Annotated in this window: 45 protein-coding genes, 3 tRNA genes and 2 pseudogenes (1 of these 50 only partly in view); 21 read left to right on the top strand and 29 right to left on the bottom strand. The window is 71.9% G+C overall.

Going from position 1 to position 57059, the window contains the following annotated elements; all coding sequences use genetic code 11:
- Nucleotides 1–573, bottom strand: partial view of a xylulokinase gene (locus ACWGI2_RS12500; protein WP_453695175.1) — the 5' portion only. Its footprint begins 864 nt before the window's first position; the window shows 573 of its 1437 coding nt (coding positions 1–573); it begins with the start codon at nt 571–573; its stop codon lies off the left edge, out of view.
- Between the two features lie 62 nt (nt 574–635).
- A complete protein-coding gene (locus ACWGI2_RS12495; protein ID WP_453395411.1) occupies nt 636–938 on the bottom strand; it encodes a YtxH domain-containing protein in 303 nt (100 codons plus the stop codon).
- A 178-nt stretch (nt 939–1116) separates the two neighbouring features.
- On the opposite strand from ACWGI2_RS12495, the gene ACWGI2_RS12490 reads away from it, so the two are divergent.
- The 4 genes from ACWGI2_RS12490 to ACWGI2_RS12475 all read left to right on the top strand — a co-directional run bounded on the left by ACWGI2_RS12490 (nt 1117) and on the right by ACWGI2_RS12475 (nt 1943).
- Nucleotides 1117–1189: transfer RNA gene (locus tag ACWGI2_RS12490), tRNA-Asn, on the top strand.
- A 5-nt stretch (nt 1190–1194) separates the two neighbouring features.
- Nucleotides 1195–1267, top strand: a tRNA-Asn gene (locus ACWGI2_RS12485).
- Nucleotides 1268–1443: 176 nt separating this feature from the next.
- Nucleotides 1444–1517, top strand: a tRNA-Ile gene (locus tag ACWGI2_RS12480).
- 192 nt (nt 1518–1709) lie between these two features.
- Nucleotides 1710–1943, top strand: a complete 234-nt coding sequence (locus ACWGI2_RS12475) for a hypothetical protein (protein ID WP_453395410.1) — start codon at nt 1710–1712, stop codon at nt 1941–1943.
- Nucleotides 1944–1964: 21 nt separating this feature from the next.
- Here the strand turns inward: ACWGI2_RS12475 and ACWGI2_RS12470 are convergent, their stop codons facing one another.
- The 3 genes from ACWGI2_RS12470 to mreB are packed head-to-tail and all read right to left on the bottom strand — an operon-like array spanning nt 1965 to nt 4913.
- On the bottom strand, nt 1965–3563 hold the full coding sequence (locus ACWGI2_RS12470) for a GAF domain-containing protein (protein WP_453695173.1): 1599 nt from the start codon (nt 3561–3563) through the stop codon (nt 1965–1967).
- Nucleotides 3560–3823 (bottom strand): CBU_0592 family membrane protein, encoded by a 264-nt coding sequence (locus ACWGI2_RS12465; protein WP_453695171.1) that lies wholly within the window; start codon nt 3821–3823, stop codon nt 3560–3562. Before ACWGI2_RS12465 ends, ACWGI2_RS12470 begins: the two co-directional genes overlap by 4 nt.
- Before the next feature lie 52 nt (nt 3824–3875).
- A complete protein-coding gene (gene mreB / locus ACWGI2_RS12460; protein WP_453695170.1) occupies nt 3876–4913 on the bottom strand; it encodes a rod shape-determining protein MreB in 1038 nt (345 codons plus the stop codon).
- 250 nt (nt 4914–5163) lie between these two features.
- On the opposite strand from mreB, the gene ACWGI2_RS12455 reads away from it, so the two are divergent.
- On the top strand, nt 5164–6426 hold the full coding sequence (locus tag ACWGI2_RS12455; RefSeq protein WP_453695740.1) for an MFS transporter: 1263 nt from the start codon (nt 5164–5166) through the stop codon (nt 6424–6426).
- A gap of 12 nt (nt 6427–6438) precedes the next feature.
- Here ACWGI2_RS12455 and ACWGI2_RS12450 read toward each other — a convergent pair whose 3' ends face one another.
- Genes ACWGI2_RS12450 through ACWGI2_RS12435 form a run of 4 tightly spaced genes read right to left on the bottom strand, consistent with a single transcriptional unit; the run spans nt 6439 to nt 13961 of the window.
- Complete coding sequence (locus ACWGI2_RS12450; RefSeq protein ID WP_453695168.1) at nt 6439–10599, bottom strand: SAV_2336 N-terminal domain-related protein; 4161 nt, start codon at nt 10597–10599, stop codon at nt 6439–6441.
- Nucleotides 10589–11605 carry an AAA family ATPase gene (locus ACWGI2_RS12445; protein ID WP_453695166.1) on the bottom strand — a complete coding sequence of 339 codons (1017 nt, stop codon included), beginning with the start codon at nt 11603–11605 and terminating at the stop codon, nt 10589–10591. The genes ACWGI2_RS12450 and ACWGI2_RS12445 overlap by 11 nt, the downstream gene beginning before the upstream one ends.
- Before the next feature lie 51 nt (nt 11606–11656).
- Nucleotides 11657–13630, bottom strand: coding sequence for a VMAP-C domain-containing protein (locus ACWGI2_RS12440; protein WP_453695164.1), 1974 nt, complete (start codon nt 13628–13630; stop codon nt 11657–11659).
- A complete protein-coding gene (locus ACWGI2_RS12435) occupies nt 13620–13961 on the bottom strand; it encodes a CU044_2847 family protein (RefSeq protein WP_453395403.1) in 342 nt (113 codons plus the stop codon). Before ACWGI2_RS12435 ends, ACWGI2_RS12440 begins: the two co-directional genes overlap by 11 nt.
- 230 nt (nt 13962–14191) lie before the next feature.
- On the opposite strand from ACWGI2_RS12435, the gene ACWGI2_RS12430 reads away from it, so the two are divergent.
- From ACWGI2_RS12430 to ACWGI2_RS12415, 4 genes are all read left to right on the top strand, one after another.
- Nucleotides 14192–17920, top strand: coding sequence for a S8 family serine peptidase (locus ACWGI2_RS12430; RefSeq protein WP_453695162.1), 3729 nt, complete (start codon nt 14192–14194; stop codon nt 17918–17920).
- Nucleotides 17921–18136: 216 nt separating this feature from the next.
- Nucleotides 18137–20518 (top strand): glycosyltransferase, encoded by a 2382-nt coding sequence (locus ACWGI2_RS12425; protein ID WP_453695160.1) that lies wholly within the window; start codon nt 18137–18139, stop codon nt 20516–20518.
- Nucleotides 20515–21750, top strand: a complete 1236-nt coding sequence (locus ACWGI2_RS12420) for an acyltransferase family protein (RefSeq protein WP_453695158.1) — start codon at nt 20515–20517, stop codon at nt 21748–21750. The genes ACWGI2_RS12425 and ACWGI2_RS12420 overlap by 4 nt, the downstream gene beginning before the upstream one ends.
- A 396-nt stretch (nt 21751–22146) precedes the next feature.
- Entirely contained in the window at nt 22147–22512 is a 366-nt protein-coding gene (locus ACWGI2_RS12415) for a DUF488 domain-containing protein (RefSeq protein ID WP_453695156.1), read from the top strand.
- 45 nt (nt 22513–22557) lie between these two features.
- On the opposite strand, the gene ACWGI2_RS12410 is transcribed toward ACWGI2_RS12415, so the two are convergent.
- Complete coding sequence (locus ACWGI2_RS12410) at nt 22558–24264, bottom strand: serine/threonine-protein kinase (protein ID WP_453695154.1); 1707 nt, start codon at nt 24262–24264, stop codon at nt 22558–22560.
- Between the two features lie 229 nt (nt 24265–24493).
- Here ACWGI2_RS12410 and ACWGI2_RS12405 point away from each other — a divergent pair, with 229 nt between their 5' ends.
- Nucleotides 24494–24790: a hypothetical protein gene (locus tag ACWGI2_RS12405; protein ID WP_453395397.1), complete on the top strand. Its 297-nt coding sequence runs from the start codon at nt 24494–24496 to the stop codon at nt 24788–24790.
- A gap of 15 nt (nt 24791–24805) precedes the next feature.
- Here ACWGI2_RS12405 and ACWGI2_RS12400 read toward each other — a convergent pair whose 3' ends face one another.
- Together ACWGI2_RS12400 and ACWGI2_RS12395 are read right to left on the bottom strand one after the other, a co-directional pair.
- Nucleotides 24806–25639: an ABC transporter permease gene (locus ACWGI2_RS12400; RefSeq protein WP_453695152.1), complete on the bottom strand. Its 834-nt coding sequence runs from the start codon at nt 25637–25639 to the stop codon at nt 24806–24808.
- The gene (locus ACWGI2_RS12395; RefSeq protein ID WP_453395395.1) at nt 25636–26544 is read right to left on the bottom strand and encodes an ATP-binding cassette domain-containing protein; all 909 of its coding nucleotides are present in this window, start codon (nt 26542–26544) and stop codon (nt 25636–25638) included. Before ACWGI2_RS12395 ends, ACWGI2_RS12400 begins: the two co-directional genes overlap by 4 nt.
- Before the next feature lie 132 nt (nt 26545–26676).
- Between ACWGI2_RS12395 and ACWGI2_RS12390 the strand changes: the two genes are divergently transcribed.
- The 4 genes from ACWGI2_RS12390 to ACWGI2_RS12375 all read left to right on the top strand — a co-directional run bounded on the left by ACWGI2_RS12390 (nt 26677) and on the right by ACWGI2_RS12375 (nt 31077).
- Entirely contained in the window at nt 26677–27885 is a 1209-nt protein-coding gene (locus tag ACWGI2_RS12390) for a sensor histidine kinase (protein WP_453695150.1), read from the top strand.
- Nucleotides 27886–27908: 23 nt separating this feature from the next.
- Complete coding sequence (locus ACWGI2_RS12385) at nt 27909–28625, top strand: response regulator (RefSeq protein WP_453695149.1); 717 nt, start codon at nt 27909–27911, stop codon at nt 28623–28625.
- Nucleotides 28626–28660: 35 nt separating this feature from the next.
- A complete protein-coding gene (locus ACWGI2_RS12380; RefSeq protein WP_453695147.1) occupies nt 28661–29545 on the top strand; it encodes an ATP-grasp domain-containing protein in 885 nt (294 codons plus the stop codon).
- A gap of 314 nt (nt 29546–29859) precedes the next feature.
- Complete coding sequence (locus ACWGI2_RS12375) at nt 29860–31077, top strand: Cmx/CmrA family chloramphenicol efflux MFS transporter (protein ID WP_453695145.1); 1218 nt, start codon at nt 29860–29862, stop codon at nt 31075–31077.
- Here ACWGI2_RS12375 and ACWGI2_RS12370 read toward each other — a convergent pair.
- From ACWGI2_RS12370 to ACWGI2_RS12320, 11 genes and pseudogenes are all read right to left on the bottom strand, one after another.
- Nucleotides 31005–31622 carry a hypothetical protein gene (locus ACWGI2_RS12370; RefSeq protein ID WP_453695143.1) on the bottom strand — a complete coding sequence of 206 codons (618 nt, stop codon included), beginning with the start codon at nt 31620–31622 and terminating at the stop codon, nt 31005–31007. The genes ACWGI2_RS12375 and ACWGI2_RS12370 overlap by 73 nt on opposite strands.
- Nucleotides 31603–32442, bottom strand: a complete 840-nt coding sequence (locus ACWGI2_RS12365; RefSeq protein ID WP_453695142.1) for an FkbM family methyltransferase — start codon at nt 32440–32442, stop codon at nt 31603–31605. The genes ACWGI2_RS12370 and ACWGI2_RS12365 overlap by 20 nt, the downstream gene beginning before the upstream one ends.
- On the bottom strand, nt 32439–32666 hold the full coding sequence (locus ACWGI2_RS12360; protein ID WP_160504877.1) for a Trm112 family protein: 228 nt from the start codon (nt 32664–32666) through the stop codon (nt 32439–32441). Before ACWGI2_RS12360 ends, ACWGI2_RS12365 begins: the two co-directional genes overlap by 4 nt.
- Entirely contained in the window at nt 32666–33571 is a 906-nt protein-coding gene (locus ACWGI2_RS12355) for a hypothetical protein (RefSeq protein WP_453395896.1), read from the bottom strand. The genes ACWGI2_RS12360 and ACWGI2_RS12355 overlap by 1 nt, the downstream gene beginning before the upstream one ends.
- Before the next feature lie 16 nt (nt 33572–33587).
- Nucleotides 33588–34343 carry a class I SAM-dependent methyltransferase gene (locus ACWGI2_RS12350; RefSeq protein WP_453695141.1) on the bottom strand — a complete coding sequence of 252 codons (756 nt, stop codon included), beginning with the start codon at nt 34341–34343 and terminating at the stop codon, nt 33588–33590.
- Nucleotides 34340–35455, bottom strand: a pseudogene (locus ACWGI2_RS12345) (condensation protein); the annotation flags it as partial. The pseudogene ACWGI2_RS12345 and the gene ACWGI2_RS12350, both read right to left, overlap by 4 nt.
- A 333-nt stretch (nt 35456–35788) precedes the next feature.
- Nucleotides 35789–36244: pseudogene (locus ACWGI2_RS12340) on the bottom strand (condensation protein); the annotation flags it as partial.
- On the bottom strand, nt 36241–40779 hold the full coding sequence (locus ACWGI2_RS12335) for an alpha-(1->3)-arabinofuranosyltransferase domain-containing protein (protein ID WP_453695140.1): 4539 nt from the start codon (nt 40777–40779) through the stop codon (nt 36241–36243). The gene ACWGI2_RS12335 and the pseudogene ACWGI2_RS12340, both read right to left, overlap by 4 nt.
- Nucleotides 40776–41495: a class I SAM-dependent methyltransferase gene (locus ACWGI2_RS12330; protein ID WP_336605773.1), complete on the bottom strand. Its 720-nt coding sequence runs from the start codon at nt 41493–41495 to the stop codon at nt 40776–40778. The genes ACWGI2_RS12335 and ACWGI2_RS12330 overlap by 4 nt, the downstream gene beginning before the upstream one ends.
- Nucleotides 41492–42658, bottom strand: coding sequence for a glycosyltransferase family 4 protein (locus ACWGI2_RS12325; RefSeq protein ID WP_453395386.1), 1167 nt, complete (start codon nt 42656–42658; stop codon nt 41492–41494). The genes ACWGI2_RS12330 and ACWGI2_RS12325 overlap by 4 nt, the downstream gene beginning before the upstream one ends.
- Nucleotides 42659–42865: 207 nt before the next feature.
- Nucleotides 42866–43909, bottom strand: a complete 1044-nt coding sequence (locus ACWGI2_RS12320) for a DUF3068 domain-containing protein (RefSeq protein ID WP_453695139.1) — start codon at nt 43907–43909, stop codon at nt 42866–42868.
- Between the two features lie 189 nt (nt 43910–44098).
- Between ACWGI2_RS12320 and ACWGI2_RS12315 the strand changes: the two genes are divergently transcribed.
- From ACWGI2_RS12315 to ACWGI2_RS12300, 4 genes are all read left to right on the top strand, one after another.
- Nucleotides 44099–44251 (top strand): hypothetical protein, encoded by a 153-nt coding sequence (locus tag ACWGI2_RS12315; RefSeq protein ID WP_453695138.1) that lies wholly within the window; start codon nt 44099–44101, stop codon nt 44249–44251.
- Between the two features lie 69 nt (nt 44252–44320).
- The gene (locus ACWGI2_RS12310; RefSeq protein WP_453695738.1) at nt 44321–45565 is read left to right on the top strand and encodes a PucR family transcriptional regulator; all 1245 of its coding nucleotides are present in this window, start codon (nt 44321–44323) and stop codon (nt 45563–45565) included.
- Nucleotides 45566–45604: 39 nt separating this feature from the next.
- A complete protein-coding gene (locus tag ACWGI2_RS12305) occupies nt 45605–46453 on the top strand; it encodes an SMP-30/gluconolactonase/LRE family protein (protein WP_453695137.1) in 849 nt (282 codons plus the stop codon).
- 137 nt (nt 46454–46590) lie between these two features.
- Complete coding sequence (locus ACWGI2_RS12300; RefSeq protein ID WP_453695136.1) at nt 46591–47286, top strand: SCO2400 family protein; 696 nt, start codon at nt 46591–46593, stop codon at nt 47284–47286.
- A 48-nt stretch (nt 47287–47334) separates the two neighbouring features.
- On the opposite strand, the gene ACWGI2_RS12295 is transcribed toward ACWGI2_RS12300, so the two are convergent.
- A complete protein-coding gene (locus tag ACWGI2_RS12295) occupies nt 47335–47784 on the bottom strand; it encodes a MarR family winged helix-turn-helix transcriptional regulator (protein WP_453695135.1) in 450 nt (149 codons plus the stop codon).
- A gap of 127 nt (nt 47785–47911) precedes the next feature.
- Between ACWGI2_RS12295 and ACWGI2_RS12290 the strand changes: the two genes are divergently transcribed.
- Nucleotides 47912–48958 carry an NADP-dependent oxidoreductase gene (locus ACWGI2_RS12290; protein WP_453695134.1) on the top strand — a complete coding sequence of 349 codons (1047 nt, stop codon included), beginning with the start codon at nt 47912–47914 and terminating at the stop codon, nt 48956–48958.
- Between the two features lie 115 nt (nt 48959–49073).
- A complete protein-coding gene (locus ACWGI2_RS12285; protein ID WP_453395380.1) occupies nt 49074–49502 on the top strand; it encodes an organic hydroperoxide resistance protein in 429 nt (142 codons plus the stop codon).
- A 76-nt stretch (nt 49503–49578) separates the two neighbouring features.
- Here the strand turns inward: ACWGI2_RS12285 and ACWGI2_RS12280 are convergent, their stop codons facing one another.
- Nucleotides 49579–50736, bottom strand: coding sequence for a serine hydrolase domain-containing protein (locus ACWGI2_RS12280; RefSeq protein ID WP_453695133.1), 1158 nt, complete (start codon nt 50734–50736; stop codon nt 49579–49581).
- A gap of 254 nt (nt 50737–50990) precedes the next feature.
- On the bottom strand, nt 50991–53606 hold the full coding sequence (locus ACWGI2_RS12275) for a M14 family zinc carboxypeptidase (protein WP_453695132.1): 2616 nt from the start codon (nt 53604–53606) through the stop codon (nt 50991–50993).
- Nucleotides 53607–53765: 159 nt separating this feature from the next.
- Here ACWGI2_RS12275 and ACWGI2_RS12270 point away from each other — a divergent pair, with 159 nt between their 5' ends.
- Nucleotides 53766–54557, top strand: coding sequence for an EI24 domain-containing protein (locus ACWGI2_RS12270; RefSeq protein WP_453395377.1), 792 nt, complete (start codon nt 53766–53768; stop codon nt 54555–54557).
- On the opposite strand, the gene ACWGI2_RS12265 is transcribed toward ACWGI2_RS12270, so the two are convergent.
- From ACWGI2_RS12265 to ACWGI2_RS12255, 3 genes are all read right to left on the bottom strand, one after another.
- Entirely contained in the window at nt 54538–55824 is a 1287-nt protein-coding gene (locus ACWGI2_RS12265) for a pyroglutamyl peptidase (RefSeq protein WP_453695131.1), read from the bottom strand. The two genes, ACWGI2_RS12270 and ACWGI2_RS12265, sit on opposite strands and share 20 nt — an antisense overlap.
- A 99-nt stretch (nt 55825–55923) precedes the next feature.
- On the bottom strand, nt 55924–56826 hold the full coding sequence (locus tag ACWGI2_RS12260) for an aminoglycoside phosphotransferase family protein (RefSeq protein WP_453695130.1): 903 nt from the start codon (nt 56824–56826) through the stop codon (nt 55924–55926).
- A gap of 46 nt (nt 56827–56872) precedes the next feature.
- Nucleotides 56873–56995, bottom strand: coding sequence for a hypothetical protein (locus ACWGI2_RS12255; protein ID WP_453695129.1), 123 nt, complete (start codon nt 56993–56995; stop codon nt 56873–56875).
- Between the last annotated feature and the right edge of the window lie 64 nt (nt 56996–57059).

Genomic DNA, 57059 nt, shown 5'->3' with positions numbered 1-57059 from the left:
GTACGAACCCGTCGCCGCCGACCAGTAGCCGGTCCCGGAGGCCCCGCCCCGGTCGCTCGTGCGGCGCGCGGGCCGCCCGAGCAGCTGCCACACCAGCCAGTCGTGCGCCTGCATGAGGGAGGCCACGCGCTGCGCCGACTCCGGCTCGTTCTTCGCCAGCCAGCGCAGCTTCGTCACGGGGTGCGCCGCCTGCGGGACGCATCCGACGGCCTGCGCCCAGGCCTCGCGGCTGCCGAGCCCGTCGATCAGGTCGGCGGCTGCGACCTGCGCCCGCCGGTCGTTGCCGACGAGCGCGGGCCGCACGGTGTTGCCGTGCTGGTCCAGGGGGATGACCGCGTTCTGCTGCGCGGAGACGCCGATGGCCTGTACGCCTTCCAGCAGCCCGCCCCCGGCTGCCTCGCCGAGCGAGAGCAGCCACGCCTGCGGATCCACGTCCGACGGACGGCCGCCTCCGTCGGGGCCCTCCGTCGGATGCGGGGCATAGCCCTGCTTGAGTACGGCGCCCGTGTCCGCGTCACAGACCACGATGCGCGTGAAATCGGGCGAACTGTCCAACCCTGCGACTATCCCCATGTCAGGAATTCTGCCGCACCGCGCGACGTGTCCCGTACCTCAGCTCCCAGGAGGAGCCCCGGCTACGTATTACTGGTGCCCCAGTCGTCCTCGGCGCCGCTCTGCCCGCGCTCGCGCAGCGACCGCACCCGGTCGGCCACCGAGTCGGGGACCCGGTCCCCGACCTTCTCGGACACGGTGTGGAAGGCCTTGCCCGCCACGTCGCGGCCCTGCTGCGTCGCGGACTCCACGGTGTTGCGCACGGCGGGGTTCTGCGCGAACTCGCGGGCGGACTTCTTCAGCTTCTCGTAGCGCTCGCGGCCTGCCCGGGTACCGAGCACGTACCCGAGAGCCACTCCCGCGACGAATGTGAGCCGGTAGCGCATGGCTGCCACCCTTCCCTTGCGTCGGCATCGATCGTCTGTTCGCTCGTCTGCTGCCCTGTGTGGGCGGTGGGGATACCGATTGGCGGAGCACCCCCCTGCTTGCGCTAATGTATGTGTCGCAGCGACCGCCCGCCGCCTGGAGAGTTCCCAGGTAGCTGCGTTCGATGCAACGAGACGATCCCCTGTAGCTCAATTGGCAGAGCAGCCGGCTGTTAACCGGCAGGTTACTGGTTCGAGTCCAGTCGGGGGAGCTCGGTCTCCTGTAGCTCAATTGGCAGAGCAGCCGGCTGTTAACCGGCAGGTTACTGGTTCGAGTCCAGTCGGGAGAGCTGTGAGGAAGGGCCCCTGAGTTTGCCCTCAGGGGCCCTTTTTCGTGCCTGGTGGAACCATGCGGGCAGCACTGAGGTCCTCATGGTCGAGCGATGCCGACCATCCGAAGCAGGAGATCGTATGAGCGGCTATGCTGCGGCAGACGGCGCGCACAAATGTGCGCGACGCGCCGTTAGGGGCGGTAGCTCAGCCGGTTAGAGCAGCGGACTCATAATCCGTCGGCCGTGGGTTCGAGTCCCACCCGCCCCACCGAAGCGCTGGGGCGCAGGAACGATTCCACCTGCGTCAGCAGCGCAAACCTCCCCCGTTCTTCTCTGTGAAGTGACGCGCGGGTGAGCTTCAGGCCCGCGATCCGGGGCAGCAGGGGCTCATGAAGATATTGATCCTCCTGGTGGTCATCGGCCTCGCCGCGGCTTGGTACCTGCAATCGCGGAAGCGCCGTTGAGCGCGCACGCCGGATCCACGGCAGCCGCGCCGGTGGCCGTGCATCCGCCGTCAGGCACCGGAGGCCGGCGGGTGACGGTCCGCGGGCAGATACTCGGCCTCGCGCACTCGGACGCGGACGTGGTCGAGTTCCTGCGTCTGGCGGGTCTCCCGGACGCGGAGGGGCTCCTCGACGATCCCGCGTGGGTGAGATGGCGCGGCGGGCGGGCGCACCACTACGAAGCGGCGTAGACGCATATCCGCCGACAGGCCCTAGAGCGGTGCCTGCCAGGTCGTCGTGGTGCCCGAGCCGACGCCGTCCGTCGTGCCGTCGTCGTAGACCGTCAGACGTACGCCCGTCCGGCCGTCCGGCAGCGTCGCCCGGGCGTCCACCGCCACCTCGATGCGCGTCACGTCGGGGCGGCGTGACGCGGTGGCCAGGGCGCGGCGCAGAGCGGCCAGGAGATGGCCCGCCGCGGGCTCCGTGACGCGGGCGTCGACGGCACCGGTGAAGTGGACGGACGGCTGCACTCCGACCACGGCCGCCGCGCCCGCCGTCTCGCGCAGCACCTTGCCGCGGAACGTGGTCGGGGCGTCGGCCGGCGGCTGCTGGAGCGCGAAGATCGCCGTACGGACCTCCTGGATGGTGGACTCCAGCTCGTCCACGGCCTGGTCGAGCGTGGACTCCACCTGCGGCGAGCGGTCCCTGCGGCGGGTCGACTCCAGCATCATGCCGGTGGCGAAGAGCCGCTGGACGACGAGGTCGTGCAGATCGCGGGCGATGCGGTCGCGGTCCTCGAACACCGCGAGACGCTGCCGGCTCTGCTGGGCGTCCGCCAGGACGAGGGCCAGCGCGGCCTGCGAGGCGAACTGCGTGGCGAGGAGACGCTCCACGGAGGTGTAGGCGCTCTCGCCCCTGCGCCGGGGCAGCGCGAGCGTCCCGATGAGCCGCCCGCCCGCCTGGAGCGGCAGCATCATGCTGGGCCCGAAGTTGGTCCGTACGCGTGTGGTCATCCGGGGGTCGGTCGCCGAGTCCTCGACGAACACCGGCTCGCCCCCGAGCAGTTGCTCGAGGACCGCGCTGCCGGGCTCGATCGTGGTGCCGATGAGGTCGTTCTGGAGGTCGTGGGGGTGGGCCCGCGCCTCGCGCGGGGGTTCGGGGCCGTCGTCCTGCGTCGCCGCCGCGACGATCCGCATGCCGCCCTGGTCCGTGGGCTGAAGGATCACTCCCGCCGACGCGTTCGCGAGGATGCGGGCCTGCTCGGCGACCGTCATCAGCGCGTCGGCCGCCGGTTCGCCGGTGAGCAGGGCCGTGGTGACCGCGGCCGCGCCGTCGATCCACCGCTCGCGCTGTCTCGCCGCCTCGTACAGGCGGGCGTTGCCGATCGCGATGCCCGCCTGGCTGGCCAGGACCCGGAGCAGTTGCAGGTCCTCGTCCGTGAAGCGGCCCTCGCGCTTCTCGGTGAGGTAGAGATTGCCGAACGCCTCGTCGTGGACGTGCACCGGAACGCCCAGGAAGCTGTGCATCTCCGGGTGCCCAGGCGGTACGCCGCACGAGCGCGGGTCCGCCGTCAGGTCGTCCAGGATGAGCGGCTTCGGCTCGCGGATCAGGGTGCCGAGCAGGCCCGAGCGGCCGTCGGGGAGAGGGCCGATGCGCTCCCGCTCGGCCGCGGTCAGGCCCGCGGTGAACAGGTCGGTCAGCTTGCCGTGGCCGGGGTCGATGACGCCGAGCGCGCCGTACCGGGCGCCGGTCAGCTCCGTGGCGCTCTCCACGATGTGCTGGAGCGTGGTGTGCAGTTCGAGGTCCGTGCCGACGCCGAGCACCGCGTCCAGGAGCGGCACGAGGGGCAGGGGCAGGTCGTCGCCGCTCATCGGGCCCGGCCGCCCGTGTCCCCGCCCGGCCCGCCCCGCGCCTTCTTGACCAGGCTCAGCGACGAGACCACCATCCACGCACCCTCCAGAAGCAGAAAACCCCACTGCCGTTCGTGGAGAGCATCGCCCGCGGTGAGACCCGACCCGGCGAAGTTCAGCCACAGGTAGGGCCAGGTGTCCGTGCCGAGCCTGCCCGCCTGGGCAAGGACGAAGGCGAGCAGGATCAGCCCGGAGCCGACCAGCTGCACGGTCATCGACATACGGGCACTCTTCCGCGGCGTCGTGCTGAGATCAGCGGGGGGAGGGCCCGGATCAGCCGGACAGGGGGTTGAGGACCAACGGCTGGATCTTGCCCTCCAGCATCGCCCCGAGCCCGAGCACGGCGCACACGTCGGGCCGTTCGGCGATCGCCACCGGCATCCCCGTCGCGTCCCGCAGCATCTGGTCGAGCCCCGGGAGCAGCGCGCTGCCGCCGACCATCATGATCCCGCGATCGGCAAGGTCGGCCACCAGGTCCGGCGGGCAGTCCCGCAGCACCTTGCCGATGCCGTCGAGTACGGCGGTCAGCGGGGTGTGGATCGCGTCGCGGACGGCGGCGGTGTTCACGTGCACCGACCGGGCCAGGCCCGTGGCGACGTCACGGCCGTGGATCTCGGTCGACTCCGGGCCGTTCGGAGTGAGGCCGTTGCCGCGCAGGGCGAGCTGAAGGGGGCGTACCGACTGGCTGGGCAGCACCAGCTCGTGGTGCTGGCGAAGGTGCTGAACGATCGCGCGGTCGATGGCCTCGCCGCCGACCGGGATCCGCTGGGCCGTGACGATCGACCCGAGGGACAGCACCGCGACCTGGGTCGTCGCGGCCCCGCACACCAGGATCATCGTCGCTTCCGGCCGCTCGACGGGAAGCCCGCAGCCGACCGCGGCCGCGATGAGCGTGTCCACCAGCTCGACCCGGCGCGCCCCGAGCCCGACCATCGTCTCGACGGCGGCGCGCTGGGCCAGCGGATCCGCGTCGTGCGGCGTGCAGGCGGCCGCGCGCAGCCGCGGCTTGCGGCGCAGGGTGCGGCGGAGCTTCTCGCCGAGGAGGTGGCGCAGCATGCGCTGGGCCATCTCGATGTCGACGACGGTGCCGCCGGAGACGGGCCGTACGACCCGGATGTATCCCGGCGTACGTCCCGTCATCTGCTCGGCGAACTGGCCGACCGCGATGAGCGCGCCCGTCCGTGTGTTCACGGCGGCGGCGCTCGGTTCGTCGACGACGAGACCCGCGCCCTTCACGAACACCCGGGTCCTCGCGGCACCCAGGTCGACGGCGATGTGGCAGCGGCGCAACTGCTCCAGACTGACGGTCATGGCAGATCCTCCCGAGAGCGCAGACCGTACGGACCGTCGGACGACGGTCCCATCTCGCATCGTGCGGTGGCCGCGGGCGGCGCGCGCGCTGGGCTGAGCCGGGCGGGGTGCCGCCGCACGGGTGGTCTTGATCGCGTCTCGGGCGGCGCAGTTAGCATCCCGTGTGACGCATACGCCCCCGGAAGAAGACGAAGCCGACGGCCCTCACATACCCGAAGCCGCCGACAACCCCCCGCTGCCCCCGCTACCAGTGGAGCCCCGGGGGCCCGTCGCGAAAAGGCGGATACTCGCCGATCTGACGCCTTTGCGTACGTCCGTCGACTACCGCCGTCTCTGGTTCGGCAACACGATCTCCTGGATCGGCCAGGCGATGACCGCGCTCGCGGTCTCCCTCCAGGTCTACGACATCACGCACTCCAGCTTCTCGGTCGGCCTCGTGGGGCTCTTCTCGCTGGTACCGCTCGTGGTGTTCGGCCTGTACGGGGGCGCGATCGCCGACACGGTGGACCGGCGGAAGCTCGGCCTCTACTCGTCGCTCGGCTCGTGCGGGCTCTCGGTCGTGCTGGCCGCGGGCGCGTTCGCGGGCTTCCACCACGTGTGGTTCCTGTACTCCGTGGTCGCGTTGCAGGCGGTCTGCGGGGCGCTGAACTCGCCGGCACGCTCGTCGATGATCCCGCGGCTCCTCCCGCCGGAGCAGCTGCCCGCGGCCAACGCGCTGTCGTCGATCACGACGACCGGGGGCACGATGCTCGGCCCCATGCTGGGCGGACTCATCGTCGGCCTGTGGGGCTATCAGGCGGCGTACACGGTCGACGCGGTGGCCTTCAGCGCGTCGCTGTACGCGATGTGGCGGCTGCCCGCGATGCGGCCGGAGGGAGCTGAGAGGGGGGTCCGCAGGAAGCGGGCCTCGGTCCTCGACGGGCTGCGGTTCCTCGCCACGCGGCCGAACCTGCGGATGACCTTCTTCACGGACATGTGCGCGATGGTGCTCGCGCATCCGCGGGCGCTGTTCCCCGCGGTGGCGGTGGTGTGGTTCGGGGGCGACGCGAAGACGGTGGGGCTGCTTGTCGCGGCGCCCGCGGTGGGGGCGCTGCTCGGCGCGGTGTTCTCCGGGTGGCTGGGCCGGGTCCGGCGGCACGGGCTCGCGATCCTCCTCGCCGTGGCCGGGTGGGGCACGGCGATCGCCGTCTTCGGTCTGACGCGGAACCTGTGGCTGGGGCTGTTCTTCCTCGCGGTGGCGGGCTGTGCGGACACCATCTCGATGGTGTTCCGGAGCACGATGCTTCAGGCGGCCGTGCCGGACGAGATGCGGGGGCGGTTGCAGGGGGTCTTCATCGTGGTGGTGGCGGGCGGGCCCCGGCTCGGCGACTTCATCGCGGGGTCGGTGGGAGACCTGGGGTCGCCGGGCCTCGCGGTGGTGGGAGGCGGCGCCGCATGCGTCGTCGCCGTGGGGCTCCTGGCCGTCAGGTGGCGGGGGTTCGCCCGGTACGACTCGAAGGCGCCGGAGGCGTAGCGGCGCGGGAGTTCACCGGTCGTGGAGCAGGTCGACGAGGCGTGACAGATCGCTCACCGTCGTACGCACTCCGGCGGCGGCCAGGCGCTCGCGGGCCGCGCGGCCCGGTGCGTACCCGATGAACGCGATGCGCAGGCTCCGGGCGGCGGCCGCCTCCTCCGGTGAGGAACCGACCATGACGCAGCGGTCCGCCGGGGTGCCCAGTTGCTCCAGCGCCCGGCGCGGGCAGTCGGGGTCGGGCATGAGGAGGGTGAGGTCCTGGGTGCGGCCGTGGATCCCGGCGCCGGGGAGGTGGAGCCCCTTGGCGCCGAGATAGGCCGTCACGGCGCGCGGCGAGGTGTCGGTGACGATGGCCAGGCGGAGGGTCTCGTCGGGCCGGGCCAGGGTGTGCAGGAGGTTCGCGACGTGGGGCGAGGGCTTCGCGGTGAGGGCGGCCTGCATCTCGATCTCCTCCAGGCGCGTGTGCAGCTCCTGGGAGAGCGTGCGGCGCCGGGCGAAGGCGCGGAGCACGTCCATGGGGTGGATGCCGTCCGCCGCGCTGCCGGCCGGGCGGGGCTCGGGCAGCAGGGGGGTGCCGGCCAGCGCGGCCTCGGGGTCGCGCCCCTCGGCGATCAGGGCGGTGAGAGCCCTGGCGGCATGGCGGGCGGACTGTGCCGTGTAGAGCCGGGCGAGGGTTCCGTCGAAGCAGAGGAGGACGGACTCGATGGCGGCGGGCACCGGGGCGGGGGGCGGCTCGGTGGTGACCTCGCAGTACCAGTCGTCGGACTGCGGCACCGCCTGGAACCCGTGGTGCAGACGGCCCGAGCGCTGGAGGCGCTCGCGCAGGTCGCTGGAGACGATCACGACGGCGCGCCTGCTGTCGCCCCCGAGCAGATGACGGAGGCCGGAGGGGAAGGCGGGCGCCGAGACCGTCGGGTCCGGCTCGTGGGTGAGGGTGACCCCGAGCCCGAGTACGGGGAAGACGTCAAGGGCGGCCGGGAGTTCGTTGACCGTCGCGGTCAGTACGTGCAGGACGTGCACCTCGGGGGCCACGATCACCTCCCAGCCACGCGGACCGGCCCGCATCTCGAACCGGTCGGGGCCGATGCCGCCCCGGATGAGGAGGTGGGAGATCTCCCGGCCCAGGTTCTGCCGTACGTCCTCCTGGCGTCCCGCCGGGCGGGCCAGGTACTCGAAGGTGATCGTGGTCGCGGGGGGCGTGGGCTGGTCGTCCGGCAGCTCACGGCTGACGCCGAGGTCGTCCAGCTGGTCGCTGGGGAGTTCCTCTTGGGGCGCGAGCACCTCGTCCTCGGTGTGCGGGAACTCGCGCAGCAGCTCGTCCAGTTCCGCCCGCTCCTGTTCGGTCGCGCCGAGCTCCCGGTTCAGCTCAAGGCGCGTGTGGAGCAGGGACTGCCGCAGACGCACGATGTCGGCGCGGGTGGCGTGGGCCGCCGGGCCGGGGACGCCTTCCAGGGGCTTGCCGCGCCACAGTTCCAGGGCCGACCGGGCCAGTTCGCGGGCCCGGACGAAGTCCCCCGCGAAACGGGCGTCCCGGGCGTCGTCGTGGAGCCGCTGGAAGCGGAACAGGTCGACGACGTCGGGGCCGGTGGGGAGGGCCAGCGCGTAGGTGCCGTTCCCGGTCACCACGGAGTCGGGGCCGAGCGCGTTGCGCAGGCGGGACGCGTAAGTGCCGATGAGACGGGGTGCGTTGACGGGCGCGGTGCTCGAACCCCACATGCCATCGATCAGCTCGTCGATGGGCACTTCCCGGCCGCGCCGGAGCAGCAGCAGGCAGAGCATGGCCTGCTCCCTGCCGCTGCCGGTGGCGAGCGGGCGGCCGCCGCGCGTGACGCGGAGAGGGCCGAGCAGGGAGTACGTGCGCTCGCGGGACCCGGGCGCGGAGAGCTGCGTGAGCTGCTGGAGGCCACGGCGCCGGCGCTCCGGGTCGGACGATTCGAGGCCCCTGACGGCCGAGAGCAGCGTGCCCCCGACGGCGCGGCGCTCGGGTGTTCCGGATGAGCTCGCCGGGCTCACTCCGGTGACCAGGTCGTCGGCCGACGGCCCCCCGGCCGCGTCGACGCCCGCGTACATCTCGCGTACGAGGCGGCCGAGCGCGCCGAGGTCGGATGCCTCGCTCTCCTCGCTGTGGGGGATGAGAGTGAAGCCGCACAGCACGGCGCCTCCCCTCGGCGGGAGCCGCACGCAGGTGCGGGAGATGGCACTGTGGGTCAGGCCTTCGGCGTGCAGGGCGCGGACCGCGAGGGCGAGGGGCGGGATCAGGTCCAGAATTTGGTGGGTGGGCAGCCCGTTCGGGTGGTGCCGCAGGAGCTCCGACAGATTGCGGCCCTCGATGAAATCCATGACCACGTACGGGACTTCACCGTTGGCGTAGTCCCGCACGGGGGCCACGTTCGGATGGCGGAACCGGGACAGCCGCCGTGCGGCCCGTGTGAAGCCGAGGCGGAGCCACTGCGGTGCCTGCGGGTAACGCTGCACCACCACGGGCTCCCCGCCCCGGTCCTGGTCCTCAGCGAGCCACACACTCTCGCTCCGCCCGACCTTCCGCACCATGCGGTAGCGATCACCGAGAAGCCCCGCGTCCCGGCGCCCGCCGAGCTGCCGCACACTGTCCGGCGTCACCGTCGCGAACGGCTCGCCCATCCCGGCGTCCGGGCCTCCGCCACGGCCGGGCACGCCCGCCACCGCCCGCAGCACCCCCGGCGCCACCCCCGCCCGCTCGTCGATCAGCCCGCCCACCCGGGCGAGGAGCTCCCGCGTACGCCCCCGCGCGGTACGCGGCAGCGTGCGCAGCAGCAACTCCCGTACACCGTCCCGGAATTCGTACGCCCCGGCGCCCCCGCCCGAAGAAAGCATCCCGCTCAGGATCACCTCCGCCAGATGCTGCGGGCGCGGACGCTCCTCCACCGCCGCCTGGACGAGCCGCATCACCGGCAACTGCGGCTCGCCCACCGCCAGATGGCCCGCCAGGCGGAACGCCTCGGGGGAGGCCGTGGAGCGGAAGCGGAGCACGAGGTCCTCGGGGGTGAGGTCCGTGATGTCCGAGGTGTCGGGGGCCGGGGGAGGTGGGCCGTGGTTCAGCCACCCCACCGCGCCCGGCAGTTGTCCCCCACCCGCGTCCGCCACCAGCGCAGCCCAGTGTGACAGCCACGTACCGGAGGGTTCGAGGACCGGGACCGGTACCGCCCCGGCGGGCGGCGCCTCCGAGGCGGCGTACGGAGTGAAGGCGAGGGCCGCGGACGGTGCCGCCGGGTGCGGGGCCGAGAGTGAGCCCGGAGTCGTGGGCAGAGCCGTGGTGCGCCAGAGCCGTTCCGGGAGTGGCTGGATCACCGCCACCGGCATCTGTGCCGCCCAGCGCCGCAGCGTGCGGTACCAGCGGGTGCCCGCCGCGCCGTCCCGCCACTGCGGGCCCATGCAGTCGCTGATCACGAGGGTGACCGTGCGGCCCGAAGCGGGTGCGTGGGCAGCCTGGGGTGGCACCGTGCCGTCCGGCTCCGCGCGGTGCAGCTCCACCGTGCGGAAGATGCCGGACTGGGCGAGCGCCGTGTGGAGTTCGTGGACCAGGGGGCGCCAGATCGGCATGGTGGGGCCCGCGTCGTACACCAGACACAGGCGCAGCCAGCGCTCGTCGGCGGGACGCAGGACCGGCAGCCAGCCGCGCGGGTGGCCGCCCAGGCGGGCGATGCGGTGGGCGGTGGCCTCCTCGTCGATGACCTGGCCCACCGGGGAGGGGACGCGGCGCTTGAGGGGGCGCAGGGCGCGTTGCAGGGTGAGGGGGTGCGTCACCATCGGGGGCACGGGGACCCGGACAGGGGTGTGACCGGCCATCCCCGGTGAATCGGTGGCGCTCGACGGGCCCTCCGAAGTGGCGGGCGTCGCCGGAACGTCACCGCCCGCGGGAGCCGGCAGCCGCAGCGGCACCCGGTCGTCCGGGGCGGGGGCAGGAGCGGGGGTGGGAGCGGGCTCGGCCGGTTCCTCCGCGCCCGTCGGCGGCGTGGATTCCGTCGGCGGTCCGGCGGTGGTGGCTTCCTGTGGCTCCGGCCCGTCACCGCCCATCTGCCCTGCCAGCCACAGCAGTTCGGCCAGCTCGGTCGATGTCGGGCGTGAGCCGTCCGCCGCCTCCGCCAGGAGATCGGCGAGCCGCGCGACAGGGCCCCGGGGCGCGTCAGAGTGCATCGGGGCCCGGATCCGCGGCCTGCGTCAGATACGGCATCAACTGCCGCGCGAGCTCGTCCCGCGAGGCCGTGTCGATGCCCGCCGCGCCGGTCAGGTAGATCGCGTTGAGGAGTTGGTCGGTGGCCAGCTCGCCGCCCGTGCCGCGCTCCAGGAAGCGGGCGATGAGCGTGCGGGCGTAGGCGTCGGGCTCGCCGAGGTGGGCCCTGACGATCTCCTCCAGGTGCTCGTCGCGCGGCTGGCGCAGGCGCAGCGTGACGCAGCGGCGCAGGAACGCGGGCGGGAACTCGCGCTCGCCGTTGCTGGTGAGGACGACGAAGGGAAAGGCCCGGCAGCGCACCCGGCCGCGCTCGACCGTCACCGGGTCGTCCGAGCCGTCGGTCAGGAGGTCCGCCTTCGGGGTCTGCTTGGCGATCCGTACCAGCTCGGGGATCTCGTACTGGCCCTCCTCCAGGATGTTCAGGAGGTCGTTGGGCAGGTCGAGGTCGCTCTTGTCGATCTCGTCGATGAGGAGCGCGCGGGGGCGGTGGTAGGGGAGGAGGGCGGTGCCGAGCGGGCCGAGGCGCAGGTGGTCCTCGACGCCCGCGCCGTCCCGCGGCGCCCTCGCCTTCGGGGAGCGCCCCGCCGCGTACAGGCGCGACAGCGGGTCGTACTGGTAGAGGCCGTCGCGCAGGGCGCTGCGGCTCGTGATGTTCCAGCGCAGTACGGGACCGAGGCCCAACTCCCGTGCCACCGCGTACGCGAGGCTCGACTTGCCGCTCCCCGGAGGGCCCGTCACCAGGAGCGGGCGCCGCAAGTACAGGGCGGCGTTGACCAGTTGGACGCAGGTCTCCGTGGCACGGTACGTGTGCGCGCGGTGCACGCGGTCCGGGGATGTCGCCGAGCCGTCGTCCGTGGGCGTGTCGAGGACCGGGCCGCCGTCGAAGGCGCGCCAGGGCGGCGGCGGAGGCAGCTCGGTGATCCCGTCGTGGGGCTCGTTCGTGCCGGTGTAGACGGGCCACAGGGACATGATCGGGGTTCTCCGTATTCGGGCGTCGGACTCAGGCGTACTGCGACGGGCTCAGGCGACGGGGGAGCGGCGGTGGGCGGCGGGTGCGTCGGGGAAACAGCGCGGATCGTCCCAGAGGAGCTGCACGTCCCTCGCCCAGTGCGTGTCCGGCTCGTCCGAAGCCTCCGCGGTCTCGCGCAACGTCAGGATGGTACGGGGGAGTTCGGCGGGCGGGTGTCCTTCGATGTGGGCGGCGATGCGGTCGAGGAAGTCGGATCCCGCGCAGCTCTTGTCGCTCCGGTGGCCGGGGTCCTCGCAGCCCGTGCGCGGCCACAGGAGGACCGGCACCGGCGCGGTGAGCGAGACGTCGAAGTGCGTCACGTCGGCTTCGGGCCCGCCGCGGCCGGCGCGTGGCGGCGCCGCGAACCCCGCCAGGTCCGCGCCGTCGCGCCGCAGCCGGAACCTCAGCTTGTTCGGCTTCTCCTGCGTGCCGCACTCGACGCGGTGCAGGACGGCCGTGGGCCGGTCGTCCAAGTGCTCCCACTGCCGGGCGAGACGGTGACGCAGACCGCCCTTGCGGCGGGAGCGGTCGGTCACGACCAGGGGGTACGAGCAGCCGAGCGGGGTCGGGTCGTCGGCGCCGCATTCCCAGTGAGCCACCGGCCAGTTGAGCAGCGCGCGGGGGAGCACGAAGGCCAGCAACTCGTCCGTACCGGGGGTGAGATGGGAGAAGGCGTCGTCGACGCGCTCCTGGACGTAGGCGCGGACGTGACCCGCGGTCAGGGTGTGTGAGCCGACGGGGTGGCGCAGGCCCTCGCGGTAGGCGGAGACCTCGACCAGGAGCTGGTCGTCGCCCGCGCCGCTGTGGTCGATCTCGATGAGGATGGGGGCCCAGTCCGGTAACTCGCCGGGCTTCGGCGGGGAGGGGGCCGCGGGTGCTTCGAGCAGGCCCGCGAGGCGGTCGGCGAGGCGCTCCACCGCGTCCGGGTCGTCCACCTCCGAGAGCACGTACCAGGCCGCCGACCACAGCGAGCCGAAGCCCTCCGGCGGCACGGGCGGGCCGAGCGGGCCCACCGCGTCGCGGTACAGCCGCTCCGGGTCGCGGGCGGCGCGGGTGTCCGCCGCCCGGTCCACCAGGGCGCGCAGCCTCTCCTTGGCGGCGCGCTGGTGGCCGGGGGTGGGGATCAGGTCGCCGAGCGGGGGCCAGTAGCGGGCCATGACGGAGGTGGGCAGCATCCGTCCGTTGCGTACGCCGCTGGAGGCGCGGGCGGCGGCCGACACCATGCCCACCACCCGGTTGCTGTCCGCGAGGGTCACCGCCGCGCCGCTGAACCCCGGTGCCAGGGGCTGGCCGTGCGCGCTCCATGCCTCCAGCTGGACCCACTCGTCGGCGATGCGCTGGGCGGCGGTGGCGCGGTACTCGGCGAGGGTGCCCTCGCGGTAGCCCTTGGGGAACCCGTACACGAGGAGGCGGGGGCGGGGTTCGGTGTACGCGTCGTCGGGCGCCGCGAACTCGGCGGGCCGCAGCGGCACGGGGTGCTCCAGCTCCAGGACGGCGAGGTCGCCCAGGTCGTCACCGAGCCCGTCCCAGCCGCCGTGCGCCCCGACGGCGGCGTTCACCGCGCCGAGGTCCTCGCGGTGCGGGAAGGAGACGGTGACGGGGGCGGCGGTGCGGGTGCCGCTGCTGCTGCCGCCGCTGCCGGTTCCGCTGCCGCGGACGACGTGGGCGCAGGTCAGCACGTGCCGCTCGGACACGAGGAACCCGGCCCCGACCTCGCTCCCGCACACGATGCGGGCATGCCACGATGCGCTGCTCATGGGGTGGGGCCGGCCTCCGGGGCGTTGCGGGGGGCGGGCTGCGGGGCCGGCCCGTTTTGGGTGCGGGGCCGCGCCGGTATGTCCGTGCTCCGGGCAGACATACCGGCACGTCCCCTCGCGTCTCGGTGCCGACTGCGGCTGATCGCTGGTCGCTGCGGGGTAATCGGGTGGGTGGGTGGGAGAGATCCGCCGCGGAGCGGCGGGCCCGTTCTCGGGTTCATGCCGCACCCCGCGGCCCCGCGGGCCCCTCCGGGGTCCACGCGAGGCGCACGACCAAGTGGCCCTCAGCCGTGCCCTTCACGATCACCGCACCCGCCTCCGCCGACATCCGCACGCCGAACTCGATCTCCACCGAGTCCGGGCGAAGGCTGCCGTCACGGAACACCCGCAGCGCGGACTCCGCGGCCGCGCGCGCCCCGGCGAGCGACTCCTCGAAGGTGTGGACCGCGCGGGCGGGACCGTCGCCGCGGGAGATGAGGTGGGAGCCGTGCGTGTCCTCCACGTCGGCCATGACGACCCGCGTGCCGTCGTCGGTCGTGAACTCCACCAGATCGTCCATCAATGCCCCCGTCGAGCCCTCGCCGCACCTGCCAACCGCATTGTTACGGAAGGTCCTTGCGGCTGTCATCCGTGTCCCGGGCAACGGACGCGCACGGGTGAGGCTGGCGGGAAGGTGCCCTGGCGGCTTCCCGCCAGCACCCGTCAACACCCCTGCAACACAAGCCCCCCGACACTTTTCGCAGCGCCCGGGAACCACCCCCGCCCGGGTCCGACGAAGAGAGGGCACCCATGACCCGATCACCCGCGTGGCGAAGAGCCAGGCTGCTTCCGGCCGTCGGCCTCGCGTTCGCGCTGCTGCCGGCAGGGCACAGTGCGACCGCCGCACCCGCGGACGCCCCGCAGGGGCGGGCCACCCCCACCGCCCACACGGTCACCCTTGTGACCGGGGACAAGGTCACCGTCACGGAACTCGGCGGCGGCAAGAAGACCGTCACCGTCGACCGGCCCGTCGGCGCCACCGGAGCCGTACGGAGCGAGATAGCGGGTGACCGCATCACCGTCGTACCGGACGAGGCGCGCCCCTATCTGAACGCGGGCACCCTCGACAAGCGGCTCTTCGACGTGACGGAGCTGATACGCCAGGGCCTCGGGGACGCGAAGGGCGGCGCGCTGCCGCTCATCGTCACGTACGACACGTACGAGAAGAGCGCGCGCCGTGACGACGCGGGTCCGGCGACACCCCGTGGCGCCGACAAGGTGCGCGCGCTGCCCAGCGTGGGCGGCTTGGCGGTGAAGGCGGAGAAGCCTGACTCGTTCTGGCGAGACGTTGCGCCGGGTGCCGCCAAGTCCGGGCGTACGCGCGCCGGTTCGGACGGTGGCCTCGCCGACGGCATCGACAAGATCTGGCTCGACGGCCGGGTCGAGGCCGACATGGCGCAGAGCAACGAGCAGATCGGCACCCCCAAGGCCTGGGAGGCCGGGCTCACCGGCAAGGGCGTGAAGGTCGCCGTCCTCGACACGGGTGTCGACGCCTCCCACCCCGGCCTCAAGGACCGGGTCGGCACGAGCAAGAGCTTCATCCCGGGCGAGGAAGTCGCCGACCGCAACGGTCACGGCACCCACGTGGCATCGACCGTCGGCGGCAGCGGCGCGGAGTCCGAGGCCAACAGGGAGAAGGGCGTGGCGCCCGGCGCCGAGCTCTCCGTCGGCAAGGTGCTCAGCGACGAGGGCTCCGGCAGCGAATCGCAGATCATCGCCGGAATGGAGTGGGCGGCCAAGGACGTCGGCGCCAAAGTCGTGTCGATGAGCCTCGGTTCGCGGGAGGCGAGCGACGGCACCGACCCGATGGCCGCCGCCGTCAACACCCTCTCCAAGGACACCGGCGCCCTCTTCGTCATCGCCGCGGGCAACACCGGCGCCCCCTCCTCTATCGGCTCGCCCGGCGCCGCCGACTCCGCGCTGACCATCGGCGCGGTCGATTCCGCCGACAAGGCCGCGTACTTCACCAGCCAGGGCCCGCGGTACGGCGACAACGCCCTCAAGCCCGACCTGTCCGCGCCCGGCGTCGACATCCTCGCCGCTCGCTCGCAGCTCGTGTCCGGTGAGGGCTACTACACCGAGATGAGCGGTACGTCGATGGCGACCCCGCACATCGCGGGCGTCGCCGCCCTGCTCGCCGAGAAGCACCCCAACTGGAGCGGGGCGCGCCTGAAAGACGCGCTGATGTCGTCGTCCGAGCAACTGGACGCGTCCGCCTATGAGTTGGGCGCGGGCCGGGTCAGCGTGCCCGGTGCCATCGACGCGCGGGTCACCGCGACCGGAAGCACCGACCTCGGCTTCTACTCCTGGCCGTACGGGGACAACAAGCCCGTCACGAAGACGGTGACGTACACCAACTCGTCCGACGCGGAAGCGGTGTTGAGCCTCGCCGTCGAGGGAGCGGCCGATGGTGTCGCCACCCTCGCCGACAAGACGCTCACCGTCCCCGCGCACGGCACCGCGTCGACCACGGTGACCGGTGACGGCGCGAAGGCACCCGTCGGCAACACCAGTGGCCGCATCGTCGCGAGCGCGGCCGGGAAGCCCGTCGCGCACACCGCGTTCGGCCTGGTCAAGGAGGAGGAGCGGTACACGCTCACCGTCCGCGTCAAGGACCGTGACGGCGCGCCGACCGGTGCCGGTCTGGTCTTCCAGCGGCTCGCCGAGCAGGTCGACCCCGTCCAGGCGGAGGTCGGCGACTCGGGGACCCTGGAGCTGCGCCTGAAGCCCGGCACGTACGCCCTCTCCTCCTTCCTCGACGTGCGCGGCAGCAAGGGCAAGGACTCCCTGGGCCTCGGTTTCCTCGCCGCGCCCGAGGTCGTCCTCGACCGGGACCGTGAAGTCACCCTGGATGGGCGGGAGTTGCGCGAGGTCGGCGTGGACGTCGGCAAGCGGACGGAGACCCGCCAGCTCCTGATGGAGTACGACCGCAAGGCGAACGGCGCCGAGCTGATGGGCGCGGTCCAGGTGCCCGTCAAGTACGACAGCGTCTTCGCGGCACCCACCGCAAAGGTGACCGACGGCAGCTTCGAGTACCGCACCGTCTGGCGCCTCGGCAAGCCGACTCTGGACGTGAAGGGCATCGGCCAGGTGGTCGCGCAGCCCGGCGGCACCGTGAGCGACGGCCGCACCAAGCTGCCGATCATGAACGTGGGCGGCGGCACGGCTGCCGAGTACGCGGGCAAGGACGTGAAGGGCAAGGCCGTCATCGTGCGGCGTTCCGGCGGCAGTGATGTGACGCCGTCTCAGCTCGGGCAGGCAGCCCAGGACGCCGGAGTGAAGGCGCTGTTCGTGACGGACGACGCGCCGGGCAAGCTCAACGCCTGGTTCGGTACGGACGACAACGCGGACCGGCCGCTGCAGATCGGCACGGTCGACGCGGCGGACGGTGCGCGGCTGCTCGCGGCGGCGAAGGCGGGGAGGTCCGTGGAGACGACGGCGACATCCCGCACGCCCTACGTCTACGACGTGTCGGAGGGCCACAAGGGAGCGGTGCCCCGCGGCGACCTGACGTACGAACCCTCCAAGCGTGAACTTGCCCTCCTGGACACGAAGTTCCACGCGGTGAAGCCGGTGGCTGGCGGCGAGTTCCGCTACTCCCTTACGGACACCTTCGAGGTCGGGATCGGCTTCCAGGAGAAGATCGACTACCCCGTCGAGCGGACGGACTACGCGTCCACGGGAGCCGGTCAGCTGTGGCACGAGTCGGTGTCGGTCGGGCCCGGCGCCCTGGAGGAGCGGAGCGGTCTGGTCGCCTACCGGGGCGGCGAGCGGGGTGAGCTGAACTGGTTCAAGCCCGTGTGGCACCCGTGGCTGGGGACCGGCCTCGGCTGGGGTCAGCAGCGGTACGGGAACACCCTGGAATTCAACGTTCCCGGGTGGGGCGACTCCGGTCCCGACCACACCGGATTCGGTGACGTGTGGAACGAGGACTCGATGACGCAGGTCAGCGAGGTGTACGCGGACGGGGAGTTGGTCGACCGGCGGAAGAGTTCGGGTGTGTACGTGTGGGACGCGAATCCGGCGCTGACGACGTACAAGGTCGTGACGGACACGACGCTGGACCCCGAGCGGTGGCGGCTCGCCACGAAGGGCCACTCGGAGTGGACCTTCAAGTCGAAGGAGACGGCCGGTGACAGGAAGACTTTCCTGCCCTTGCTGAACCTCGGATTCGACGTGGACACGGATCTCGCGGGCGACGTCCGGGGCGGGCGGTCCGTGGATGTCGGGATCTTCTCCGAGTACGTCAAGGGGGCCGTGGACACGGGTGTCATCGGGGGCGGCACGCTGGAGGTCTCCTACGACGACGGGAAGAGCTGGAAGGGCGTCGACCTGGACCGGGACGGCCGCAAGGCCGCGTGGGACGGGAAGTTGAAGGTGCCCGGCAGCGCGGAGTTCATTTCGCTGCGGGCCTCGGCGAGTGACGACCGGGGCGGATCGGTCACGCAGGAGATTGTGCGGGCGGTGGGGGTGCGGTAGGGGCACCTGCGACGCAGGCCGGGCCGGACAGCCGGCCCGGCCTGCTCACTCTCGGCACAGGGACGTAATGAGAGCGTTACGCCAGTGAAGGTGCGGTGTCACAGTGATCGTTGAGGCTGATGTGACCGACTTGACCCTGTTTCAGGGCTAGTTGGTGGCTCAACGAAAACCGAAGCGGTCCTCCCCCCACAATCCGAACAGGATGGGACCACACAGATGTCCGTCACACCGGTGCTGATACCGCACCCTTCCGCCACACCACCCAACAACGGCCACAACAGCCACAACAGCCACAACGGCAACAACGGCCACGTCCTGGCCGTCGGCTCACCCGGGCCGAGCCGTGAACTGCTCACCCGGACGCTGAAACTCACCGGGTACGAAGTCACCCACGCCGTCCCCGGCGACGTACACCGCCAGGTCAGGCAGGCGCCACCGGACGCGATCGTGGCCCTCGACGACGGCCCGGACGGGCGGCGGCAGGGCCTCGATGTCATACGCGAGGTCCGCGCCGATCCCGCGGGGCAGGCGCTACCGCTGCTCATGGTCACGGCGGCCAGGACCCACGCCCCCGACACCGTCGCCGACCTGCTGCGGCACGGCGCCGACGACTGCCTGCCGGAGGCCTGTGACCCGCGCGAGCTCTCGGCGCGGATCGCGGCCAAGCTGCACCGCGTACCGGTCCCGGTGGAGAACCTGCTGCGCGATCCGCGCACCGGCCTCTACTCGGGTCCGCACTTCATGGACGAACTCGACCGCGAGCTCAGCCGCCCGCCCGCCGCCCGGCGCGGTGGCGTCCTCGCCGTGGTCGGCGTCGCCGAGATGGCGGCCCTGGAGACACGGCTCGGACCGCGCGTGCGCCGCGAGGTCGCCGAGCGCCTTGCCGGGGTCGCGGAACGTCTCGGTGGTGTCTGCGACCGGCTCGGCTGGGACGAGGCCGGGCAGCTCCTCGTGCTCATGCCCGGCGTCGACGAGGAGACCGCAACGCGGAGCCTGCGGGAGTTCGCCGTGTCCGTGGCCGGGACGCGCTTCGTCGTCGCCGACGAGAACGTCCGGCTCACCCCGGCGGTCGGCTGGACCCCGCTCGCCGAGTACGCCGACCACACCCGGGCGGCCGAACACGCGCGGGACGCCGTCGCCGAGGCCGTGCGCCACCGGGATCTGCGCCCGGTCCGCTACGAGCCGTGGATGCGGACGAGCGCGCCGCACGGCCACCGCAGGGCCCGCGCCGGACTCCGGGCGCTGGTCACCTGGGCCACCCGTCTCCTCTCGCCCGTGCTCCCGCTGGTCCTCGGCGTGGGTGTGCCGTTCCTGCTCTACCAGCAGGCGTACGAACTGGGCTGGGACGCGGCCGGGTTCGCGTACTGGGTGGTGGTGGCGGGGCTCGTGCTCTCCGCCCTGCTCATCATGCTGGAGTGCCTGTTCTCGCTGGACGCGACGTCCCGGCCCGACCGGCCAGGAGCGCCCTATCCGTCCGCGAGCGCCGTCATCGCCGCGTACCTGCCGAACGAGGCCGCGACCATCGTCGACACCGTCGAGTCGTTCCTTCGGCTCGACTACCCCGGCGACCTGGAGATCGTCCTCGCGTACAACACCCCGCATCCGCTGCCCGTCGAGGACACCCTGCGCGAGATGGCGGCCCGCGATCCGCGGCTCGTGCTGCTTCCGGTGGCCGGGAGCACGTCCAAGGCGCAGAACATCAACGCGGCGGTGACGCGGGTGCACGGCGAGTTCGTCGGCATCTTCGACGCCGACCACCACCCCGCCCCGAACGCCTTCCGGCACGCGTGGGACTGGCTGTCCAACGGCTACGACGTCGTCCAGGGGCACTGCGTGATCCGTAACGGCGACAGCTCGTGGGTCGCGAGGACGGTCGGCGTCGAGTTCGAGACGATCTACGCGGTCAGCCATCCCGGACGGACCAGGATGTACGGCTTCGGGGTCTTCGGCGGGTCCAACGGCTTCTGGCGCACGGATCTGCTCGCAAGGACCCGGATGCACGGCTCGATGCTGACCGAGGACATCGACTCCACGATGCGCGCCCTGAACGAAGGCGCGCGGATCGCCATGGACCGCACGCTCATCTCGCGTGAGCTCGCGCCCACGCTCCTTCGCCCGCTGTGGAACCAGCGCTCGCGCTGGGCGCAGGGCTGGCTCCAGGTCTCGCTGCGGCACCTGTGGGGCGCGCTGCGTTCGCCGGTGTACTCGCGGCGCCAGAAGACGGGCCTGTTCGTGCTGCTCGGCTGGCGTGAGGTCCAGCCGTGGCTGACGCTCCAGATCCTGCCGATCCTGCTGCACGCGGCGTGGCGCGCGGGCGGCGCCGACCGCCTGGACTGGGCGGTGCCGGTCTGCCTGATGGCGGCGGCGTTCACCCTGTCGGCCGGGGTGGTGCAGGCGGCCTTCGCGTGGCGGCTCGCGGTGCCCGAACTGCGGCGCCGCAAGGCGTGGTTCTGGCGCTACCTGCTCGTCTCGACGTTCTTCTACTCCCACTTCAAGAATATGGTGGCGCGCCAGGCGCATCTGAAGGAGGCGCTCGGCGACCGGCAGTGGCGGGTCACGCCGCGCGCCGCCGTACCCGAGACGGCGGGGCGCGCATGAGTACGCTGACCGCCGCGCGGCCCACCGGGGTATCCGAGGCGTCGGCTCCCGCTCCTCCCGCGTCCCGTGGGCGCGCGCTCGAACTCCAGGGATACCGCGGCCTCGCCGCCCTGAGCACGGTCCTCTTCCACGTGTGGCAGGAGTACTACACCTACGACGCGGCAGGATCGCACCCGCCCGTCGAAAGCCCGTGGCTCGGCGCGCTGGTCTCGCTGGAGGTGATCGACCTCTTCTTCGTGATGTCCGCGTATCTGCTCACGCTGTCGTACGCCCGCGCCGCCATCGACGGAGGCTCCGTCCGTACGGGGAAGACCTTCCTCTTCCGGCGGGCGATCCGCATTCTGCCGCTGTACTTCCTGGCGGTGCTCGTCGTCTGGGCGAGCCGCAATCCGACGCTGCCGGGCGACTGGCGCGACCTGGTCGAGCACCTCACCTTCACGCACGTCTTCGACCAGGAGCGGATCTTCTACACCCTGGGGCCCACCTGGTCCCTCTCCCTGGAGGTCGCCTTCTACCTGGCGCTCGTCGCGCTCGGGCCGCTCGCGGTGCGGGTGTGCCGGGGGCTCGCGACGCGGCGGGCGCGGGTCGCGGTGTGCCTGTCGGGGTGCGCGGCGCTCTACGTGCTGCCGGTGGTCTGGATCTCCGTCGCGCGCTACGTCGTGGGGGTGCCGCACACCAACTGGCCGGTGTACTTCGGCCCGCAGGCCCGCTTCGGGGGGTTCGCGGCGGGCATGGCGCTCGCGGTGCTGCTCGTGGGGCTCGGCGAGCGGGGCAAGCTGAGCGCGCGAGCGACGGTGCCGGTCGCGATGGCGGCGCTCGCGGGGCTCTACGCCCTGTCGTACCTCTCCGAGGCGGAGAACTTCGCCCACACCTTCTACCACCCGATCGCCGCCCTGCTGTGGTTCGCGCTGCTCTATGCCACGCTGCATGTCCGCCCGCGTGAACAGGTGCGCTGGCACGGCCTGTTGAGGGCACGCTGGGTGACGGCGGTCGGGCTCATCAGCTACAGCGTCTACATCTGGCACGAGCCGGTCATGCTCCAGCTCATCAAGTCCGGCCTGGTGCCCGCCGGTCGGGCGGGCTTCCCGTTCGCGGCACTGATGGTCCTCGCGGTGGCGCTGGCGGTCGGGGCGGCGAGCTACTGGCTCGTGGAGTATCCGGCGGGCCTGCTCGGCAAGGCGAAGGACGGCAGGGGCGCGACGCGGGACTTCTACCCGGATCGGACGCGCTGACCTTCTCCTCGGGCAAGCCCTGACGCGGCGACGCCGCCTCCCGTGGGACGAGGGAGGCGGCGCCGCTGCGGGAACTTCGGGTGACGTCAGACCAGCCAGCCGAGGAAGTGGGCGAGACCGGCGACGACGTCAGTGATGAGGTTCATGGTGGTGCTTCTCCTTGTGGGACTTGCTCAGGATGTTTCTGGATGTTCCAACTCCCGGCGCCCGTATGGGACATGGACCGGGTACGCGGCAACTACGGTCTGCAGCCCGTTGCTTGCGTTCCGTAATCATCGTCAATCACTTGCGTCACATGCAATCGCTGGCGCAACGATCACCTGTTCCAGGGAACAACTGCTCCCGTGTTCGCATTTTCGAGATGCGGCGGGTCTGGAGGGGCGCGACGATGGGCCTATGAAGGCCGCCGAGACGTTCCCCGTGCGCCGCGTGTACGACCCGCCCGACGAGGCGGACGGCGTGCGCGTCCTGGTCGACCGGCTCTGGCCGCGCGGCGTGTCCAAGGAGCGGGCGGCCGTCGACGAATGGCTCAAGGAGATCACGCCCTCCAGTGAGCTGCGGACTTGGTTCCATCAACACCGCGACCAGTACGAGGAGTTCGGCCGCCGCTACCGCGCCGAGCTCGCGGGCCCGGAGCAGCAGGACGCGATCGAGCACCTGCGTGAACTGGCGGCCGACGGGACGGTCACGCTGGTCACCGCGGTGAAGGACGTGGAGCACGGCCATGTGCCGACGCTGCGGGACGAGTTGATGAAGGGCTGAGCCAAGAGCTGAGCCGAGCCGAGCTGAGCTGAGCCCTCGGAACCGTCAGCCTGTTCGCGTGAAGGAGCGGTGCGCCTCGATGAAGTGGCGTTCGCCCGCTGCCGCGCGGCCGGCCGGGGCCGAGACCCACAGGTCGTACATCTTGCCGCCCTCGTCCCAGCTCAGGTCGTACGTGCGGCGCGGTCCGCCGTCGCCGGAGCCGCCGTCCCAGGTGAACTCCCAGACTGCGGCGGGGTGGCCGTTGTGCGTGGTCTCCCGGACCGAGCCGTCGCGGTAGCCCGGATAGTCCGAGGGGCCGTCCTTGTGTGCCTGCCGCATCACCGCCACGGGGCCTTCCGGGTCCAGGGGCTGGGGGTGGACGCCGATGCGGAAGGCGTTGTCCGCCGAGTTGTAGAAGACGCGGGGCGGTTCGGACGAGCGGACGAAGCCGTTGGGCGTCACCATCTTGAAGCCGGTGGGGTCGGAGACCGTCCGGTAGCCCGCGGGGGCCGGGTCGTCGTCGGCGGGCTTGTCCGGCTTGTCGGGGGCGGCCGTCCCGGCAGGGGCGGGCTTGCCGGTGCCTTCGGGGGACGGCTTGGGGGCGGGGCTCTTCTTGCCGTTCCTGCCGTCCTTGCCGGGCTTCTTCGGCTTGTCGGCGCTCTTGGACGGCGTCTTGTCCGGCTTCTCGGTCTCCGGCTTCTCACGCACCTCGTCCGCGGGACCACCGCGTCCCGTCGCCTCCGTCCCCGTGCTGGAGTCACCCCGCGTCATGATCCACGCCCCGGTGCCGCCCGCGGCGAGCGCGAGGACCAGGGCGCCGGCCAGGAGCGCCGTACGGATCCGGGGGCGCGCCGCCGGTGCCGGGGCCGAGCCGAGCACGATCGCGTCGTCGGACGGCGGCGGCGTCGCGGGCCTAGGGGCCACCGGCGTGCGAGGGACGGTGGGCATCCGCTCCTCCACCAGGAAGCCCCGCAGGGCCTGTTCGGCCTCGTCGGCGCCGAGCCGCCGCTCGGGATCCCGCTCAAGAAGGCCACGTACGACGGGAGTCAGCGGACCGGCGGATTCCGGGACCCTGATCTCGTCCATGACGACGGCGTGCAGGACCCCCGCCACCGAGTCCCGGTGGAACGGCGACTCGCCCTCGACCGCCGCGCAGAGCAGCACCCCGAGCGACCACAGGTCGGACTCCGGGCCCGTGCGCTTCCCCGACATGCGCTCCGGGGCGGTGTACTCGGGCGAGCCGACGAACGCGCCCGTCTCCGTGAGCGTCGTCTGCCCGGCGACCTGCGCGATCCCGAAGTCGGAGAGCACCACGCGCTCCGTACCCGCCTCCAGGAGTACGTTCGCGGGCTTGAGGTCGCGGTGCAGGACCCCGGCCGTGTGCGCGGCGCGCAGCGCGGCGAGCAGGGCGAGGCCGATGCGGGCCGCCTCGGCGGGCGGGACCGGGCCCTCCAGGGCCATCCGGTCGGCGAGCGAGCGGCCGTCGATCAGCTCCATCACGAGCCAGGGCTGCGCGTCGTGCTGGACGACGTCGTGCAGGACCAGGATCCCGGGGTGCTTCACCTGCGCGACCGAGCGCGCCTCGCGCAGCGTGCGTTCGCGCCTGCCCGCGGCGTCGGCGGCCGACTGGCCCGCGTCGACGTGCAGCTCCTTCACCGCGACGGCACGGCCCAGGAGCTCGTCCTCCGCTCGCCAGACCGTGCCCATGCCGCCGCGCCCGAGCGGCGTCGTGATGCGGTAGCGCCCCGCTATGAGATCCCCGTGACTCGCCATGGCCGCATCATACGAACTCCCGTTGCAATAGGCGTAGTTGGGCCGATTGGTGACCGTGGTGCGTGAGTGGCGTGACCGAGCGGTGAAGGGAGGTGAAGAGAGGTGAACGGCGCACATGCCGACGGCAGATGCAACCGCACGCCGGATACGTGGCGTGCCTGATCGCCTACGTTGGGTGACTGCAGTGGGTCGCGTCGGGAGTGGCCCGCAAGGTGGAGGGGATCTCAACATGATGCGACGACGCATGGCCGTGACCCTGGGGGCGCTCGCGACGGCCGCGACCCTGACGATCGCGGTGCCGGGGTCGGCGTACGCGGCGGAGGGTGTCCTGATCGTGAACGGCAACGCGCACGAGAACCCGAGCGGCTGCTATGGGGTGGACTGGTTCCCGTCCTCGGTCACCAACCACACCGACGCCATCGCCGAGGTCCACTCAGGCCCGGGGTGCAGCGGCCCGGTCGAGTGGCTCGTCCATCCCGGCGAGACGTACTACACGGAGACGGCCCAGAGCGTCTTCATCCTCTGAGCTCGTCTGCGGGCCTCACTGATCGCGGCGTTGTACCGCGGTCACCGCGATCGCTGCCGCCGCCACGGCCCATGCGCCGTAGACCGTCCAGGCTCCCGTGGTCGTCCACGGGTGGAGGCCCGCGGCGGCGTCGGGCTGGGCCAGGCGGGCCCAGGCCTTGAGGGGCAGAGTGTGGGAGAGCGTCGCCGACCAGTGACGGCCTTCGGTGAGCATCGCGGGGAGCAGGAGGAGCGTCGCGAAGAGCGTGACCATCGTGGTGGTGCTGTGGCGGATGAGCGTGCCCAGGGCCATGCCCACCAGGGCGCAGACCGGGGCGAGCAGCGCGGACGCCACGACCGCGCGCAGTGCGCCCGGGTGTGAGATCCCGATGCCCGCGTCGCGTCCGGACAGGATCGCCTGCGTGAGCACGAAGGAGGTCGCGGCGAGCGCCGCGCCGAACACCGTCGTCACCGCGGCGATCACCGTCACCTTGGCGGCCATCACCGAGCGGCGGTCAGGGACCGCCGCGAACGTCGTGCGGATCATGCCGGTCCCGTATTCACCGACGACCGGCAGCGCGCCGATGGCCCCGACGGTCAGCATGTAGACCAGCGCGCCGTTCGAGGTGAAGGCCTCCTGGAGAGGGATGCCCGCCCGGATGAAGTCGTCCCGGCCCGAGCTGTTCTGCAGCGTCCAGTTGCGATACGTGTCGTAGGCCGTGCCCCCGTTGAACGCGAGGACCGACAGGGCGCTCAGGACGAAGACCCACGCCGTCGAGCGCAGCGACCAGAGTTTGATCCACTCGGCGGCGATCACGTCGCGGAGGCGGGCCACGGGGTCTGTGGCCGCCGGAGGGGTGAGTGTCGTCATCGGGGCTCTCCTGCCACGTATTCCACGCTGTCCGCGGTGAGTTCCATGAACGCCTCCTCGAGGGAGGCGGTGCGGGTCGTCAGTTCGTGCAGCAAGACCCGCTGCTGGAGCGCGAGTTCGGCAATGCGGGGCGCCGGGAGACCGGTCACGGTGAGTGCGTCCCCCTCCCTCTCCACCGACGCGCCCTCGGCGGTCAGTACGTCCGCCAGCCGCACACCGTCCGGCGTACGCACCGTCACGCTCAGCCTCGTCCCCCGCGCCGCGAAGTCGGTCAGGCTCTCCGCCGCGATCAACTCGCCCCGGCCGATGACGACGAGCCGGTCGACCGTGTTCTCCATCTCGGACATGAGATGGCTGGACACGAAGACCGTGCGGCCCTCGGCGGCCAGGCCCCGGAACAGCCCGCGCACCCACTTAACGCCCTCCGGATCAAGGCCGTTGAGGGGTTCGTCGAAGAGCAGCACCGGTGGATCGCCGAGGAGCGCGGTGGCGATCCCGAGCCGTTGCCGCATGCCCAGCGAGAATCCGCCGATGCGGCGCCGCGCCGCGCCCGCGAGCCCCACCTCGCGCAGCACCTCGTCGACACGGGCCCGCGGGATGCGGTTGCCGCGGGCCAGGGCGTACAGATGGGCCGCGGCCCGGCGACCGCCGTGCACGTCGCCCGCGTCGAGGAGCGCGCCGACGTGGCGCAGTCCGCGCGGCCGGTCCCGGAAAGGGCGGCCGTCGATGGTGGCCGAGCCCCGGGTGGGGTCGTCCAGTCCGAGCAGCAGCCGCAGCGTGGTGCTCTTGCCCGCGCCGTTCGGGCCGAGGAACCCCGTGACGTGTCCGGGGCGCACGGTGAAACTCAGGTCCTTGACGGCGGTCTTGCCGCCGTACCTCTTGGTCAGTTCGTTGACTTCGATCACCCGGCCCACGGTGCCGGTGCGCGAACATCCCTGTCGTCGGACCACCGCCGACAATCGCGCGGGCGGGTGTCGACCGTGGGTGTACAGCCACGGTCCGATGACCTCGCGGGCCCCCGTCGTTACGATCGGCGCATGTCGGCCACACCGCGTCTTCCCCTGCTCAAGCGCATACCCGTGGGCGTCTGGACGGCAGTGACGTGGTGCGCGGTGACGCTCCACCCCCTCGTCGAGTACGTCCTGATGCCGCCCCGGCAGCACGTCTCGTACTCCTTTCCGCGGGACGGCATGGACGCGCCCGGCGCCCGGCTGCTCCTGCTCATGGCCACCGCCCTGGCCCTCGCGGGCTGCGCCGTCCTGAGCCGCAGGCCGCGGGCCGCGATGGCCCTGCTCGTCGCGGGCACGGGCGCCTCGATGGCGGCATGGCACCAGACGGAGACGGTGCCGACCGCCTACCTGCCGGTCACGGTCGCCCTCGGGTTCATCACGGCCCAGAACTCCCGGCGTACCTCGCTGATCGCGTGCGCCATGGCCTTCGGGGCGCTGTTCGCGCTCTGGGCCCCGCGTGAGCTGCTCGGCTTCGGCCGTGACGACGGCACCGCGGCGGAGCCGTACATCGCGCTGACCGCCGTCGTCGCCTGGCTCATCGGGAATTCGGTGCATCAAGCCCGCGTGTACGCGGAGAATCTGCGCTCCCAGGCCGCCACCCAGGCCGTCACGGCCGAACGGCTGCGCATCGCGAGGGAGTTGCACGACATGGTCGCGCACAGCATCGGCGTCATCGCCCTCCAGGCGGGCGCCGCACGTCGGGTCATCGACACCCAACCCGCCGGTGCCCGCGAGGCGTTGACCGCCATCGAGGCCACCGGCAGGGAGACGCTGTCCGGCCTGCGCCGAATCCTCGGCGCCCTCCGCGAGGCCGAACCGGGAGAGGACCGGACGCCGCTCGGCCCCGAGCCCGGCCTCGCCGCGGTCGACCGCCTCGCCGAGACGGCGACCGCCGCCGGGGTCCGCGTCGACGTGCGGTGGCTCGGTGAACTCCGGCCGCTGCCACCGGAGATCGACATGTCCGCGTACCGCATCATCCAGGAGGCGCTCACCAATGTCGTACGCCATGCGAGCACCGCAACGTGCCGGGTGTCCGTGACCTGCCGCGCCGATGAGCTGTCCATCGAGGTGATCGACGGCGGCCGTGGCCGCGGCAGCACCCCGGACGGCGGCTACGGCCTCATCGGCATGCGCGAACGGGTCGGCCTGCTGCACGGCGAGTTCTCCGCCGCGCCACGCCCCGAGGGCGGCTTCCGGGTCGCCGCGCGCCTGCCGGTGCCGGCGGGGGTCCGATGAGCGGGCAGGCAGGCGAGGGGCCGATGAGCGGACCGAGCGGATCGGCGGTAGCCCCGGATCCAGCCCCCGCGCCCTTCCGCGTCGTACTCGTCGACGACCAGCCCCTCGTCCGTGCCGCCCTGCGCATGGTCATCACCGAGGCCCCCGACATCGAGGTCGCGGGCGAGGCGGGCACCGGCACCGAAGCCGTCCGGCTCGCCGAGGAACTGAGGCCGGACGTCGTGGTGATGGACATCCGCATGCCCGGCATGGACGGCATCGAGGCCACCCGCCTGATCACCGAGGGCCCCAGCAGGAACACCCACGTCATCGTCCTGACCACCTTCGACGACGACGATCACGTCTACGGCGCGCTGCGCGTCGGCGCCGCCGGGTTCCTGGTCAAGGACATGGCGCTCGACGACATCCTCGCCGCGATCCGCGTGGTGGCCGCGGGGGACGGCCTGATCGCCCCGAGCGTCACCCGCCGCCTCATCAAGGAGTTCGCGGGCCGCCCGAAGCCCGACTCCCGCCCCCGGGCCCGGATCACCGGCATCACCGACCGTGAACGCGAGGTCCTGACCCTCGTCGGCAGAGGCCTCTCCAACACGGAGATCGCCGCCGAACTCTCCCTCAGCGTCGCCACCGCGAAGACCTATCTGACCCGCCTGCTCGCCAAGCTGGACGCACGCGACCGGGTGCAGCTGGTGATCATCGCGTACGAGACGGGTCTTGTCGGGAGCACGTCGACAAGTTGTTAGCCTGCGGGGCGGATCATCGAACCCTGGAGGACCACGTGTCACCCGACCGTCCCACGATCGCCCTGGTCACCAGCAGGCCCCAGCTGGAGACCGGCCTCGACCGTGACCTCCCCGAGCTGGCGAGCTCGCTCGGCGCGGCGGGTGCCGACGTCGCGACCGTGTCCTGGGACGACCCGCGGGTCGACTGGGAAGGGTTCGACCTCGTCGTCATCCGGTCCGCCTGGGACTACAGCGAGCGCGTCGCCGAATTCGTCGCCTGGGCGGGACGGGTCGCGCGGCTCACCGTCCTCGCCAACCCGGCGTCCGTGGTGCGGTGGAACACCGACAAGCGGTACCTGGAGGAGCTGGAGGCGGCAGGGGTGCCCGTCGTGGCCACCCGCTATCTGGCCCCCGGCGACGCGGTGGACATCCCGGACGACGGCGCGTTCGTCGTCAAGCCCGCGTACGGGGCCGGCGCGCGCTACGCCGCCCGGTACGAGAAGGGCGAGTACGAAGCCGCCGCGGCGCACGTCGAGCGGATGCACGGTGAAGGCCTCACCGCGATGGTGCAGCCCTATATGCCGCGCATCGACGAGACCGGGGAGCGCGCGCTCGTCTTCGTCGGCGGGCGGTTCCTGCACGCCATACAGAAGGGCGCGGTGCTGGCGCCGGGCACTGCGTACGACGACGAGAAGATGCCGCACCCCGACCTCCGGTCGTGGCAGCCCACCCCCGCCGAACTCGGCGTCGCCGAGCGGGCGTTGGCGGCGGTGCCGGGCGACCCCGAGCTGCTGTACGCACGCGTGGACCTCGTCGACGACGCGGACGGCGACGCGCCCTGCGTCATGGAGCTCGAACTCGTCGAGCCGAACCTCTTCCTCGCCCTGCACCCGGCCTCGCTTGAGGCCGTGACGAAGGAGATCCTGACCGCCGCGAGTTAATCGGGTGGACGTGGTGCGTGAGGGCTGATTAGCCTGCCGCCATGTCCAGTCCCGAGTCCGACAGACTCTAGCCACCGGCCCGGCATGTCCGGTGGCTGAGCAGTTCTGCCGAAGCCGAGCGCCCCGCGAAGCTGGTTGTGTGCAACCGCGGGCGCGTCGTGGCTGGTCGCGCAGTTCCCCGCGCCCCTTCGGGGCGCTGCCTGGCCCACGCCGCTGGATCCTTCGCCGTCGCGCGGACTGACCTTTCCTTTTCCCGGCCGGCGGCCATCCGCTGCCCTGCCGGTCGATCACTGACGTGTTTGCGGAGTACCTTCATGCCCTTCGCCCTCTACATGCTCGGCCTTGCCGTCTTCGCGCAAGGAACCTCCGAGTTCATGCTCTCCGGTCTCGGCCCCGACATCGCCGCCGACCTCGATGTGTCCCTCTCCACCGCCGGCACCCTGACCTCGGCCTTCGCCGTCGGGATGGTCGTCGGAGCGCCGGTGATGGCTGTCCTGAGCCGCCGCTGGCCACGCAGGACCGCGTTGCTCGCCTTCCTGGTCACCTTCCTGCTCGTCCATGTCGTCGGCGCGCTGACCACCAGCTTCGCCGTGCTCCTCGCGACCCGCGTCGTCGGTGCGCTCGCCAACGCCGGGTTCCTCGCCGTCGCCCTGGTCGCCGCCATCGGCATGGTCGAGCCGAACGCCAAGGGGCGCGCCACGTCGGTGCTGCTCGGCGGAGTCACCCTCGCCTGTGTCGCGGGCGTCCCGGGCGGCGCGCTGCTCGGGCAGTTCTGGGGGTGGCGGTCCGCCTTCTGGGCGGTGGCCCTCGTCTCGGTGCCCGCCGTCCTCGCGATCCTGCGGTCCGTGCCCGCCGGTGCGGCCGACACCACGGGGGCGGGTGGCGCGCGCGGGGAACTGCGGTCGCTGCGCGCACCCCGCCTCGTCGTCACCCTGCTCCTCGGAGCGCTGGTGAACGGCGCGACCTTCTGTACGTTCACCTACCTCTCGCCGGTGATCACCAACGTCACCGGTTTCTCGGAGAGTTGGGTGCCCGCGCTGCTCGCGCTCTTCGGCGTGGGGTCGTTCATCGGGGTCACGGTCGCGGGACGGTTCGCGGACGCACGGCCCGTTCCGTTCCTCCTCACGGGCACGGTCGCGCTGCTCGCCGGATGGGTGCTCTTCGCGCTGACCGCCGGGAATCCCGTGGCGGCGGTCGTCCTCGTACTCGTCCAGGGCGCGCTGTCCTTCGGCGTCGGCTCCGCGCTCATCACCCGGGCCCTGTACGCGGCGACCGGCGCCCCCACCCTCGCGGGCGGCTTCGCCACGGCCGCGCTGAACGTGGGCGCCGCCATCGGCCCCGTCGGCGGCGGCATCGCCCTCTCGGCGGGGCTCGGCCACCGCTCGCCGCTGTGGGTCAGCGCGCTGCTGGTGGCCCTTGCCCTCACGGCCGGGGCGGTGGCGCTCCTCCGCAGCAGGCGTCAGCCGCCGTCGGGCAGCGAAAGCCGCTGGAGCAGCCCCCAGGTGAACTCCGCGACGCAGCGTCGCGGCTGACCCGACCCGTCCGGCGCGGTGAAGGCGAGCCGCCAGCGTGTGGGCGCCGTGCCCTCCATCGGGCGGGCCGGGGCGAACGCGCGGGCGGCCTCGTCGACCGTGCACGACCACGGAGTGAGGTCGTCCAGGGTGCGGAGTGCGGGGCCCGGGGTGCCGGGCGCGCGGATCAGCCACTCGTTCCACACCGCGCCGTTCGGTGCGCGCAGGACCTCGAAGCGCAGGGTCGGCCAGAGCGGCACCGGCCACAGCAGGGCCTCGCACTCCAGGTCGCCGATCTGCCGGGCCACGGTGGCCTCGGGGGCGCCGAGCACCGAGCGGTAGCGGGAGACCGCGCCGCGCGAACGGGGAGAGCGGCTCATCGCCTGCCAGCGGCGGTTGGCCTCGCGCATGTCCGCGATGGAGACGCCGAGTTCGTGGCGGGCCGCCTCCACCAGGTCCGGGTTGTGGTCGGCCATGCGGCGCAACAGGACCAGCTGGAAGTCGAGAGGGGTGAACGGGCCCGATGACGCGGGGCCGGAGGCGGAGCTAGCGGACATGCGCTCCATGGTCGCGCACCGCCGCCGCTCCCGGGCGGCGCCCGCCGGGAAGGAAGAGCACCGAGTTGACGTACCGGGGCCTGCGCGGCGTGAGCACCCTGCGCAGCAGGCCCTGCGACACGACGTACGACGTGTCGTTCTGGTGCGCCTCCAGGTCGAAGCCGTCGAGCGGCACCCAGGTGTCGTGGGGCAGGACCCAGCCCTGGTAGCCGTGGTGCCGGGTGAGCAGCTCGATGATCGGCTTGATCGGCTGGATGCGGGACTCCAGCTCGATGAAGAGGGCGGGCCGGTCCCGGGTGAGCAGATCGTGGGCGCCGTGCAGGACCGGCAGTTCGTTGCCGTCCACGTCGATCTTGATGAAGTCGACGTCGCGCAGGCCGAGCCCGTCCAGGGTGAGGCAGGGCACCTCGACCGCCTTGGCGTGGATGTCCCTGCGGATGAGCGAGGAGACCCCGCGGTCCCCGCGGTCGCCCTGCGGCAGCCAGAGCCTGGCCGTGCCGGGGCGGTCGGTCGCCGCGGCCTGGATCACCCGGACGTTGCCGGGCGTGGAGGTCTCCAGGAACCGGGCCAGATGCGGTACGGGCTCCACCGTCACCACGCGGCGCGCGCGCGAGGCCAGGCGGCGCGACCAGGGGCCGTACCAGCCGCCGACGTCCACCGCCGTGCCGCAGCCGCGCGGGCAGAGGTCGGCCAGGCGGGCGAGCTCCGGCTCGAAGCGGGGGTAGACGAGACGGGCCAGGGCGCCGATGAGGCGGGCGGGGAGGTGCGGGGCGAGGCGGGCGGCCACCGTCTTGTGGGGCTTTGCGACGGACCTCTCGGGGCCCGTCACGGGGAGATCCGCTTCAGGAGCTGCTCGTGCTCGTCCTCCGATATCTGCTCGCCCGACGAGGGCAGGAGCTGCGGTATGCCGTCGATGATCGGATAGCGGCGGCGCAACCGCGGGTTGTAGAGCACCTCCTCCGGTACGAGGGGTTCCGCGGGCTCCAGGAGATGCAGCGGACCCTTGTCCAGCGGACACGCAAGGATCTTCAGGAGGGGGTCTTCGGGGTTCATCAGCTCGTCAACTCCTTGGTCGGGGGCGTTGCTTGGGGCGGGGGCGCGTCATGCTTGGGCATGGCGAGGAGGACGGAGACCGCGAGCGCCGTGCCCGCGATCCGCAGGGCGAGCCGCAGCGGTTCATCCGGCAGCGGCTCGCCGAAGGCCAGCGTGCCGAGTACCGCGGTGAACAGCGCGGTAACCGTCGTACACACGGGGACGATGAGCGAGGCCCGGCAGCGTTGCAGCGCCGCCTGGGACATGATCAGGCCGAACGCACCCGTGAAGAGCAGGAGATACGGATACGGGGAGCGCAGCAGGTCGAGCAGCGCGGAGCCGAGTTCGTCCGTGGTCAGATAGCTCGACACGCCCTTGATCGCGAGCGAGCTCACGCCGTAGAGGAGCCCGACGGCGACCCCGTATTCGACGCCTGTCGTGGGCAGCCGGTGCCGGTGCTTCGCGCGCCGCTCGGCCGATCCGTACAGCAGGACCCCCGCGGCGAGCGAGGGCAGGCAGACCGTGAGGACGAGCGGGACGGGCGCGCTGCGGCTGACGGTGTCCGACTCCTCGCTCAGCGAGAGGACGACCATGAGCAGCGCGAGGAGGATGGCCCCGACGGCGTACCGCTCGCGCCCCGACGTCTGCTCGCCGAGCAGCACGGAGGAGAGCAGCAGCAGGAGTACGAGCCCGGAGACGAAGATGCCCTGCGCGGCGGCGATCGGCAGCGTCCGGTAGACGGCGAGCTGCGCGCCGAACCCGGCGGCGAGCGCGAGCGATCCGCCGATCCACAGCGGGCTGGAGACGACCTGCTTGAGCAGCCGTGCCGGGCTGCGCACGCTGACGGAGGGCATCGCGGTGAGGGCACGTTTCTCCAGGACGAACCCGGTGCTGTAGAGGACGTTCGCAAGGAGGGCGGCGGCCACACCCCACCACATGGCCTTACGTCCTTCGGGCGTGCAGCAGCAGGATCGACGAGGCGCTCGGCACGGCGCAGGCGAGCCGGTCCAGGGCGCGCAGCGGACGCGGTACGCCGTGGAAGGGCGCACCGGCGACGCGCACCACGTCGAAGCCGGACGCGGCGACGAACTCCCGCAGCGCGCGGGCGGTGTAGAGCCGCAGATGCCCGACGACTTCGCTCCCCGGCCGCCCGTGGATGCCGCGCAGACTGACCTCGGAGAACACGGGCTGCACCCCCGCGAGCAGGAGCCCGCGGTTGTACCAGGCGGCGAGGTTGGGCGTGGACAGCATCAGGTGCCCGCCCGGCCTGAGCACTCTGCGCAGCTCGTCGAGCGCGCTGTCGGGATCGACTAGATGCTCGATGACTTCACTGAAGAGCACGGCGTCGGCGGAACCGTCGCCGAACGGCAGCCCTCCATCGGTGAGTTCACCGCGTACGACGTACGGCAGATGCGCGTGGGCCCGCTTCAGGGCGTCCTGGGACCAGTCGACGCCGACGACGCGATGCCCGGCGAGGAGCGGGGCTGCGGTCGCCGCCGCGGTGCCGTCGCCGCAGCCGATGTCGAGGACGACGGCCGTACGGGCGGTGGCGGGGCCGATGGCGTCGGCGAGCATCCGGGCCTGGCGCAGGCTGCGGGCGTCGCCGGACGCGACGGGGACGGAGGGGTCCTCGTAGAAGTCCCGCAGATCGCGGGGCGCGGTGCTGGTGCTCGCGGTGCTGGTGCCGGTGCTGGTCAAGGTGTCTTCCCCTCCTCCGTGTGCTCCGTGTGCTCAGTGGCATGGAGGTAGTGCTCGAAGAGGTCGCGCAGGTGTGCCCCGTCGCCGCTGCTGAGCAGGGTCTTCGACCAGCGCAGGGCGACATGCAGGCGGCCCGCGGTGGATGCCGTGGTCACGGTCAGGCCGCGGGGCAGCCGGGCGGGCGCGGAGAACCAGACGGCGTACGCGCGGCCGGCGTCACCGAAGTCGAGGGGATACGGAACGCGCCCGATGTTGCTGAGCAGCGTGGTGGAGGTCCAGGGCGCGGCGGCTCTGCGCAGGCCGCGCGTGACGGCGGCTCTGAGGGTGACGGGCAGCACGGGCGAGGTCAGCAGCGCTGCCCCGCGGCCGAGTTGGGGCCGGGAGAGGGCCTTGAGGGTGCGGGTGCGGTCGGCGGTGCGGCGCAGGAGTGCCCCGATGTCTTCCGGGCCCCACTCCTTGGAGGTCAACTCTGCTGCGCTGAAAGGAACTTCGACCAGCCGGGTGCCGTTCCCGATGGGCATGTCCATGCTGCGGGGCCGGTCGTCGACGGGCATGGTGATCCGGAACGGCCTCGGCCGTGCGCCGTGCTCCCGGTTCCAGTGCGCGATCATCAGCGCGGTCGCCACCATGAGCTGATCGTTCACGGTGAACGGCGCCCCCTTGGGCCGCCGAGGCACCGGCAACTCGGCGACGAGCATGCCGTTGCCGGGGGAGGGCTCGGGGGTGCCGCGCGAGACACGGGCGGGCGCGGCCCACCCCGAGGGCGCGTCGCCCATGTCCCCCGCGCTCTCGGGCACGGAGGCCACGGGCGTACGCAGAGGAGGCGCGGCGGGGGAGTTGTCCTGCCCGCCGTACAGCTCGGCGGCGGTGGCCAGGACCCGAAGGCAGGCGGGGCCGTCGAGGGCAGTGTGATTGATGGTGAGGAAGAGGACACTGCCGTTACTGGCGGGGCGCTTCTCGCTGGCGGGGCGCCCTGAACTGCCGGCGGGGGCGGCGCCCGTGCCGGGCGGGGCGCCTTCGGGGTGGGTGCTTCCCGAGACGCCGGGAGCACCGGTCCCGGCGGAGGAGCCAGCCCCGCCGGAGGCGTCGGCCCCCGCAGCGGCTGCGCCTGCCTCCGGGCCCTGGCCACCACCTTCGCCCGCAGCGGCACCCGCCCCGGCGCCCGAGTGGACGTCGGCCTGGCCGCCGTCCGCCCGGCCGTTGCCCGCCGCCCCGGCCGGACCAGTATTCGTGCCGAGGGCGGGAGCGCCGGTCGAGTTGCCGCCCACTTCGGAGGCGTCCGTGCCGTCTGTGTCGCCCACTCGGGCGGCGATCGTGCCGCCCGAGCTGCCCACCCCGGAAGCGGTGGTGCCGCCCGCGCTGCCCCCTCCGGAGGCGGTGGTGCCGCTTGAGCTGCCCACCCCGGAGGCGTCCGTGCCGCCCGCGCCGCCCCTGCCGGAGGCGTCCGTACCACCCCCGCCGGAGGCGCCCCCGCCGTTCCGGCTTTCGTTCTCCTCGGCCGCGATCACCTCCAGGCGGATCGGCGGTGAGGCCGACAGGGGTGGTGCTTCCGACAGGGAGCGGGTGCGGGCCTTTTTCAAGGCGTCACGCTCCGGGGGCGGGAACGTCACCACCTCCACGTCCGGCTCCGCCGTCAGCTCCCACTCGTAGCGGCGGCGGTACCAAGGCCCTCGCGCCTCCCGCATCAAGATGCGCGGGTGGCGGCGCAGGGCCTCGGTGAACGCGGCCTTCAGGCGGGCCGGGTCCGGTGTGCCGGGCAGGTGGACCTCGATGTGTACCGTCTCCGGCTCCTCCTCCTGGAGGCAGTGCCTGGCGACCTCGTCGACGACGGGGAACGGCACGCGCTCCGGAGGCCGTTCGGGTCCGTCCGCGTGACGTGCCGGGTGATCGAGTGCGGTCATCGTTCCGTGTCCTCCCCGGGGGTGGACGGCGCCGCGGCTCCCACGGGTCCGTCCGTCGCCCTTGGCCTGCGCCGCCTGAAGCGCGTGGTCCGCGCGGTCCGGGTACCCGGCGGTGCCGGTTCCGGCTGGGCCGACGCGGGGCCCCTGGCGGAAATGGTCGAGCTGGTCGCCGCCTGCGGGGTGCCGCCACCGGAGTCCGCGTCGGCGCCCGGCCCGCTCTCCCCGCGCCTCCGGCGCGGCAGGGGAGTCGTACCCAGGTCCCGGTCAGGACCCGGCGACGGCGTCATCGGGGGAGCCGCCGGGGGAGCCGCGGGCGGCGGCTGGTGCGGAGGCGGTGGCCCCCACGGAGCGGCCTCGCCACCGGAGCCACCGGTGTCACCGGACCCGGAAGCTGCCGGCGCAGCCGGAGCCGCACCCCGCACACTCACCAGCGCCGCGAACAGCGCGATCAGCGCAAGGAGTTGGGCGGCCGGGCTGAACGCGCCCTCGTCCGCCGTGGCAGGCTCACCCGCCCCCACCGCCGCCGCGATCCCCGCCCCGGCCATCGCCACGAAGGCGAGCGGCACGAGCAGCGCGTGACGGCGCCAGGCAAGCAGCGCGAGAGCGGGGACGAGCAGCGCGAACCAGCCCGCGATCACCGCGGCCACCAGCGTCAGCGCCACCGTGCCCAGGATCAGCCCCGGCGCGGGCGGCGCCAGGTCAGGGCCGTCCGGGTTCGGCTCGCGGCGCCGGATCAGGACCAGGGCGATCAGGGCAAGCACCCCGACCCCGCCGCCGATCAGGCCGATCTCGTAGATCCGCGAGGGCTCGTACGACAGCTTGACCGTGCCGCCCTCGCCCTTGGGGACCAGGAAGCCCTGCTGCCAGCCGTCGAGGCGTACGGACGACAGTTCCTTGCCGTTCAGCGTGGCCTTCCAGCCGTCGTTGATGTTCTCGTAGGTCGAGAGGTACGAGGCCGAGCCCGCGCCCACCGACACCTCGCGCCGGTCGCCGAGCCAGTCCTTGATGTTCAGCGAACGGGACTCGCGGTCGATCGCGCCCGGCGTCCCCTGCGTCAGCGAGACGTCCATGAGGGCGAGCGGACCCGCGTCCCCGGCCTCGACGGTGTGCTTGCCCGCGTCGAGCGACAGGGCTGTGTTCTCCGAGCCGCGCGAGCAGAGCGTCACCTCGATGGGCCGCCGCTCGACCAGATCCCGTACCGAACCCTTCGCGCTCGTCGCGTGGAGCTTGCCGTCGACGGCGAGCTCCGGGCCTTCACCGCAGGCGAGTTCGAACGTCGACGAGGCCGACGGCTGCTTCGTCCGGTACTTGTCCAGGGCCGGGACGTAGACCTCGGTGAGGCCCACCGGCAGCTGCAACTCGTCGTCCGCCACCGGGTTGTGGACCTTCAGCGGCGCGGTCCTGGTGACCGTGATGGTCAGCTCGTCCGTGGTGATCGGCGGGAACCGGACGTTGCCGTTCTCGTCGACGCCGGCGATCGCCGCGCCGTCCGGCGAGCTGATCTCGACCTTCTCGGGGCGCGTGGAGAGCCCGCCCGCGGCGGGAAGGACGATCTCGTCGATCGCCTCCTTGCCCTTCCACTTCAGATGGACCACGGGACTGTCACCCGCGATCCACGCCGTCGTCAGGTCGCCGTCCGTGAGATTGCGCGGCGACAGGCCGCCGCCGAGCTTCGACGTGGAGTCGGCGCTCGCGACGATCTGGTCCTTCTGCTCGGGCGCCACCTTGTAGAGCAGCTTGTCCAGTTCGGACCCCGGCACGGCGACCGCGCTCGCCTTCACCTCGTACTCGGCCTCGGCCGGAGTCGTGAAGCGGCGGTGCAGTCCCGACTCGGTGTTCACCGGCGACAGGGCGCTCGGGTCGGAGGAGCGGTGCATCGAGTACGTCGTCGCGTCGGCGCCCTCGGCGGGCGCCCTGGCGGCGGACCCGGTGTCCGTCGGCAGCTGCAGCAGCTTCGTCACGCGCACACCCGGAACGGTGATCTCCGAGAACCCGGCGCCCGTCAGACCGGCCTTGCCGATCTCCGCGTCCAGGATGGTGACCTTCAGCCAACTGGAGTCGCCCGCGGGCGCCTTGACGCTCTGGCGCATGCCGTTGGGCTGGAGCGAACTCGTACGGCTGCCCTGCTCCGTCTCCACCCGCACCCGCGTGGCCGCGGCCCGCACGCCCTCCTGGGGCAGCGGCGTGAGCCGGATCGAGGACGGGACGGACTCCTTGGACCTGAACTCGGCCTTGATCCAGGCACCGTCGGGCTTCCCGGGGCTGCCCTCGGCCCATGCCGTGGCCGGATTGCCGTCGAAGGCGTTCACGGGGTCGTACTGCGGCAGATGGAAGAGCCAGTTGCCGTAGCTCGACGCCGTCACGGACTTCGCGCCGCGCAGCTGAGCCGTCGTCTGGTGCTCGATCCCCGAGGTGGGCAGGATCTGGTGCGGCTTCTTGCCCGCGTCCTGGAGGGCCCCGCTCGCGTTGCGTTCGCCCGGTGTGTACGTATAAGAGGTGTTGGAGTTGACCAGGCCGAAGCGCGTGTCGGCACGGCGCAGACCGTCACCGACCGCCTGAAGGCCGGGAGTTCCGACGCCCGGGTGGTTGTCGCCCGTCAGGACGGAGGGGCGGTCCCGCATCGAGGGGTCGGCGGACAGCTGGAGCAGCGACTCGGGGCCGCCGCTCACCACGGCCGTGTTCGAGACCGGCTTGATCCCGGCCTGGCCCGGACGCTCGGCGCCCGACCCCGGTGCGTAGATCTCGACCGGGCGCTGGCGCGGGTAGAGGCCCTCGACCTGGAGGGGAGTGTCGTTGGGTATCTTCCCGCCGGTCTCCGTCGGACCGAAGCCGGTGACCCGCTCGAAGCCGGACTCCTCAAGGGTCCGCTTGACGGTCGCGGTCGGTACGTTGCCGACCTGGTCGGGGTCGAGGTCATTGCGTACGACGACGTAGTACATGCCCGCGCGCGTCACGTAGTCGCGCAGCCCGGGGACCGCGCCGCCGGTCGCGAGCGCCTGTTCCACCGCGTCCATCGCGCGCCGGTTGCCTGCCGTGCCGAACGGGACGTAGTCCCGCTGCGCCCAGCGCGACTCCGCGAGCACGTCGAGGGGCTGGTCGATGGGCGAGCCCCAGGTGTAGATGCCGTGCGCGGTGGCGGGCACCACGAGCGCGCGGGAGTCGGGGGAGTACTTCTCCAGCCAGTCGGCCGTCGCCTGCCAGTAGTTCGGCAGCTTCTGGAAGGAGCCGGGCTGGAGGATCGAGCCGTTCAGGTACGGGAAGGCGAGACCCGGCAGCACGAGCAGGGCCGCGATCAGCGGGGCGAACTTGCGCCCCCGCACCGGCCGCGCCCCGCGCGCCTGCGCGGCCACGCCGACGAGGTGCATCAGGCCGAGGACAAGGGCGAGCGCGAGGCCCGTCTGGAACTTGTAGATGTTCCGGAAGGGGACGAGCCCGCCGTTCAGCCACGACTGCACGGTCTCGTGGAAGGGCGCCCCGAACGCGCCGCCGTAACCGGCGAGCGTGATCAGCACGACCGAGAGCACGGTCAGGACGAGCCAGCGCCGCTCGGGCAGATCACGCCGCGCGAGCCCGGCGAGGCCGAGGGCGGCGGCGAGCGCCGAGCAGACCACGACGATCACGGACGTCGCGACCGTCCAGCCGGCGGGCAGCCATGCCTCGCCGAAGTTCAGATAGGCGACCCAGTTTCCGGCGCCGCGCAGCGTCTCAGTGGCGGACATCGTGCCGGTCGTGGTGGCCGAATTCTCCACGTACGGAAGGAAGTTCTCGCCGTAGATGCCGAGCATCAACAACGGCACCACCCACCAGGCGGTGGCGAGGATGACGCCGGGCACCCACCAGGTGATCAGCTTCCGCTTGCGTGGGCCGTTCGGCCTCGACAGGAGATACAGGCCCACGGGGAGGAGGGACGCCAGCGTCGCCGCCGCGTTCACGCCGCCCATGAAGGGGATGAAGAGCGCGGACCGCAGAGCCGCCGACCGCGCGCTGATGCGGTCGTTCGTCAGCGGGAGCAGCACCCAGGGCAGGAGGGCGCCCGGCAGCGCCGCCGCCGACGTCGACCCGACGACGACGGTGAACGTCGGCCACAGGGCGTACGCCACCGCGCCGAGCAGCCGGCTGGCGCTGCTGCCGATCTGCAGCCTCTCGGCCAGCCGCAGCGCACCCCAGAAGGCGGTCGCCACGATCAGCGAGAGCCAGAGGCGCTCCGCGAGCCAGACGGGGAGCTGGACGAGGTCAGCCAGGCCGTAGAACGGCAGCATCGGCCACGTATAGCCGACGTACTGGTCCTGGATGCCGCCGAACCCGCCCCGGTCGTGCCAGAGCTGGCCCAGGTCGGAGAGGAACTGCCAGGGGTCGACGGCGACTCCCAGCTTGGTGTCGAACGTCATCCGCCCCGGCTTCACAGCCAGGAAGAGGACGAAGACCACGGCCCAGAACCCGAGCAGCCAGCGCTTGGAGCGCGGGCCTCTGCCGGGTTCGGGGGCGTCAGCCGTTGGCCGGACTGCCGCCGGGGGTGGGGCCTGGACCGTGGTCATGGACACCGCCTGAGGATGAGAAGGAGATTCCAGGTGGCGAACTCGCGTACACCCGGCACTTTGGTGATGCCGCTGGCCAGGAACGGCCAGTAGCGGGACCGTGCGGACACGACGGACACGTCGCCCCTCGCCCGCACTTGGCGCAGGGTCGGGCCGACGTGGTGAGCGAAGAGGTTCTCGCCGAGCGTGTGTTTGGCTGCCTTGCCTGTACGTCGTTCATAGCGGGCGCGCCCACGGGCGCCGCCCAGGTAGTGCCAGGGCGCCCACTCGTGGCCGCCCCACGGCGAGTACCAGTTGGTGAAGGAGACGTAGATCAGGCCACCGGGCCTGGTCACCCGCACCATCTCGCTGAGGAACGTCTGCGGATCGTCCACGTGCTCGAGGACGTTGGAGGAGAACGTGACGTCGGCGACGCCGTCCGCCAGCGGGAGGAGATACCCGTCGGCGACGACGGAGCCCTCCGGCGGCTTGGCGCCCAGTTCGGCCGGGTCCGGCTCGAAGAGGAAACTCTGCGCGCCGCGCCGCCGGAACTCCTCGGTGAAATAGCCACCGCCGCCGCCGACATCGACGACGACACGGCCCTTGACCGGTCCATAGGCCTCGACCTGGTCGGCGGCGTCACGGGCGAGCAGGGTGTAACACCGCTCGGGCTCTTGCTGCTCGCGCAGGAAGGCCCGGAAGAGGGTGACGGAACGGCGCAGGGACGGATCCTTCACGCGGACCCCTGGGCTGTCTGGTGCGAGACGATCGCCTCGGAGGCCACCGCCTGGAACTCGCGTACGGAATTGGCCCACCGGTAGCTGGTGGCCCGCTCACCCGCGGCCTTGCCGAAGGCCCTGCGGCGGTCGGCGCTCAGCGCCAGGGTGCACCAGGCGGCGGCGAAGGAACTCTCGCCCCGGGCGAGCAGCCCCGTCACGCCGTCCTCGATGGAGTCACGCACGCCCGGTACGTCGAAGCCGATGGCCGGGGTCGAGCGGGTCGCCGCCTCGGTGATGACCAGGCCCCAGCCCTCCACGGCGGAGGGGTGAAGGAGCATCCACGCCTCGCAGAGCAGCCGGTGCTTCTCGGCCTCGGAGACATGGCCCTTGAACTCGACGCCGGGTCCCGCGATCTGTTCGAGGCGGGCCCGCTCGGGTCCGTCGCCCACGATCACCAGGCGTCCTCCGGTGACGGGCCTGACCCGCTCCCAGAGGCGAAGCAGCAGGTCGATGCGCTTGTACTCGACGAGCCGTCCCATCGCGAGGAACATCGGCTCGTCCGAGCGGGGGTGGAGCGGGCCCGGCTCCTCGACCCCGTTGTGGACTATGCGTATGCGCTCACGGTCGACGCCTATCGCACGCAGTGCGGTGGCCGTCGACGGCGATACGGCCACCAGGAGATTGCCGCGCTGGGCACCGGAGAGCGACCAGTGTTCGAGTCTTCGGCCGAGCCGGGCCGCGGGGGCGAGCGCACCCTGGAAGCGCATCCCCCACAGATCGGTGTGGACGTGGTTGACCAGGCACAGAGTGGGCCCGCGATGCCACAGCGGCGCCAGGTACGGCATGCCGTTGCAGACCTCGACCAGGAGGTCGCAGTCGCCGACCTGCCGGGTGAAGGCGGACCGCGAGCGCAGATAGTGCCCGAGGTCACCGCCCGCCGAGACGACGCGGTAGTCGCGGAAGGCGGCAGGGCCCCCGCACAGGAGGGTGACCTGATGGCCGAGCTTGCTCAGACCGTCGGCAAGACGGTCGACGAGCAGTTCGGATCCACCCGCGGCCGGGTTCGCGAGGTCGCGGCGGGCGAGGAATACGATCCGGCGCGGCTGCGGGGGAGGTGCCGGTAGCCGTTGCGCGACCCGCGGGGTTGCGGCGCGCAGCGGAGAAGGCACGTGCTGGGGCATGCGTGCTCCAACTCGTCAGGGTGCGGAACCGTGAGGTCGCTATGGGGGGTTGCACCGTTCGGGGTCGCTTACGGAGGTGCTGTGCTGTGACTGTGCGGGGGCGGTGCGGGGACTGTGCTCGGGTGGGGTCGTTAGTTTTCGCCGCCGTGTTCGACGCGGCTACTCACCGAAGTGACAACTTTCGTTGTTTCAACAGCTGACGTCTCATCACATCGTGGTGGGTTGCAGGGCGGTTTTGGACGTATCGCTATGCGGACCGCCCGGCTCCGCCCCTGAACCGGGCCCTCCGGGCCCATCGGGCCCCTGCGCCCCACTGTCGGAACGCCGTCCGCGGATGACAAGAACGCCTCCCGCGATCGCGAGCAGCGCGCCCAGCGCACCCGTACCGACCGGCAGCGTCTCGCCCACCAGCTTCAGCCGGCTGCTGTCGTCGTCCGCGAGTCCCACCTGCGTCTTCTGCGTCTTCTCGGTGAACGCGATGCGCTTGCTGTCGAGCAGCACCGTGGCGTCCTTGTCCGTGCCGGGCGCGCGCAGCGTCTTGCGGGGGCCGATCGCCGCGTAGATGATCCGGCCCGTGCGCTTGTCGGCGACCAGCTCGACGCCGTGGTTGGCGTACCACTCCTCGGCGAGGACGTTGCTGCGCTTGGGCTGTCCCACCAGGCGTCCTGGCACCAGACGGGTGCCGGTCTTGGCGGGCTTCACCTTGGCGGTGAAGCGGTAGCCCTCGTAGCCCTGGATCTTCTTCGTGCCGCGGAAGGTCAGCGGGACGGTGGCGCCGAGGGTGTTGTCCCACCAGGTGTAGGAGCGCTTCTCGACGTCGAAGGGGAACTTGAGGTAGGCCTCACCCTCGAAGTACGGCTTCTCGTCGCAGCAGTGCACGGGCTTGTTCGTCTTGCGGTCGGTGACCCAGCGCTCCGTCGTGAACTGGAGCGAATCGTGCGGGTCCGAAGCGGGCAGGGACTTGTCCGGGTCGACGGACGTGACCACGTCCCAGACCGCGTGCTCGCTGTTGCTGTCGTCCACGTCGCCGCGCACCTGGCGCGTGACCGTGAGGTTCTTGTCGTGCACCGTCTTGATCTTCTCGGTGTCGAAATAGCTGCCTTTGCCCTTGAAAACGGTGGTGGTGTCGATGTCCACGGGCGTGCGTTTCGCGCGCGGCTCGACGTACCACGCGAGCATGGGGGCCAGGACGAGCAGAAAAACGCCGAGTCCGAGGAGGATCAGCGAGAGGGGCGAGGCTGTGCGGCGCATCCGGCACTCCTGGGGCGGGTGAGAAGTGTTACCGAGCCGTAGGGGCCGGAACGCTAGGCGGACCCTTGACGAAGTGTCAATGCGTTGATGAAACTGTGCACCTACCGGACGGGGCCGGTAAAGGACTGTGCGAGCGCTATCCGCGCGACCTGGGTGGGGACGACCTCCAGCAGAGAGGCTGACCCTGACATGCACCGATTGCTTGCCGCCGGTCTGACCGTCGTAGCCGCCGCGGCACTCGCCGTGACTGCCGCGTTCGGCATCGTCGCGCTCCTGAACGCGACTCCGGAACAACCCAACACTCCCCTCGTGCACTACGAGACTGCCCCTCGGGGACAGTGAGTGACCGTGCCCGTGACCGAGAGCCAGGGTTCGCTGTCCGTCCGCTCGGCCTGGCGCGACGTGCCTCCGATGCAGGTGCGGCAGTTCGCCGCCCTCGCCCTGGACGAAGTACCCGCCCTCGCGCAGGACATCCTGCGGCAGATCCGCTCCGAGTACCCCGGCCTGCCCGTCGTCCTCGACGAGTCGGGCGAACCGATGGCTCTCATCGGCATACGTCGTGCTCTGGAGGGGTTCGTCCAGCAGATCGCGGCGGCCGAGGGCGGGCGCCCCTGCTACCCCCTGGAGGTCTTCCAGGAATTCGGCAGGGGCGAGGGGCTGCACGGCCGCAGCCTCGACTCGCTCCAGGCGATCTACCGCCTCGGCGTACGGCTCGCCTGGCGCCGCCTGGCCGAGATAGGCCAGCAGATCGAGATCCCGCCACCGGCCATGTACGAACTCGCCGAGTCGGGCTTCGAGTATCTGGACGGCCTGGTCGACCAGTCCGTCCGCGGATACGCCGAGGCCGCGGCCCGGCAGGCCGGTGAGCGCCTCCGTCTGCAACGGAAGCTGATGGAGCTGCTGCTCTCCGAGCGGCGCGGGGACCCCGGGGCGGGCGCGCCGGCCGATTTCGGCCACAGCTCCGGCTCGCGCTCCGCGCCCGGCCAGCCCGCCGCCCGCAGCGCACTGGACGAACGGGCCGCCCGCGTCGGCTGGCAGCTGCCCGAGCGGGTCGCCGTCGGCGTCCTCCTCCGCCCCGCGCGGGAAGCCGTGGCGCCCGCCGTCGGCCAGGGCGTCCTGCTCGACATGGAGACCGAACAGCCCCGCATGGTCGTCCCCGACCCGGACGCCGCGGGCCGCCCCGAGCTCCTGCGGCGCGCCATGGCGGGCTGGTCCGGCGCGATCGGCCCGCCCGTACCGCTCGCCGACGCCGCGAAGTCGCTGCGCTGGGCGGAGGCCGCGGTCCGCCTGATGGAACGCGGACTGCTGCCTTCCGGTGAGGTCCTGCACTGCACCGAGCACACCGAAGCCCTGGTCCTGCTCCAGCCCGAGGAGCTCATCGAGGACTTGGCCCGCCGCTGCCTCGCCCCGCTCGCGCACTGCGGGCCCGCGCACGGCCGCCGCCTCGCCGAGACCCTGCTCGCCTGGCTGGAGACGCGGGGCGGCGCGCCGGAGGTCGCGGCACGGCTCGGGGTGCATCCGCAGACGGTGCGCTACCGCCTGCGGCAGATCAGGGAACTGTGGGGCGACGAGGTCGACGACCCGGACCGCCGCTTCGAGCTGGAACTGGTGCTCAGGGCAAGGCGGTTGCGCGGGGAGCTGGGACGGGTGGGCTGAGCGGGGTCGTTCGGAAAGCCGTACGGGTAGCCTGCCGCAATGGACATAGCGGTACGCGCGCAGGCAGCACTCGGCGAGGGCCCCACCTGGGACCACGCCGCCCAGCGGCTGATCTGGGTCGACATCCTCAGCTCACGCGTCCACACGTACGACCCGTCGACCGGGCACCGCTCGGTCCTGGTCACCGAGCAGCACGTCGGCGCCGCGAAACCGCGCGCGGGCGGCGGTCTGGTGGTCAACCTCCGGGACGGCGTGGGCCTCTACGACTCCATGGCCGACGGAGGCGCCTTCCGCTGGCTGCACCGCGAGGTCGTGCCGGGCCGCCGGGGCAACGACGCGGCGGTCGCCCCCGACGGGGCGCTCTGGGCGGGCACGATGCGCTACGACGAGGGGGAGGGCGGCGGCAACCTCATCCGCCTGACCGGCGACGGCACCGTCACCGAGATCCTCGACGATGTGTCCGTCAGCAACGGCGTCGGGTGGAGCCCGGACGGCCGCTCCCTGTACTACATCGACACCCTGACCCGCCGCATCGACGTACTGGACATGGGAGAGGGCCAACTCCCCGCGTCCAGGCGGCCCTTCGCCACCGTCGAGGCCGACGCCGGATACCCCGACGGCCTCACCGTCGACGCCGAGGGCTGCGTCTGGGTCGCCCTGTGGGACGGCGCCGCCATCCGCCGCTACACCCCGTCCGGCGCCCTGGACCGGGTGATCGAACTGCCGGTGGTCCGCCCGACCGCGTGCGCTTTCGGCGGCGCGGGACTGCGCGACCTCTACATCACGTCCGCCTGTACGGGACTTGAGGCGCCGCACCCTTTGTCCGGCTCCGTGCTCGTGCTGCCGGATGCCGGACAGGGCGTGGAACAGGCGGCGTTCGCCGGATAGGCGGGCCCGCGTCCGGAGCGGAACAGGCGGTTTGCCCCATAGGGGAAGCCGACACGGCTGGAACATTCGATTCCGCACATAACCTTCACGGCAGCGGCTTCCTCTGTTCCCCGCGGCTCACTTAGCCTCCATGCCTCATGGACTACTGCCACCCGTGCCACAGGCACCTCAACGGCGCCCTGGCCTGCCCGGGGTGCGGAACCCCGGCCGAAGCCTGCCGTGAGTACGCGGAGGCGGTCGGTGTGCAGGACGAGCCGGGCGGTTCCGAGCGCACCTACGACGACGAGGTGCCCCGCGGCAGGGGCCGCCGCCGGGAGCGCGGCCGCCGGGCGCACCGGCGCAGACGCCGCAAGATCCTGCTGATCACCGCCGGGCTCGCGCTCGCGGCCGGTGGCCTGAGCCTGGCCGAGCTCGGCATCGAGGGCCCCTCGGACGAACCGACGGCCGCGGCCTCGCCGGACGGGGCAGCGGGCGAGCCCGCGGCACGGAAGTCGCCGGACCCGGACAGCGGCGCGGTGACGGGTGCCGAGTCCTCCTCGGCCACGTCGGCCGGTCCCTCGGCCTCGGCGTCCGCGAAGGACAAGGCGTCCAAGGAAGCGAAGAAGGACGAGGACAAGAAGAAGGACGGCGAGAAGACGGACGAGGCCGGCAAGGACCCCGACTCCGCCGCCCCGGCCACGTCCTCCGCGCCGGACACCCCGGACAGCCCTCCGGACACCCCCGGGACCACGCGCCCCACGCCCCCGCCGACCACGCGGCAGCCGGACCCGAAGCCCGAGCCCGAGCCGGAGCCGTCCCGGACGTGCGACCGGTTCCTGTGGTGGTGCACGTAACCCTGAGGGGAGCGGGCGGTCAGCCCTGGCCCTGAGGCGAGCGGGCGGTCAGCCCGCGTCCTCGCCGACCATCCTCCGCAGCAGCCCCCGCAGCGAGAGCCGCTCCTCGCGGGAGAGCTCGGCCAGCGGCTCCCGCGCGAAGTCGAGGGACTCGCGCAGGCTGCGGGCGACTTTCAGGCCCTCCTCCGTCGGCGCCGCCAGCTTCACGCGGCGGTCGGCCGGGTCGGGCCGCCGCTCGACGAGACCGCGTACCTCGAGCCGGTCGATGATCCCCGTGATGTTCGACGGCTCGCACCTCATCTTCTGGGCTATCCGGCGCATGGGCAGCGGATCGAGGGACAACAGACCCAGTACGCGTGCCTGCGCCCCGGTGAGGGCGTGCTTGCCCGCCGCGGCGTCGTACTCCTCGTGGTAACGCGCGACGACCGTCCCGATGAGCTCGACGACTTCGAGCGTCAGGGGGTCCGTGCGCGGGGTGCGGGAGCTGGTGGTGGCCATGCGCTCCAGGCTACCCCGATACTTGACATCATGAAATATGTAGGCGCATGGTTGTTTCACAACATGAAGCATTTTCGAGACAGCAGCCTGCTGGAAACGGCAGCCTGAGCACGAGGAGGACGCCCGCATGTCCGTCACCCCCGAGGCCCCCGGGTCCCAGAAGCTCCCCGCCGTCAGCCGCGAGTGGCACCTCGTGCGCCGCCCGCACGGCTGGCCGGTCCCGGAGGACTTCGCGCTGCGCGAGACCCCGGTGGCCGCCCCGGCCGACGGTCAGGTCCTGGTCCGCAACCTGCACTTCTCCGTGGACCCGTACATGCGGGGCCGGATGAACGACGTGAAGTCGTACACCCCGCCGTTCCAGCTGGACCAGCCCATGCAGGGCGGTGCGGTCGGCGAGGTCATCGCGTCGAACGCCGAGGGCTTCGCCGTGGGTGATCACGTCCTGCACTTCGCGGGCTGGCGCGAGTACGCGGCCGTCCCGGCCAAGCACGCCGTCAAGGTGGACGCGCAGGCCGCGCCGCTGTCGGCGTACCTCGGTGTGCTCGGCATGCCGGGCCTGACGGCCTACGCGGGACTCTTCGAGGTCGCCTCCTTCAAGGAGGGCGACGCGGTGTTCGTCTCCGGCGCCGCGGGCGCCGTCGGCTCCCAGGTGGGTCAGATGGCCAGGCTCAAGGGTGCCTCGCGCGTCATCGGCTCGGCGGGCTCGGACGAGAAGGTGAAGCACCTTGTCGAGGATCTCGGCTTCGACGCCGCGTTCAACTACAAGGACCCGCGCCCGGTCGTGGAGCAGTTGAAGGAGGCGGCCCCCGACGGCATCGACGTCTACTTCGACAACGTCGGTGGAGAGCACCTCGAAGCGGCCATCAGCCGCATGAACGTGCACGGCCGCGCCACCATCTGCGGCATGATCGCGGGCTACAACGACACCGAGCCGACGCCGGGCCCGCGCAACATGGCCATGATCATCGGCAAGCGCCTGCGTCTGCAGGGCATTCTCGTCGCGGACCACGAGGACCTGCAGCCGCAGTTCGTCTCCGAGGTCGGCGCGTGGATCCGCTCCGGCGAGCTCAAGTACAACGAGACCTTCGTCGAGGGCGTGGAGAACGGCGTCGAGGCGTTCCTCGGCATGCTGCGCGGCGAGAACACGGGAAAGATGATCGTTTCCCTGGCCTGAGGTGCGGGCACCCGAGGTGCAGCGGCCGGTGCTTTTCCGGCATCCGATAAAGTGATTCCACATTCTCGCGACTGTGGGCGCGCATCGCGGAACATCTCAGGAGGAACCGGCACTTATGTCCATCCAGCAGATCGACGTCAAGTACACCGCCGTCGCCACCGCCGAGAACGGCCGTGACGGCCGCGTCGCCACCGATGACGGCAAGCTCGACGTCGTCGTCAACCCGCCGAAGGAGATGGGCGGCAGCGGCGCCGGCACCAACCCCGAGCAGCTCTTCGCGGCCGGCTACAGCGCCTGCTTCCAGGGCGCCCTCGGCGTGGTCGCCCGCAAGGAGAACGCCGACATCTCCGGCTCGACCGTGTCCGCCAAGGTCGGCATAGGCCAGACCGAGGCCGGCGGCTTCGGCCTGGAGGTCGCGATCACCGCCTCCATCCCGAACGTGGACGCGGCGACCGCGCAGGCCCTCATCGAGAAGGCGCACCAGGTGTGCCCGTACTCGAGCGCCACGCGCGGCAACATCAAGGTGGAGCTCGCGGTCGCCTGACCGTCTCCGCCACTACGTGACGAAGGGCCGCACCCCGCAAGCAGGGGTGCGGCCCTCCGTCATGCCGGTCAGCCGGTCAGCGGCCGACCGCCGCCGTGTGGATGGCCTGCACGAGACGCTCGTCCTCCGGGGCCGGTCCGCCGGGGAAGGGGAAGCGGCGCCGCGTGTACCCGTAGGCGAGCCCGCTGCGAGGGTCGGCGAACGCCTGCGAGCCGCCCACGCCCTTGTGCCCGATGGACCCCGCACCGAGGAACGGGTACCAGGCCTCGGCGACGTTCTGAAACCCCACCCCGAACGATCTGTGGCCCCGTAGCACCAGGTCGTACCCGTTGGAATGGATCTGCCCGAACTCGGCCACGGTGTCCGGCTCCAGGAGCGGCTCCCGCCCGTCGAGCCCGCCGACGGCCGCCGCGTACATCGTGGCGAGCCCGCGCGCGGAGGCGACCCCACCGACGGACGCGGGCCCCTGGGCGCGCACCGCACGGGAGTTGGGGATCGTCTCCAGGTCGGTGGGGTGCGCGGCATTGCGGTTGAAGGCGATGGAGTTCAGGGTTCCCGGCTGCGGCGGCTGCGCGTCGAGGAGGGCGCGCTCTCCGGGGGACGGCGTCATGGGCAGCACGGAACGGAAGCGGGGTTCAAGCGCCTCGGGGAGCCCGAGGTAGAAGTCGAGCCCGTACGGGACACGGACGCGCTCCTCGTACACGTCCTGCAAGGTCTGCCCGGTGGCCCGCAGGACGACTTCGCCGGCCAGCGCGCCGATGGACAGGGCGTGATAGCCGAAGGCGGTGCCGGGACGCCAGTACGGCCGCTGGGGCGCGAGGCGGGCGGCGATGGCGCGGTCGTCGGCGAGCTCCTCGGGGCTGAGGCCGGTGTCGGCGCCGACGACGCCGACGCGGTGCGAGAGGAGTTCCCGGAGGGTGGCGTCCCCTTTCCCCCCGGCGGCGAACTCCGGCCAGTAGTGGGCCACTTCGCGATCCAGCTCCAGGACGCCGTCCTGGACGAGCAGAGCCACGCCGAGGTAAGCGGCACCCTTCGTGGACGAGTAAACCCCGAAGAGCGTGTCGCCATCGGTGTCCGGCCCCACCCACAGGTCGACGACCTGCTCCCCTCGTACGTAGGCGACGACCTGCGAGGCATGATCGGGCTCTTCTTGGGCGAGCATGGCGGTGAACTCATCCCGCACGGGTTCGTATCCGGCTGCGGTGGTGCCGCGTACTTTGATCTCACGGGTCATGGGTATTCATTGCCTCCCTGGGAGCTTCAACTGCCGCCAAGACCGGCGCGGGGGCCTTGCTTGCCGCAATCACCGGCTTCGCCGAGTTCGTCCTCAAACGCCGGACGGGCTAAGAAATTAGGCCGCGGGGCAATCGGGTGGGTGGGCGGGAAAAATAGCCCCTCCGGCGTTTGAGGAGCGGGGGTCTGGGGGCGGAGCCCCCAGTTTCGGGAAGGGGTGGGATTGGGGAGAGCCCCGCAGGGACCGCTCTGGCCTCAGCCCACGCTCAGCAACGCCCGCCCCACCTGCGGAAACACCCCCTTCGGGTGGTCCCGGAACAGCGGCTCGGTGCCGAACAGGACCACACGCGCCCCCGCAGCGACCCCACTCACCACAGAAGCCCGACCCGCAGCGTCAGAGGGCCCACCCGCACCGCCCTCCGCGGGGCGCCAATGCCCCGACACCAGCGGATTCCCGCCCCCATAGGACTGCTCGACCCGCACCCCACTCCCGAGCCCCGTGAACCACATGGGCGCGTAAACGAACGAATGAGACGGCGCACCCCCGGTAACAGGACCACCGGAGTTGCTCACCCGCACCACACCATTCGCATCCCCATTCCCGGAAACCGCCTTCACGGAAAGCAGCTTCGCGTCGGAGTTGAGCGCGACCCCTTCCGCGCCCCGCCCGACCAGCCCACCGCCCCCGGCGAGAAACGCGTCGAGCCCGGCCCGCGCCCCCGCGTTCAGCTCCCCGTACGAAAGCCCGGCCGACACGAACAACGCGTCCGCACCCGACTTCTTCCAGTCGAAGCCCGCGTTGAGCACTGAAGTCGAAACCGGCACCACGTCAAAGTTCATCTCACGCAGCGCGAAAAGCTCCCCAGGAGTGACAGCCGCCGCCACCCGCGTGGCACGCACGACAGCACCGCCCTTCGCCTTCGTCGCATCGAAGGCGACGTCGTACTTCCTCGCCGCCACGACCGCCGCGCCCCGCGCCGAGGACGGCAGAATCACGCTCCCGTCCTCAGCTCGCCGCACAGAAGTCCCGCGCGCCAGCAGCCAGTTGAGAGCCGCCACCTCGCGCGCGTCGTCGAGCCGCAGCCGAAGATCCCCCCGCCCGGCGACATGACCGACCCGCGAAGCCGCGTCCACGACGCGCGAGCGCACCCCGGACAGCGAGCCGCCCTTCACCGAGTCCACCGTCGCGCCCCACAACCGCCCGAGGCTCCACCCCGAGATGTCGTACATGGTGGACACCTTGTCGCTGATGTCCCGCCCGTCGGCGAGCATCACATTGGCGAGCCCGCGCTTGGGCTGACGCATGTCGACGATGTACGAACCCTCGGAGTACGAGACGCCGCCGAGCCTGAAGTCCCTTGTCGCACGCCGGACTTCGACGTCGTTGTCGAGCAGATGCTCCACGAGCCGCGAGGCGGCAGCCGCCGAGCGCTGACCACGCTCACCCTTCCCTGCGCCCTTCCCCTCGCCCCGCGGAATCACGTACGCACGAGGGAAGTCAGTCGTGTAGACGTCCTCCGGACCGATACCCGGCACACCCGGCACGGTCTCCGGCGAGACCGGCACCTGCGCCGCACCCGCCGCGCCCCGCCGGAACGTCTCGATCTGGTCGGCGATCACCGAAGTGCGGTGCTCCTGCGTGTACTTGAGCGTCGCCGACATCGCGGCGCCCGCGATGTCCACGTTGATCGCGGACCGCCGCCGCAGCTCCGGCACCGGCAGCTCGTCGTACTCGTCGTTGTTGACGGCCATCGGGAACTCGATGGTGTGCGCGGCGACCGTGCCGTGGAACGGCATGTACTGCGGGGTGAAGATCGGCGGCCAGTCGTCCCAGCCCTCCTCCTGGTCACGGAAGGGGATGACGGCGGGCTGCACGCCGTCCTTCTCCTCCGTGTACCCGAGGCCGTTGACCGCGGCCTCCATGCCCAGGGCGTTGGCGTAGGTGTTCTTGAGGAAGAGGTCGTACTCGTAGTTCTCGCCGTGCGGGGGAGTCGTCGGCTCGATCAGCGTGCCGTTGACGTACCCGTGCAGATCGATCATGACCGCGGGCTGCTTGTCGATCGCGATCTGCCGCATCGCGCGCGCCTCGGGCTGCGACGCGGTGATGAAGTCGCGGTTGAGGTCGAAGCCGTTGGCGTTGGCGCGGGTGCCCGCGACGCGGCCGTCGGGGTTGGCCGTGACGTTGAAATACAGCCGGTTGTGCGCGAGCAGCTCCTTGGTCTCGCCGTCCTTGGCCTTCGCGAGCTTCTCGATGAGCTTCAGGGCGGCGTCCGTGCCCTCCCACTCGTTGCCGTGGATGTTGTTGTTGATGAAGACCGGCGTCTTGTACGAGGACTTGACCGCCGGATCCTTCGCGGCGGCGCCCGGAGCGTTCTCGATGAGCTCGCGCATCCGCTCCTGCCGGGCGGTCTCCTTGGCCGACTCGGGGGCGGTGACGGTCACCAGGTAGAGCTGGTGCCCGCCCGCCGAACGGCCCGCGATCTCCACGCTCACGCGGTCGCCGACGCCCTGGATGTCGTTCAGCTTCGGGGCGATGGAGTGGTAGGGGGCCAGGCCCAGCTTTATCGAGTTGTCGTCAGGGTTGACGGGAGGCGGAGTGAGCTTCTGCTCGCGGGGATAGCCGCGGTCCTTGCCACGACCGGAGTCGAGACCAGGGCTTTCCGCAGCCCCCAGCGCCCGGTCGGCGGCGCTCTGCGGGGTCTTCGCGGCCCGCTCCGTACTGCTGAGGGGCGAGCCCTCGCGGAGGATGTCCCGGCCGCCCGGACGGGGGTCGGCGGTCGCGGCGCCGGGGGCGAGGGTGGTGAGGACAAGAGCCCCCGCCGAGGCGAGGGTGGTGAGCAGAACGGGTCTCGATGGCCGGGATATCCCCATACGTACCTCCTGGAGAGAAGCTGACGTAAAGCTGACGAGAAGCTGGAGAGAAGTCAGTAACGCGTGGTCTACCGGTTCAACCCCCGCGCAACAAGAGGGCCTTCAGCCTCACGCGTCCCGTGGACCGCAGCGCCGCGACCGGCGGATAGGCTGTGCCGCATGCGTGATCTGGGACGAGGCTTCGGCTATTTGATGAAGGGCCAGCGCTGGGTCGCCCAGCACGGCAAGCAGTACGGAGTCGGCCTGCTGCCCGGCCTGATCACCCTGGTGCTCTACGCGGCGGCCCTCGTCGCGCTCGCCCTCTGGGGCACGGACTTCATCGGCTGGGCGACGCCCTTCGCGGACGACTGGTCGTCGCCGTGGCTCGGCCTGTTCCGCGGCTTCCTCACGGCGCTCCTCTTCGCGCTCGCGCTCCTCCTCTCTGTGATCACCTTCACCGCGGTGACGCTCCTGGTGGGCCAGCCCTTCTACGAGTCGCTGTCGGAGAAGGTCGACATCTCCGTCTCCGGGTTCGCGCCCGAGTCGGGCCTGCCGCTCTGGCGCGAACTGTGGATCTCCGCACGCGACAGCCTCCGCATCGTCCTGCGGGCCGCGGTCTGGGGCGTACTGCTCTTCGCCCTCGGCTTCATCCCGGTCGTCGGCCAGACGGTCGTCCCGGTGGTCGGCTTCTGCGTGACGGGCTTCTTCCTCGTCGAGGAGCTGACGGCGGTCGCGCTGCAGCGCCGGGGCGTCGAAGCCCGCGAACGCCTCGCGCTGCTGCGCGGCCGCAGGCAACTGGCGTGGGGCTTCGGCACCCCGCTCGCCGTGGCCTTCCTGGTCCCGTTCGTCGCGGTGTTCCTGATGCCGGGAGCGGTCGCGGGCGCGACGCTCATGGCGCGGGAGCTGGTGGGCGAGGAGACCGGGGAAGGGGCGGACGACCCGGCGTCGGCCGCTACCGGCGGGCGTCCATAGCCGCCGTCAGGATCCGCCGTACCTGCGCGATGATGTCGAGGCGGTTGCGCACGAACTCGGGATCGGTGATCTTGCCCGTCGCCGGGTCCGTGTTGCCCGCCCCGAATTGCAGGATCGGCGTGTGCACATGGCCGCCGGGCAGCCGGTCGTGCAGCCCGAGCCGGTCGCGGAGAAGCGTCGCCCGGTAGGCGATCTCGTTCGACAGGTAGTTGCCGCCGCCGCCCTCGCGGGCCGTCGAACCGGCGGTGGGCCCGTCCGGGCGGACCACGGGAGCGGTCTGGCCCGCCGGGATCTCGGTCACCGAGGTGTTGTCGTACACGGGGAAGCGGCCCGTCCCGGCGCTCACGATCTCCTTGTACGGGAGGGTCGTGGACGTCCACTGGGGCTGCGTGGCCGGGTCGCTGACCGGGACCGTCTCCGTACGCGAGAGCTTCTCGTTGTCGGGGAAGCCGCCCCGCCAGGCCCCGTTGGTCCGCTCGATGTCGAAGCGTCCCGCACGGCCCTGGCTGACGGTGGTGAAGAGGTCGACGCGGGGGAGATGCGGACGCAGGGTGCGCTCGACCGTCCCCTGCTCGAAGTCCTCCCAGCGGACGGGGAAGACGACGGTCTCCACGCGTGCGGGCCCGTCGGCGGTCTCGATGACGGTGCCGTCGAGCGCGAGGGCGGTGGCACCGGAGGGATTGCTGATGCGGACGTCACGGTCGAGCGTGAAGGGGTCGAAGCCGGTGAGGAGGACGCGCTTGATGCGGTGGCCCGCGCTGTCCTTATTCGGGTGACTCTTCGGATAGCGGATGGAGTCGTGCCCGCGCGAGGAGTCCTCCAACTCCCGTATGAGCCGGGCGCGCTGGGCCTCGCTCACCCCGAAGTGACCTGGCTCCCACTGCCGCAGCTCCCGCGTCATGCCGAGCCGGGCCCAGTACAGCGGCCGGTCGTCGTCCCGGCTCAGGTCCCCGCTCTCCCCGGCCCCGGGCCCCCGCCCCTGCGCCCGCTCGACGGCACGCCGCCACAGGGCGTCTCCCTGGCGTACGACGATGCGCTTGGCCTCGCCGTACGAGTGGGCGCGTTCGAGGGCCCGCGCGAACTCCGGGGCCACGGCGTCGAATCCGCTGCGGCGCAGGATCTCCTGCGGGGCCGCCCGGTCGAGGCGCTGCTCCTCGGCGGTGCCGGCCGGTGCGGTGGCCGCCGAAGCGGGTACGGCGGTGAGGGAGAGCAGGAGAGCGACACCGAGCGTGGTGAGCCGCGGGGAGACGGGGGGCGTAAGTGACACGGGAGTCCTTCCGTGGCCGGTGGGGTGGCCGAAGTATCGCGGCAGGAAGGCGGCGCCCGCCAGAGCATGTCCGCAACGTCCTGCCTGCGCGACCAGCTCTCACCGGCCCCCGGCGGCGTGATCCGCGAGGACCTCGCCGATCACGTGGCGCGCGATCCGCGCGATGGTGGGGTTCCTCGTCCGGTAGTACGGCAGCTCGATGAGCGCGATCGAAAGAGCCCAGCCACGGCCACGCGCCCACGTCGCGTCGTCGACGTCCAGGGCGGCGCGGAAACTCTCCCGCGCGTCGGCGGACAGCAGGCTCCACGCGGTGATCAGGTCTACGGCGGGTTCGCCGTGCCCCATGCATCCGAAGTCGATGACGGCGCTGAGACGGCCGTCGGCGGTGAGCAGATTCCCCGGTTGCAGGTCGGCGTGGACCCAGACGGGCGGCCCGTCCCACCGGGGGGCGCGCAGGGCGGCGTCCCAGGCGGCGGTGGCGGCGTCGGTGTCGATGACGCCGTGCAGCTGCGAGATGGCATCGCGGGTGTCGGCGTCACGGGGCGCGAGGGGGCCGCTGCGGTAGGCGGGAGGGGCGTCGGCGGGATCGACGCCTCGCAGGGCCGTGACGAACGCGGCCAAGTCGGCGGCGAACAGGCCGGGTTCGTCGAGCCCGCCGATCGCCGGGTTCTCCCCGTCGAGCCAGCGGTAGACGTACCAGGGCCATGGATACCCCTCACCGGGCTCGCCCTTGCCCAGCGGCGCGGGAATGGCGACGGGCAGCGAGGGCGCGAGCCGCGGCAGGAGAAGCACCTCGCGCTCCACGTCACCGACACCTCCCTCGATACGGGGGAGCCGCACGGCCATGTCGTCGCCGAGACGGTAGATGGCGTTGACGGTGCCGTTCGAGTCGACGGGCTCGACGGCGAGGTGCGCCCAGTCGGGGAACTGCGCGGCGAGCAGCCGACGTACGAGACGCGTGTCGATGTCGGCTTCGTGGGCGTGCATCTTGGCGGGAGACATGGGGCCTTCCGGGCAGCGGGGAAAGAGCGGGCCGACGTTGATCGAATCATGAACGCCGAACCGCACGCCCGTAGTGGTCGGCCACGGCGTGGAACGCCCCCTTCGGCTCCCAGTGCCAGCGGCCGGACGGCCCGTCCTGGGTCGTCTTCACGATGCTGTGGCTCGCCATGCCAAGGTCGCAGCTCGGCCCTGTGCGGGCCGCCGCCCTTGATCCCGGGCGGATCCCTCGTGTG

This window comes from Streptomyces sp. NPDC054866 (genome assembly GCF_053610745.1).
This window is presented reverse-complemented; position numbering and strand designations above follow the sequence as displayed.

What these genes read in the sequence shown, in the direction of transcription:
- ACWGI2_RS12495 (WP_453395411.1), bottom strand. Translation starts at nt 938, where the DNA reads ATGCGCTACCGGCTCACATTCGTCGCGGGAGTGGCTCTCGGGTACGTG.
- ACWGI2_RS12470 (WP_453695173.1), bottom strand. Translation starts at nt 3,563, where the DNA reads ATGAGCGGCGACGACCTGCCCCTGCCCCTCGTGCCGCTCCTGGACGCG.
- ACWGI2_RS12465 (WP_453695171.1), bottom strand. Translation starts at nt 3,823, where the DNA reads ATGTCGATGACCGTGCAGCTGGTCGGCTCCGGGCTGATCCTGCTCGCC.
- mreB (WP_453695170.1), bottom strand. Translation starts at nt 4,913, where the DNA reads ATGACCGTCAGTCTGGAGCAGTTGCGCCGCTGCCACATCGCCGTCGAC.
- ACWGI2_RS12450 (WP_453695168.1), bottom strand. Translation starts at nt 10,599, where the DNA reads ATGCACTCTGACGCGCCCCGGGGCCCTGTCGCGCGGCTCGCCGATCTC.
- ACWGI2_RS12445 (WP_453695166.1), bottom strand. Translation starts at nt 11,605, where the DNA reads ATGTCCCTGTGGCCCGTCTACACCGGCACGAACGAGCCCCACGACGGG.
- ACWGI2_RS12435 (WP_453395403.1), bottom strand. Translation starts at nt 13,961, where the DNA reads ATGGACGATCTGGTGGAGTTCACGACCGACGACGGCACGCGGGTCGTC.
- ACWGI2_RS12430 (WP_453695162.1), top strand. Translation starts at nt 14,192, where the DNA reads ATGACCCGATCACCCGCGTGGCGAAGAGCCAGGCTGCTTCCGGCCGTC.
- ACWGI2_RS12425 (WP_453695160.1), top strand. Translation starts at nt 18,137, where the DNA reads ATGTCCGTCACACCGGTGCTGATACCGCACCCTTCCGCCACACCACCC.
- ACWGI2_RS12420 (WP_453695158.1), top strand. Translation starts at nt 20,515, where the DNA reads ATGAGTACGCTGACCGCCGCGCGGCCCACCGGGGTATCCGAGGCGTCG.
- ACWGI2_RS12415 (WP_453695156.1), top strand. Translation starts at nt 22,147, where the DNA reads ATGAAGGCCGCCGAGACGTTCCCCGTGCGCCGCGTGTACGACCCGCCC.
- ACWGI2_RS12410 (WP_453695154.1), bottom strand. Translation starts at nt 24,264, where the DNA reads ATGGCGAGTCACGGGGATCTCATAGCGGGGCGCTACCGCATCACGACG.
- ACWGI2_RS12405 (WP_453395397.1), top strand. Translation starts at nt 24,494, where the DNA reads ATGATGCGACGACGCATGGCCGTGACCCTGGGGGCGCTCGCGACGGCC.
- ACWGI2_RS12400 (WP_453695152.1), bottom strand. Translation starts at nt 25,639, where the DNA reads ATGACGACACTCACCCCTCCGGCGGCCACAGACCCCGTGGCCCGCCTC.
- ACWGI2_RS12390 (WP_453695150.1), top strand. Translation starts at nt 26,677, where the DNA reads ATGTCGGCCACACCGCGTCTTCCCCTGCTCAAGCGCATACCCGTGGGC.
- ACWGI2_RS12385 (WP_453695149.1), top strand. Translation starts at nt 27,909, where the DNA reads ATGAGCGGACCGAGCGGATCGGCGGTAGCCCCGGATCCAGCCCCCGCG.
- ACWGI2_RS12375 (WP_453695145.1), top strand. Translation starts at nt 29,860, where the DNA reads ATGCCCTTCGCCCTCTACATGCTCGGCCTTGCCGTCTTCGCGCAAGGA.
- ACWGI2_RS12370 (WP_453695143.1), bottom strand. Translation starts at nt 31,622, where the DNA reads ATGGAGCGCATGTCCGCTAGCTCCGCCTCCGGCCCCGCGTCATCGGGC.
- ACWGI2_RS12360 (WP_160504877.1), bottom strand. Translation starts at nt 32,666, where the DNA reads ATGAACCCCGAAGACCCCCTCCTGAAGATCCTTGCGTGTCCGCTGGAC.
- ACWGI2_RS12335 (WP_453695140.1), bottom strand. Translation starts at nt 40,779, where the DNA reads ATGACCACGGTCCAGGCCCCACCCCCGGCGGCAGTCCGGCCAACGGCT.
- ACWGI2_RS12325 (WP_453395386.1), bottom strand. Translation starts at nt 42,658, where the DNA reads ATGCCCCAGCACGTGCCTTCTCCGCTGCGCGCCGCAACCCCGCGGGTC.
- ACWGI2_RS12320 (WP_453695139.1), bottom strand. Translation starts at nt 43,909, where the DNA reads ATGCGCCGCACAGCCTCGCCCCTCTCGCTGATCCTCCTCGGACTCGGC.
- ACWGI2_RS12315 (WP_453695138.1), top strand. Translation starts at nt 44,099, where the DNA reads ATGCACCGATTGCTTGCCGCCGGTCTGACCGTCGTAGCCGCCGCGGCA.
- ACWGI2_RS12310 (WP_453695738.1), top strand. Translation starts at nt 44,321, where the DNA reads ATGCAGGTGCGGCAGTTCGCCGCCCTCGCCCTGGACGAAGTACCCGCC.
- ACWGI2_RS12305 (WP_453695137.1), top strand. Translation starts at nt 45,605, where the DNA reads ATGGACATAGCGGTACGCGCGCAGGCAGCACTCGGCGAGGGCCCCACC.
- ACWGI2_RS12300 (WP_453695136.1), top strand. Translation starts at nt 46,591, where the DNA reads ATGGACTACTGCCACCCGTGCCACAGGCACCTCAACGGCGCCCTGGCC.
- ACWGI2_RS12295 (WP_453695135.1), bottom strand. Translation starts at nt 47,784, where the DNA reads ATGGCCACCACCAGCTCCCGCACCCCGCGCACGGACCCCCTGACGCTC.
- ACWGI2_RS12290 (WP_453695134.1), top strand. Translation starts at nt 47,912, where the DNA reads ATGTCCGTCACCCCCGAGGCCCCCGGGTCCCAGAAGCTCCCCGCCGTC.
- ACWGI2_RS12285 (WP_453395380.1), top strand. Translation starts at nt 49,074, where the DNA reads ATGTCCATCCAGCAGATCGACGTCAAGTACACCGCCGTCGCCACCGCC.
- ACWGI2_RS12280 (WP_453695133.1), bottom strand. Translation starts at nt 50,736, where the DNA reads ATGACCCGTGAGATCAAAGTACGCGGCACCACCGCAGCCGGATACGAA.
- ACWGI2_RS12275 (WP_453695132.1), bottom strand. Translation starts at nt 53,606, where the DNA reads ATGGGGATATCCCGGCCATCGAGACCCGTTCTGCTCACCACCCTCGCC.
- ACWGI2_RS12270 (WP_453395377.1), top strand. Translation starts at nt 53,766, where the DNA reads ATGCGTGATCTGGGACGAGGCTTCGGCTATTTGATGAAGGGCCAGCGC.
- ACWGI2_RS12260 (WP_453695130.1), bottom strand. Translation starts at nt 56,826, where the DNA reads ATGTCTCCCGCCAAGATGCACGCCCACGAAGCCGACATCGACACGCGT.
- ACWGI2_RS12255 (WP_453695129.1), bottom strand. Translation starts at nt 56,995, where the DNA reads ATGGCGAGCCACAGCATCGTGAAGACGACCCAGGACGGGCCGTCCGGC.